Raw genomic sequence first — 55,063 nt, forward strand, 5'->3', positions numbered from 1 at the left:
AACGTTACCGTTGAAGTCGAACTGATCGTTCCAATCGCGATGGAAGAAAAGCTGCGCTTCGCTATCCGCGAAGGCGGCCGTACCGTCGGCGCTGGCATCGTTGCCTCGATCATCGAGTAATTAATGTGGGCTTCGGCCCTCATTGAAGACATTGAATTGGCGACCTCTCGGGGTCGCCAATTTGTCTATCGGTAAAAACCGTGACGACGAGGCATTTTTAATGCTTGATAATTACAGTGAAAGCGCGTAAACGCGCAGTCAGAGCTGTTATGAGATTCGCAGGTGTTTGCGAACCATGGCGTTCAAGTAATCCAGACTAACGAAATGATTGGGGTGCGCCTTGCATTCCTCTCGATTTTTGAAAATCTGCGGCGCCACGATCAACATAGGTTCATGTATTTCCGCGTGCGGAAATTGAATAACTAAGAACAAGGACAAGTCGAATGAACGGCCAGAATATCCGTATCCGCCTCAAGGCGTTCGATCACCGGATCCTCGATGCCTCTACTCGCGAAATCGTGTCGACCGCCAAGCGCACCGGCGCCAGCGTTCGCGGCCCGGTTCCGCTCCCAACGCGCATCGAAAAATTTACCGTTAACCGCTCTCCTCACGTAGATAAGAAGAGCCGTGAACAGTTCGAAATGCGTACGCACAAGCGTCTTCTCGATATCGTTGATCCTACTCCGCAGACTGTTGATGCTTTGATGAAGCTCGACCTTGCGGCTGGCGTTGACGTCGAAATCAAGCTCTAAGGCCCCGGCGAAAGCCGGATATAACAAGGAAGGTACGTGGAGTAATCCAACGACTTCTAAACCGGAGACCGGACGCGTCGTGAGACGTCTACGGGAACTCCCAAACAAAGGGCGGAGAGGGGTTTCCCTTCAAGGCTCGCAAGAGGATTGAACCAATGCGTTCAGGTGTGATTGCACAGAAAGTGGGAATGACCCGCGTCTATAATGACGCTGGTGAGCACATCCCAGTTACAGTGTTGCGGTTGGACAACGTTCAGGTTGTTTCGCAGCGCACTGAAGAAAAGAATGGCTATATCGCAGTTCAGCTCGGTGCTGGCCAGTCGAAGGTCAAGAATACATCGAAGGCTCTTCGTGGTCACTTCGCAACTGCAAGCGTTGAGCCTAAGGCTAAGCTTGTTGAGTTTCGTGTTTCCGAAGAAAACCTCATCGATGTTGGCGCGACTTTGACGCCAAGCCATTTTGCCGCTGGTCAGCTGGTTGACGTAACCGGCACCACAATCGGTAAGGGTTTTGCCGGTGCTATGAAGCGTCACAACTTCGGTGGTGGTCGCGCTTCGCACGGTAACTCGGTTTCGCACCGTGCGCATGGTTCGACTGGTTCGAACCAGGATCCTGGTAAGGTTTGGAAGGGCAAGCGCATGGCTGGTCATATGGGCCAGACACGCGTAACGACCCAGAATCTGGAAGTGGTTTCGACCGATGAGGATCGCGGTTTGATCCTCGTGAAGGGCGCCGTTCCTGGTTCCAAAGGTTCCTGGATCATCGTCCGTGATGCCGTCAAGTCGGCTGCGAAGTAAGGGAGCCTTATTATGGAATTGAACGTCACGACCCTCGAGGGAAAAGACGCCGGCAAGGTATCCCTGTCGGACGAAATTTTCGGCCTCGACCCACGCCAGGACATTCTGGCGCGTATGGTTCGCTACCAGCTTGCTAAGAAGCAGCAGGGTACGCACAAGACCAAGAACCGTTCGGAAGTTTCCCGCACCGGTGCGAAGATGTACAAGCAGAAGGGTACGGGCCGCGCTCGTCACCATTCGGCTCGCGCTCCGCAGTTCCGTGGTGGTGGTAAGGCTCATGGCCCGGTTGTTCGCAGCCACGCTCATGACCTGCCGAAGAAGGTTCGCGCTCTCGCTCTGCGTCACGCGCTTTCTGCAAAGCTGAAGGCTGAAGACCTGATCATCGTTGATCAGCTCGTTGCATCTGAAGCAAAGACAAAGGCTCTGCTGGGCAATTTCGCCTCGCTCGGCCTGACCAACGCTCTTGTTATCGGCGGCGCCGAGCTTGATGGCAACTTCAAGCTTGCTGCTCAGAACATTCCAAATGTGGACGTTCTGCCGGTTCAGGGCATCAATGTTTACGACATCCTGCGTCGTGGCAAGCTGGTGCTTTCCAAGGCTGCTGTAGAGGCTCTGGAGGAGCGGTTCAAATGACGGATCTTCGCCACTACGATGTGATCGTATCTCCTTCGATCACGGAAAAGTCGACGCTGGTATCCGAACAGAACCAGGTCGTATTCAACGTCGCCAAAGACGCTTCGAAGCCTGAAATCAAGGCTGCTATCGAAGCTCTCTTCGGCGTCAAAGTCACGGCTGTGAACACGCTTATCCGCAAGGGTAAGACCCGTCGTTTCCGTGGGTTCGCTGGTAAGCAGAAGGACGTCAAAAAAGCCGTCGTCACGCTCGCCGAAGGTCAATCCATCGACGTGTCCACCGGACTCTAAAGGTTAGGCCCACGCGGGCAAAGACCCAAAAGGGAACAATAAAATGGCATTGAAAAGTTTCAATCCAACCACTCCGAGCCAGCGCCAGCTGGTCATTGTCGACCGTTCTTCGCTCTACAAGGGCAAGCCGGTTAAGGCGCTGACCCAAGGTCTCAGCTCGAAGGGTGGCCGTAACAACCAGGGCCGGATCACTGTCCGTTTCCAGGGTGGCGGTCACAAGCGCACATACCGTCTCATTGACTTCAAGCGTCGCAAGTTTGACGTTGAGGGTACGGTTGAGCGTCTGGAATACGATCCAAACCGCACTGCATTCATCGCGCTCGTAACTTACGCTGACGGTGAACAGGCTTACATTCTCGCGCCACAGCGTCTTGCTGCTGGTGACAAGGTGATCGCCTCCGACAAGGCTGTTGACGTGAAGCCAGGCAACACAATGCCGCTTCAGTACATCCCAGTTGGTTCGATCATCCATAACGTCGAGATGAAGCCTGGTAAGGGTGGTCAGATCGCTCGCTCGGCAGGTACATATGTGCAGCTCGTCGGTCGTGACCAGGGTATGGCGATCCTTCGTCTGAACTCTGGTGAACAGCGTCTCGTGCACGGCTCTTGCCTTGCATCCATCGGTGCTGTTTCCAACGCCGACCACGGCAACACCAACGACGGTAAAGCCGGTCGTTCGCGTTGGCGCGGTAAGCGTCCACACGTTCGCGGTGTCGTTATGAACCCTGTCGATCACCCGCACGGCGGTGGTGAAGGTCGTACGTCTGGTGGTCGCCATCCGGTGACTCCGTGGGGCAAGCCTACAAAGGGCAAGCGTACACGCTCCAACAAGTCGACCGACAAGTTCATCATGCGTTCGCGCCATCAGCGTAAGAAGTAAGAGAGGTAGTCCAAGTGGCTCGTTCAGTATGGAAAGGTCCGTTTATTGACGGCTATCTTCTCAAAAAGGCTGAGAAGGTACGCGAAAGCGGACGTAATGAAGTAATCAAGATCTGGAGCCGTCGCTCCACGATCCTGCCGCAGTTCGTAGGCTTGACCTTCGGCGTTTACAACGGCAGCAAGCATGTGCCGGTCAATGTCAATGAAGACATGGTCGGTCACAAGTTCGGTGAATTCTCTCCGACCCGGACCTACTACGGTCATGGCGCGGACAAGAAGGCAAAGAGGAAGTAATCATGGCGAAGGCTAAGACCGAACGCCGGCTGAAGGACAACGAGGCTCAGGCTATTGCCCGTACGCTTCGCGTCAGCCCACAGAAACTGAACCTGGTTGCCGCTCTTATCCGTGGCAAGAAGGTTGATCGCGCTCTCGCCGAGCTCGAATTCTCCCGCAAGCGTATCGCTTCCACCGTCAAGAAGACGCTGGAATCGGCTATTGCGAACGCAGAAAACAACCATGACCTCGACGTCGACGCTCTCGTCGTCGCCGAGGCCTACGTTGGCAAGTCCATCACCATGAAGCGTTTCCACGCTCGTGGCCGTGGTCGCGCCTCGCGTATCGAAAAGCCGTTTGCACACTTGACTATCGTTGTTCGCGAAGTCGAGGAAAAAGGGGAGGCCGCATAATGGGTCAGAAGATTAATCCAATCGGCTTCCGCCTCGGTATCAACCGTACTTGGGATAGCCGCTGGTATGCAGACACTGCCGAATACGGCAAGCTGCTCCACGAAGATCTCAAGATCCGTGCTTACCTGATCAAGGAATTGAAGCAGGCAGGCATCGCCAAGGTTGTCATCGAACGTCCGCACAAGAAGTGCCGCGTGACCATCCACTCGGCTCGTCCGGGTCTGATCATCGGCAAGAAGGGTGCAGACATCGAGAAGCTTCGCAAGAAGATCTCGGAGATGACCGACAGCGAAACGCACCTCAACATCGTTGAAGTGCGCAAGCCGGAAGTCGACGCTACACTCGTAGCACAGTCGATTGCCCAGCAGCTCGAACGCCGCGTGGCTTTCCGCCGTGCGATGAAGCGTGCTGTTCAGTCCGCTATGCGTCTTGGCGCCGAAGGCATCAAGATCACCTGCGGCGGCCGCCTTGGCGGCGCGGAAATCGCTCGTACCGAATGGTACCGCGAAGGTCGCGTGCCACTTCACACCCTGCGTGCAGACATCGACTACGGTACAGCTGAAGCTGAAACCGCATTCGGTATTTGCGGCATCAAGGTCTGGATCTTCAAGGGCGAAATCCTTGAGCACGATCCGATGGCTTCCGAGCGTCGTGCGCTCGAAGGCGATGCCCAGGGTCCGGCAAGCCGTGAGCGCGGTGATCGTGGCGATCGTCGTCGCGAAAACGCTTGATTGACGCTGGCGAAAGATAAGCTCGGAGAAGTAAGAAAATGTTGCAGCCAAAGCGTACTAAGTACCGCAAGCAGTTCAAGGGTCGCATCAAAGGTGTGGCCAAGGGCGGCTTTGACCTTGCATTCGGTGAATACGGCTTGAAGTCGCAGGAACCGAACCGCGTTAATGCACGCGAGATCGAAGCGGCCCGCCGCGCGATCACGCGTTACATGAAGCGCGCAGGTCGTGTGTGGATCCGCGTATTCCCAGACACTCCGGTTACGGCCAAGCCGACCGAAGTTCGTATGGGTAAGGGTAAGGGTTCGGTCGAATACTGGGCTTGCAAGGTCAAGCCTGGTCGTATGATGTTCGAGATCGACGGTGTTTCCGAGGAGATCGCCCGTGAGGCGCTTCGTCTCGGCGCTGCCAAGCTCTCGGTTAAGACGCGCTTCGTACAGCGCATCGCAGAGTAAGGAGCAGGCACAATGAAAGCCGAAGATGTTCGCGGCCTCAGCGCCGATCAGCTCAAGGACAAGCTTGCCGACCTGAAGAAAGAGCAGTTCAACCTGCGCTTCCAGAAGGCTACCGGTCAGTTGGAAAAGTCCTCGCGCATCAACGAAGTCCGTAAGGACATCGCCCGCGTGAAAACCATTGCCCGCCAGAAGGCGGCAGAAGCCAAGGCCTAAAGGAAGAATAATATGCCGAAACGCATTCTGCAGGGCGTCGTAGTTTCCGACAAGAACGAGAAGACCGTTGTAGTCAAGGTTGAGCGTCGATTCGCTCACCCACTGCTTCAGAAGACCGTTCGTCGTTCGAAGAAGTACAAGGCCCACGACGAAAACAACCAGTACAAGGTTGGTGATGTGGTTTCCATTGAGGAATGCGCACCAATCTCCAAGGATAAGCGCTGGACGGTTGTTTCCGCACAGGCTTAATTCAAACAGTTTCGCGCCGGGCTCTTGCTATCGGCGCGAAAACCTGTATGAAGCAGCGCAAGGACGCTCGTCACCGGGCGTCTTTTGCTTTGATGCGCACGGAAGGTCCGTTATGGAAACCACCCTGGCAAGATTTCTTCCGCGCGAAAACAGAGACTTTTCATAAGCTGGAGCAGGGGGCTTTCTCTATGAGGCTGCCCAACCGTTCCAGTAACAACAAGAAGGCGACCTGACATGATTCAGATGCAAACAAACCTCGACGTGGCGGATAATTCCGGCGCACGTCGTGTCATGTGCATCAAGGTGCTGGGCGGCTCGAAGCGTAAGTATGCTTCCGTTGGCGACATTATTGTCGTTTCGATCAAGGAAGCTATTCCGCGCGGCCGCGTCAAGAAGGGCGACGTGATGAAGGCGGTTGTAGTGCGTACCGCCAAGGACATTCGTCGCGCTGACGGCAGCGTCATCCGTTTCGATAACAACGCAGCTGTTCTTATCGATAACAAGAAAGAGCCTATCGGCACCCGTATCTTCGGACCGGTTCCACGCGAACTTCGCGCAAAGAACCACATGAAGATCATCTCGCTGGCTCCAGAAGTACTGTAAGGAGCGATAGCGATGCAGAAAATTCGCAAAGGCGACAAAGTTGTCGTATTGACCGGTAAGGACAAGGGCCGTACCGGCGAAGTAACTCAGGTCTTGCCAAAAGAAGATCGGGCTTTCGTGAGTGGCGTAAACATGGTGAAGCGTCACCAGCGCCAGACCCAGGGCCAAGAAGCTGGCATCATCAACAAGGAAGCATCCTTGCACATCTCTAACCTTGCTATCGTCGACAAGGACGGTAAGGCGACCCGCGTTGGGTTCAAGGTTGTAGACGGCAAGAAGGTCCGCGTGGCCAAGCGTTCGGGAGAAGTGATCGATGGCTGAGTCCAAGTACGAGCCGCGTCTCAAGGCTGAATACGTTTCCCGTATTCGCGGCGCTATGCAGGAGAAGTTCTCCTACTCTAACGTGATGATGATCCCTAAGCTCGACAAGATCGTTATCAACATGGGTGTTGGTGAAGCAACGGCTGATTCGAAGAAGCCAACAGTTGCTGCTGCCGATCTGGCCGCTATTGCTGGTCAGAAGCCGGTTGTTACCAAGGCTCGCAATTCCATTGCTGGCTTCAAGGTCCGTGAAGGCATGCCAATCGGTGCGAAGGTTACTCTTCGTGGCGCTCGCATGTATGAGTTCCTTGACCGTCTGATCAACATCGCGCTTCCGCGCGTTCGCGACTTCCGGGGCCTGAACCCGAAAAGCTTTGACGGCCGTGGCAACTTCGCCATGGGCATCAAGGAGCACATTGTGTTCCCAGAAATCAACTACGATAAGGTTGATCAGATGTGGGGCATGGACATCATCGTTTGCACGACGGCGACTTCGGACGACGAAGCTCGGGCTCTTTTGACAGAGTTCAACTTCCCTTTCCGTCAGTAACCGTAACGACGAGCGTAGAAAAGGAACTCTGATATGGCGAAAACAAGCGCAGTTGAAAAGAACAAGCGCCGCCGCAAGACAGTTGCACAGCATGCTTCCAAGCGTGCCGCGCTCAAAGCTGTCGTCATGAACCAGTCCCTTCCGATCGAAGAGCGGTTCCAGGCAACACTGAAGCTCGCTTCGCTGCCGCGTGACGGCTCGAAGACACGTATCCGCAACCGCTGCGAAGTAACGGGCCGTCCGCGCGCGTTCTATCGTAAACTCAAGATGTCGCGTATTGCGCTTCGCGAGTTGGGCAATTCCGGCAAGGTGCCGGGTATTGTCAAGTCGAGCTGGTAAGGAGACGGGCACATGACAATGACTGATCCGTTGGGTGATATGCTCACCCGCATCCGCAATGGTGCTGCTCGTCGCAAGTCGTCGGTTAGCACTCCTGCTTCCAGCCTCCGTGCGCGCGTTCTCGACGTGCTGCAGGCTGAAGGCTACATTCGCGGTTATTCCAAGTCCGATTTTGAAAACGGCAAGGCCGAGTTCACGATCGAACTGAAGTACTACGAAGGCGCGTCCGTGATCCGTGAGATCGGCCGCGTATCCAAGCCGGGCCGCCGGGTTTATGTCTCGGTAAAGTCCATTCCGCAGGTCGCGAACGGTCTCGGCATCACTATCCTTTCGACTCCGAAGGGTGTGATGGCTGATCACCAGGCTCGTGAACAGAACGTTGGTGGCGAGGTTCTTTGCTCGGTCTTCTAAGATCGGGCAGGGGTCTCCTGGCGAAACAGGCAGGATAAAAATATGTCTCGTATCGGTAAAAAGCCCGTTCAGGTACCAGCAGGGATCACGGCCACGGTTGATGGCCAGAAGATCACTGCAAAGGGTCCGAAGGGTGAACTGTTTTTCGTCGCTAATGACGACATTCAGTTGAAGCTGGAAGAAAACTCGGTTTCGGTTCAGCCGGCCAACAACACCAAGGAAGCTCGTTCGAAGTGGGGCATGTCCCGCACGATGATCGAGAACATCTTCAAGGGTGTTAAGGACGGTTACGAACGTAAGCTCGAAATCAACGGCGTTGGTTATCGTGCAGCCATGCAGGGCCAGAACCTGCAGCTGGCGCTCGGTTTCTCTCACGATGTTGTTTATGAGCCTCCGGTCGGCATCACCATTGCCGTTCCTAAGCCGACGGAAATCATCGTTTCCGGCATTAACAAGCAGCAGGTCGGTCAGGTTGCCGCGGAAATCCGCGAATACCGTGGTCCCGAGCCCTACAAGGGCAAAGGCGTCAAGTACGCTGAAGAACGGATCATCCGCAAAGAAGGCAAGAAGAAGTAAGGAACTCGCGAAATGGCTAGCAGGAAAGAAGCACTTTCACGCCGTGCGAACCGTGTACGCCGCCAGATCAAGGCGGTTGCTAACGGTCGCCCGCGCCTGTCGGTTCATCGCTCGTCGAAGAACATCTATGCACAGGTCATCGATGATGTTGCCGGCACGACGCTTGCGTCTGCCTCGACACTCGAAGCAGATCTGCGCAAGTCGCTGAAGACTGGTGCAGACGTTGCAGCAGCTGCCGTTGTTGGCAAGCTGGTTGCAGAGCGCGCCGGCAAGGCTGGCGTCAAGGATGTTGTATTCGATCGTGGCGCATTCATCTATCACGGCCGCGTTAAGGCCCTGGCAGATGCAGCACGCGAAAGCGGTCTGAACTTCTAAAAAGCTTCCGCCCGGATCCGTCCGGGCGGTTTTCACCGGACCATGCGGGTTCCAGAAATGGGACCGGTGGTCCTTCTCTCGTTTGCCGTTCTACCCGCAAAAGAAAAAGGAAAAGGACAATGGCACAGGATAAAAGAGGTTCTCGCGACGATCGCCAGAACCGCGAAGAGCGCGATAGCGAATTCGTTGACAAGCTGGTTGCAATCAACCGCGTTGCAAAGGTTGTTAAGGGTGGCCGTCGTTTCGGCTTCGCTGCTCTCGTTGTTGTTGGCGACCAGAAGGGTCGCGTTGGTTTCGGTCACGGCAAGGCTCGTGAAGTTCCAGAAGCTATCCGCAAGGCAACTGAAAGCGCAAAGCGCGATCTGATCTTCGTTCCGCTTCGCGATGGCCGCACGCTGCACCACGATGTTAACGGCCGTCACGGCGCTGGCAAGGTTCTGCTGCGCTCTGCAAAGGCTGGTACTGGTATCATCGCCGGTGGTCCAATGCGCGCTGTTTTCGAAACGCTCGGCGTTCACGACGTCGTCGCCAAGTCGACAGGTTCTTCGAACCCGTACAACATGGTTCGCGCAACTTTTGACGCTCTGAAGCACCAGGTTCATCCGAAGGACGTCGCTGCACAGCGTGGTCTCAAGTATGCAACTCTTCAGGCACGCCGCGCCGCTTCCGGCAACGCTGCTGAAGAATAAGGAGCTGGATCATGGCCAAGAATGCTACTGAATCCAAGAAGACTGTTACGGTCGAACAGATCGCCAGTGCCAATCGCCGCCCGGCAGTACAGCGTCAGACGCTGATCGGCCTGGGTCTCAACAAGATGCACCGTCAGCGTACCCTGGAAGATACTCCATCGGTTCGTGGCATGATCCGTGCTGTCCAGCATCTCGTTCGCGTCGTAGACGAGAAGTAAGACCGGGGAAGTCATCATGAAACTCAATGAAATTAAAGACAACGAAGGTTCTTCCAAGGATCGTATCCGCGTAGGTCGCGGTATCGGTTCCGGCAAGGGCAAGACCGGTGGTCGTGGTGTTAAGGGTCAGAAGGCTCGTTCGGGCGTTGCTATCAACGGCTTCGAAGGCGGTCAGATGCCTATCTACCGTCGCCTGCCAAAGCGCGGCTTCACCAACATCTTCGCTTCTGAATACGCAACCGTTTCGCTCGGCCGTATCCAGACTGCAATCGATGCCAAGAAGCTCGACCCTAAGGCAACGATCGATTCGGCTGCTCTGAAGGCTGCTGGCGTCATTCGTCGCGAAAAGGACGGCGTTCGCGTTCTGTCCGGTGGCGAACTGACCACCAAGGTAACGATTGAAGTAGCCGGCGCCTCCAAGGCTGCTGTTGAAAAGATCGAAAAAGCTGGCAGCTCTATCAAGCTTCTGGTTGTTGCAGCTGAAGCTGCTGAGTAATATATAGACTACGAACGCCCGGAGTGGTTCACTCCGGGCGTTCGCGCTCCCTTATGAGAGCCTCACAGTCCCGACGACGAACGTAATGTTTGTGACCGGGACACATGGAAACAGGGGTGAGGCAAGATTGCGGTTCGTCCGCGTCCGTCCGAAGCCCGGTTTTTGAACCAGTATCTTTTTGACCTTTTCCGGAACTGCCGGTTTCGGGCTGCTGGCAAGGGTCGCGCGGAGAATTTTATGGCTTCAGCAGCGGAACAACTGGCCTCAAACCTGAATTTTTCAACTTTCGCGAAAGCGGAAGATCTGAAAAAGAGATTGTGGTTCACCCTCGCAGCACTTCTCGTATACCGTCTTGGTACGCATATTCCGCTTCCGGGTCTTAACCCAGAGGCCTATGCACAGGCATTCCGCGGTCAAGCGGGCGGTATCCTTGGTCTTTTCAACATGTTTGCGGGCGGCGCTGTAGAGCGCATGGCGATTTTCGCGCTCGGCATCATGCCTTACATCTCTGCTTCGATCATCGTGCAGCTTATGACGTCCGTTGTGCCGTCGCTTGAAGCGCTGAAGAAAGAAGGGGAGGCTGGTCGCAAGATCATCAACCAATACACCCGTTACGGCACTGTGCTGCTCGGCACCCTGCAGGCCTACGGTATTGCCGTTGGTCTGGAAAGCGGCAGCGGCCTTGTGATCGATCCGGGCTGGTTCTTCCGCATTTCTACCGTCATTACGCTGCTCGGCGGTACAATGTTCCTGATGTGGCTGGGTGAACAGATCACCTCGCGTGGTATCGGTAACGGTATTTCCCTGATCATTTTCGCCGGTATTGCTGCCGGCCTGCCGACAGCTCTTGCTGGTACGCTGGAACTGGGCCGTACAGGCGCTCTGTCCACACCGCTTATCCTGGCTGTCGTCGTGGTGGCTATTGGCGTTATTGCGCTGATCGTGTTCGTTGAACGTGCGCAGCGTCGTCTTCTGATCCAGTATCCGAAGCGTCAGGTTGGCAACCGCATGTTCCAGGGCGATACATCGCACCTGCCACTGAAGCTGAACACTGCCGGTGTTATCCCTGCGATCTTCGCTTCTTCGCTGCTGCTTTTGCCAGCGACGGCTGCCGGCTTCGCCGGTAACGGCAATCTGCCAAACTGGGCGACAACGATTATTGCGTCGCTGCAGCACGGCCAGCCATTGTTCATGCTGTTTTATGGTCTGCTGATTGCCTTCTTCGCATTCTTCTACACCGCGATTGTTTTCAATCCGAAGGATACGGCTGACAATCTGAAAAAGCACGGCGGCTTCATTCCGGGCATTCGCCCAGGTGAACGCACAGCTGAGTATATTGACCATGTTCTGACACGCATCACCGTCATCGGCGCTGTTTATCTTGTGTTCGTGTGTATCCTTCCTGAGACACTTATTGCTCGGACAGGTATCCCATTAGCCCTTGGTGGTACTTCGCTTTTGATCGTTGTCAGTGTAACCCTAGATACTGTTGCCCAGATCCAGGGACACCTGATTGCCCAGCAGTATGAAGGGCTGATCAAGAAATCTAAATTGCGTGGAGGAAAGAGGGGACGATGAGACTGATATTTCTGGGACCACCAGGTGCTGGTAAGGGAACCCAAGCCAAGCGTTTGACGGACAAATACGGTATTCCGCAGCTTTCAACGGGGGACATGTTGAGAGCGGCTGTGAGCGCCGGTACTGAAGTCGGCATACGTGCAAAGGCTGTTATGGATGCCGGTGGTCTGGTGTCTGACGATATCGTCAACCAGATCGTGTCGGACCGTATCGTGGAGCCTGACTGTGCGAAGGGCTTCATCCTCGACGGTTATCCGCGCACTGTTCCTCAAGCCAAGGCTTTGGCAGAGAACATGCAGGCGAAGAACCTGAGGCTTGATGCTGTCATCGAGTTGAAAGTGGATGAGGAAGCCCTGATTCGCCGAATCGAAAACCGCGTGGCTGAAACCATTGCTGCCGGTGGTAAGGTTCGTCCTGATGATAATCCGGAAACTTTCCGCAAGCGCATGGTCGAATACCATGAAAAGACGGCTCCCCTGTCGCAATATTACAGCGAACAGGGACAGTTGGTGACGCTTGACGGGATGGCAGGCGTCGATTCTGTGACTGCAGAGATCGAACACGTGCTTGAGAAAGCAACTGCCTGAGTTTTGCGTTCTTCTGGATCGCTAAAGAATCTTGGCGGAGCCGGTTGCTTTTTCGCGCTGATTCCGCTAAACACCGCGCCAACTCGCGACAATCCAGCGACTGGCGCGGATTTCCCAAGGGAGATCCGGGTGCAGTCGTTTCGGCTTGCGGCGGATATTAATTTGAACTGGCGGTCTTGTTACCGCTCTAATGGAAGCACCACTTGCCGGATGGCAACTGGAACGCAAGGAGAATAGACGTGGCACGTATCGCTGGCGTCAACATCCCGACTGCGAAGCGCGTTGTTATCGCGCTGACCTACATTCACGGGATTGGTCCAAAATTCGCGCAGGAAATCATGGACAAGGTCGGCTTGCCGGCTGAAAAGCGCGTTCATCAGCTCACGGATGCTGAAGTTCTTCAGATCCGCGAAACCATCGACCGTGATTATCAGGTAGAAGGCGATCTTCGCCGCGATACCTCGATGAACATCAAGCGTCTGATGGACCTCGGCTGCTACCGTGGTCTGCGTCACCGTCGTGGCCTTCCGGTCCGCGGTCAGCGCACGCACACCAACGCTCGTACCCGTAAGGGTCCAGCGAAGGCGATCGCAGGTAAGAAGAAGTAATTTCCGGGAAACCGGGGTGGGGAGGCTGGTGCACGCGCCGGCCTCTTTGAATTTGGCGAAGGGCCTTGAACGGCTCGGCGCCGGTGTAGCCGCTGGTGTTACGGCGGTGAAGAGATCAATGAAAGGGATACTATGGCAAAGGAAGCCACACGCGTTCGGCGTCGCGAACGTAAAAACATCACCTCTGGTGTTGCTCACGTAAACTCCACGTTCAACAACACCATGATCACCATCACTGACGCACAGGGCAACGCAATTGCCTGGTCGTCTGCTGGTGCAAAGGGTTTCAAGGGTTCGCGTAAGTCTACGCCGTTTGCCGCCCAGATTGCTGCTGAAGACTGCGCCAAGAAGGCTCAGGAACACGGCATGAAGTCGCTTGAAGTCGAAGTTTGCGGTCCAGGTTCTGGTCGTGAATCCGCTCTTCGCGCTCTGCAGGCTGCTGGTTTCATGATTACTTCTATCCGCGACGTGACGCCGATCCCGCACAACGGTTGCCGTCCGCGCAAGAAGCGCCGCGTCTAACGCAGGCTGCTTCGTGGTTCCGCCTTTCCTCTGGTCAGGCGGAATTTTCGCGTTTTACCGCATAACTTCCGGTCTTCCGGCTTTTATGCGACAAACCCGCTGATGAACCCCGGTTCCTCTCAGTGTTCATGCTCGGACCGCCACGATTGGATGGTGGCGGCGAACGGAAGGTTTAAACATGATTCAGAAGAATTGGCAGGAACTCATCAAGCCGAACAAGGTCGAGTTCACGTCTTCGAGCCGCACGAAGGCAACGCTTGTTGCCGAGCCTCTGGAGCGTGGTTTCGGTCTTACGCTTGGTAACGCGCTTCGCCGCGTTTTGCTGTCTTCTCTGCGTGGTGCTGCTGTAACGGCCGTGCAGATTGACGGCGTTCTGCACGAGTTCTCCTCCATTCCCGGCGTTCGGGAAGACGTGACGGATATCGTGCTGAACATCAAGGAAATCGCCATCAAGATGGATGGTGACGACTCCAAGCGCATGGTTGTGCGTAAGCAGGGCCCAGGTGCCGTTACTGCTGGTGATATCCAGACAGTTGGCGACATTGAAATCCTGAACCCGGAACACGTTATCTGCACCCTCGACGAAGGCGCTGAAATCCGCATGGAATTCACCGTCAACAACGGCAAGGGTTATGTACCGGCAGAGCGTAACCGCGCGGAAGATGCCCCGATTGGCCTCATTCCCGTGGACAGCCTCTACTCCCCGGTCAAGAAAGTGTCCTACAAGGTGGAAAACACCCGTGAAGGTCAGGTTCTCGACTATGACAAGCTGATTATGTCCATCGAGACTAACGGCTCTGTTTCCGGTGAAGATGCAGTTGCTTTTGCTGCTCGTATTCTCCAGGACCAGCTCGGCGTATTCGTCAACTTCGACGAACCGCAGAAGGAAGCCGAAGAAGAATCCGTTGCAGAACTGGCGTTCAACCCGGCTCTTCTCAAGAAGGTCGACGAACTGGAGCTTTCCGTTCGTTCGGCAAACTGCCTGAAGAACGACAACATCGTCTACATTGGCGACCTGATCCAGAAGACCGAAGCCGAAATGCTTCGTACTCCGAACTTTGGTCGCAAGTCGCTGAACGAAATCAAGGAAGTTCTCGCTTCCATGGGTCTGCACCTCGGTATGGAAGTACCGGCATGGCCACCAGAGAACATCGAAGATCTCGCGAAGCGTTACGAAGACCAATACTAATACAGACAGAGGCAGGCCCTTTAAAGACTGCCTTTCCCCGTCAAACAGCAGACAGGTCGTCTGCATGTGCCAGGAAACGGCAGGCCTGAAGATCAGGAACCTGCATTAAAGGAGAATAGCAATGCGCCACGGAAATTCAGGCCGCAAGCTCAATAGAACTGCCAGCCACCGCAAGGCAATGTTTGCCAACATGGCTGCTTCGCTCATCACGCATGAGCAGATCGTAACCACTCTGCCAAAGGCGAAAGAAATTCGCCCGATCGTTGAGAAGCTGGTAACCCTCGGCAAGCGCGGCGACCTGCACGCTCGTCGTCAGGCTCTCTCGCAGATCAAGGATCAGGACGCTGTTCGCAAGCTGTTCGACGCAATCGCAGCTCGTTACGCAAACCGTAACGGCGGTTACCTGCGCATCATGAAGGCTGGCTTCCGTCAGGGCGACAATGCTGCTCTCGCAGTTATTGAATTCGTTGAACGCGATGTTAACGCCAAGGGCGCAGCCGACAAGGCTCGCGTAGCTGCTGAAGCAGAAGCTGCAGAAGCTGCATAAGTTCTGACGCGTTAAAACGTCAAACTGATAAAAGTCCGGGTGAGCAATCACCCGGACTTTTTCGTGTTCGGTTGGTGTTTTTTCTGTCCGGGCGTTGTCTCTCTGGAAGAGTTTCCCGCGGGCGGAGCGGTATCCTGCAGGCCAGCGAATTCCCAGCGTCTCAAGACTCGATCCGTTTGTCCCGGTAGATACCGCCCTGTCGGGCCAGACGCCGCCAAGGTCTTGCCTTCTGCAAGGCTCCATCAAAGATCGGATCATTACGGTCCAGCGTTGCGAAGGCCAGCTGATTGCTGGTCTCTACACTGCAATGGGAGATGATCTTGCCGTCAGGGCCGATAATGCCGGCCGGGCCTTCATGGGCGGTTTGCGCTGGGGTTGCGCCACTGATCCACAGACAGTTGAAACCGGCATGGGCGCGCAGCGCAATTTGGAAGAAGCTTCTGATGCCGTAAGAGGAGAACAGGATCGCGTCGACGCCGAGGCGCTCGTACTCCATATATAATTCCGGGAACTGGACCTCGATGCATGTCAGGCAGCCGAAGCGATAGCCATCGACCTCGAATGTTACAGGATGGATGCCGGGCGTGTACCACCCCTGCAATTCAGTATTGGAGAGAAAACGTTTGTCGTAGCGACCGATCAGGTCTCCAGTGTCGCTGATTATATACTGGCTGTTATGTGGCGGCTGTGGTGCGGGCAGGGCATGGGCTGAGCCGATCACGGCAAAGATGTTGTGGCGTTTGCAGGTCTCTGTAATCGCCGCAAGCTCTGCGTCATGCGTGGTCCAATCGAGATCTAACCAGCTCTCGGGTGTGCTGATCTGCGCCTTGGCGTACCCTGACAGCGCTCCTTCACAGAAGTTGACGAGGCGGGCGCCTTGCGTCGCTGCCTGTACGATCAGGGCCCGGATGGTGCGACCATTTTCGCGGATGTCAGAGGTTATGATGCTCTGGGCTACGGCAATCTTCATGGGCGACATCCGTCTCGTTTTTGCTTTGGTCGTTCAAAACAAGAAGTCTCCTTATGGAGACATAAGCTATTCCGGCACGGAAATGCGGCTCTTGATGTGCTTGAGATGCGAAACGATGGTGAAGGTCATGATGACAAGCAATGACCACGAACTCCATTTGCCAAGATGCACCATGGACCAAGCGCCAAGCTGGTTGGGGTAGGCCCAGATTCCGAAGAAGGTCGAGATGTTTTCCGCCAGCCAGACAAAAAAGCCGATCAGCACAAAGGCCAAAAGCAGTGGCATGCGGCGGTCGCGGTCATACGGGCGGTAGACGACGGTGGCACGGGCATAAAGGCCGAGCGCACAGGCCGCGATATACCACCTGTAATCACCGATATAATGGTGGGTGAAGAAGTTGGCGTAGATCGCCAAGCCGATGAGCGTTGCCATCCAGTAGCTGGGGTGGTGGCGGATGCGGATATCAAACAGGCGCCAGGCCTGAATAATATAGCTGCCGACAGCGGCATACATGAAGCCGGAAAACAGCGGTACGCCAAACAGCTTGCTATAGGCAAAATCCGGATAGGACCAAGACTGGATGCTGCCCGATGTCTTGAAAACTTCCAGAGCAAAACCGACAATGTGGAACAGGAAGATGGCCTTTGCTTCATCCAGCGTTTCCAACTTGCTCCAGATCATGAAAAACTGGATGGCAAGCGCGATGACCAGCAGCACGTCATAACGTGGCAGGCCAAACAGGCCGTCTCTCGGCACCAGAAAAATCGACAGGAAAAACAGGCCAGCAAACAGGCAGGCGCGTGCCTCCTTGATGCCGAAATACAAAAACTCGACGATAAAACGTTTTATGCCTTTGAGTTCGCCCCAAGGATGGGTATCGCAGAGATAACCATCAAAGGCGGAAAGCCGGCCAACGGTCCATGTTGTGTCTGTGGTCATAGGCTGTTTCCGTTTGCGGCCAATCTTTTCGTTCAGAAGCTATAGCAACCCTTGAGGGAATCGACATGGCCTTGCCGCCGTTTTCACGGTTTTATTCAGCGCGTGTGGGGCATTTTTCGGGCGCCTGTCTGGTGATCATTCTCGGGTTGGCGTTGCGCAAATTTGGTTACGCCGTTGGTCTGCCCTTTGTTGCGGTGAAATATGGCGGCTCGATCCTGTGGGGCTCCATGGTCTATCTGCTGATCGCCACATTGCTTGCCCATCATCCGCTGCGGCAGAGGGCGATGATCGCCATTGCTGTGGCCATCGCTGTGGAGTTGGTCCGCCTTGTTCACTTTCCGGCGCTTGATGCCTTCCGCGATACTGCGGTCGGCACTTTGTTGCTGGGGCGGGTATTCTCGCTGTGGAATATTGCCTGTTACATTACCGGTATAGTGGCGGCCGCATTCATTGCCGAACGGCTTTCTGGCTGGTGGCAACGGCGCTGCGTTTCTTCCATGCCATGATCCTTGGTCGCATCAGCCGGTAGGCAACCAGCAGAACCGGCAGCGCCATGTGGATGAAAGGCCCGAGCGTAATGGACTTGACGGCCATCGAGTAGTGCAGGGCGCCACCCAGGATGATCAGATAGACAAGTTTGTGCAGCCTGATCCAGTTTTTGCCAAGCTTTCGGATCGACAGATTGTTGGATGTCACTGCCAAGGGAATAAGCAGCACAAGACAGGCCATGCCGATGGTGATGTAGGGCCTGCGGGCAATGTCGGCAAGGATCGACAGCATGTCCAGCCGCTTGTCGAGCAGCATATAGGTGGCAAAATGCATGACAACATAATAGAACGCCAGAAGGCCGAGCGCCCTCCGGTAACGCACCCAATTGATGCCGGTAAAGTCACGCAGCGGGGTGATGGCCAGCGTGGCAATCAGAAAGCGCAGCGCCCAGATACCAAGCAGGTGTTCAAAGTCCTTGACCGGGTTTGGGCCAAGCTGCCCGCTGGCGCCCAGGTAGAAATACCACGCGGCCGGACAGAGCCCGATGATGTAGAGCAGCCAGATGCTGGCCGCATGGAAACGGCGTGGAAGTGCTGGAATGGGCAGCTTGGCAGCCATGTCAATAATTCGCCTTGAGGTCCATGCCGCTATAGAGGCTGGCGACCTCGTCGTACCCGTTGAACATCAGGGTTGGACGGTTCTGCGTGCCAAAGAAACCACCTTCACCAATGCGCTGTTCGCTTGCCTGGCTCCAGCGGGGGTGGTCGACGTTTGGATTGACGTTGGAATAGAAACCATATTCGCGGGCATTGGAATTCTTCCACGTGGTTTCCGGCTGAGTTTCCGTCAGTGATATGCGCACGATGGATTTGATGCCTTTGAAGCCGTATTTCCACGGCACGACCAGACGAATGGGCGCACCATTCTGGTTTTGCAGGGTTTCACCGTAGAGGCCAACGGCAAGGATCGTCAGCGGATGGCGGGCCTCATCAAGGCGCAAGCCTTCGACATAGGGCCATTTCAGCGGTTGGAAAAGTCCGGTCTGGCCCGGCATTTCCTCTGGCCTGACAACGGTTTCAAACGAGACATATTTGGCGCTGCCCAGCGGCTCGACCTGATCAAGCAAGGCGGAGAGTTGAAAACCGATCCACGGAATCACCATCGACCAGCCCTCGACACAGCGCATGCGGTAGGTGCGCTCTTCCAGCTGAAGTTTCATCAGTTCTTCAAGGCCGAATTCCTTGGGCTTGCCAACCAGACCATCGACTTTCACTGTCCAAGGCGTCGGCTTGAAATGCTGGGAATTGTCCTTCGGGTCGGATTTGCCGACCCCGAATTCGTAGAAATTGTTGTAGCTGGTGATGGCATCCAGCGGTGTTACTTTTTCATCGATCTTGTAGGGGCCGGGTTTTGCGGTGAGGGGAGCGGCAAAGGCACTGCCTGCGGCACCTCCGGCGAAAGCAAGACCTGCGGCGGCGCCCATGAACTTGCGGCGGTTCATGTAGGCGTCACGCGGAGTCACATCACGTGCAGCAATATGGGGTGGACGGTAAACAGCCATTTTAATTTCCTCCGCGCCGAGCCTGCCGGCATCATTTCATGTTATGATGCCTACTACGTAGCATGCACAAGATATGTTTCACGGCCGATGCAAAAAATAGGTCGAATGGGCTTACATCGCGTATTCGTGATTGACGCGGAACGACCTGATCCAAAGAAATATGCGTACCGTACCGAACCGTACTGTATTTGCCAAAGGTGACAGTGACACATCGGTGGAGATGCGCTAGAGAACTATCAAAAAGTCGGGCAGTTTTGCGCTTCCTTATGCGTTTTGCTTCCCGCAAGGCTTGAAGATCGAGGAAAACACCATGCCTGCTTACCGTTCCAGAACGACAACCCATGGCCGTAACATGGCCGGTGCTCGCGGCCTGTGGCGCGCGACCGGAATGAAGGACGGCGATTTCGGCAAGCCAATCATTGCCGTGGTCAACTCGTTTACGCAGTTCGTACCGGGTCACGTACACCTGAAGGATCTCGGCCAGCTCGTGGCGCGCGAAATCGAAGCGGCTGGCGGTGTTGCCAAGGAATTCAACACCATTGCCGTGGATGACGGTATCGCCATGGGTCACGACGGCATGCTCTATTCGCTGCCATCGCGCGAAATCATTGCTGATTCCGTTGAATACATGGTCAATGCACATTGCGCCGACGCGATGGTTTGCATTTCCAACTGCGACAAGATCACCCCCGGCATGCTGAATGCCGCCATGCGCCTCAACATTCCTGTTGTGTTTGTGTCCGGCGGTCCGATGGAAGCGGGTAAGGTTGTTCTGCACGGCAAGACCGTTGCACTCGATCTGGTTGATGCCATGGTTGCTGCAGCGGATGACAAGATTTCCGACGAGGAAGTCAGCGCGATCGAACGTGCCGCCTGTCCGACATGCGGTTCGTGCTCCGGCATGTTCACGGCCAACTCCATGAACTGTCTGACCGAGGCACTTGGCCTGTCACTGCCTGGTAACGGCTCGACGCTCGCCACGCACTCCGACCGCAAGCGCCTGTTCGTTGAGGCCGGTCATCTGATCGTTGACATCACCCGCCGTTATTACGAGCAGGACGATACATCCGTTTTGCCGCGCACCATTGCCAGCAAGCAGGCGTTTGAAAACGCCATGTCGCTGGACATTGCCATGGGTGGTTCCACCAACACGGTTCTACACATTCTGGCAGCTGCCTATGAAGGCGGTGTCGATTTCACCATGGAAGACATTGACCGTCTGTCGCGCAAGGTTCCTTGCCTGTCCAAGGTCGCGCCTGCCAAGCAGGACGTGCACATGGAAGACGTTCACCGCGCCGGCGGCATCATGCGTATTCTCGGTGAGCTGGATCGTGGTGGTCTGATCAACCGTGATTGCCCGACCGTCCATGAGGCAACGCTGGGCGACGCAATCGACCGTTGGGACATCACCCGTACCAACAGCGAAACCGTTCGTCAGTTCTTCAAGGCGGCTCCCGGTGGCGTTCCGACACAGGTGGCTTTTAGCCAGTCGTCGCGTTGGGATGAGCTGGATACCGATGGCGAAACCGGCATCATCCGCAATGTCGAACATCCTTTCTCCAAGGATGGCGGTCTGGCCGTTCTGTTCGGTAACATTGCGCTGAAAGGCTGCATCGTCAAAACCGCCGGTGTGGATGAATCCATCCTGAAATTCACCGGTCCGGCCGTTGTGTTCGAAAGCCAGGATGCTGCGGTAAAGGGCATTCTCAACAATGAAGTCAAAGCTGGCGACGTTGTTGTCATCCGTTACGAAGGTCCAAAGGGCGGTCCTGGCATGCAGGAAATGCTCTATCCAACCAGCTACCTCAAGTCCAAGGGCCTCGGAAAGGCCTGCGCGCTGATCACCGATGGTCGCTTCTCCGGTGGTACATCCGGTCTGTCGATCGGCCATGCTTCGCCAGAAGCCGGTCAGGGCGGTGCAATCGGTCTGGTGCGTCAGGGCGACACCATTGCCATCGACATTCCTGGCCGCACCATCAATCTGGTGATCTCGGATTCGGAACTGGCAGAACGTCGCGCCGAGCAGGACAAGCTGGGCTGGAAGCCGGCCGCACCGCGCAAGCGTAATGTCACCACGGCGCTGAAGGCCTATGCTGCCTTCGCATCCAGCGCCGACAAGGGTGCCGTGCGCATTCTGCCGGAATAAAATCTGGTTCCTTCGTTAAGTTTTAAACGCCGCTCTGGACACTCCGGAGCGGCGTTTTTCATTTAGTGCAGGGAGGTGGACATCATGCGATATTGCAGTGTGATGCGATAAAATATTCTGTCACGTCTGAGTGACATGCTGTGGTGCCCCTTTTACAGCGATTTTCGCAACATAGATAAAGTCCATGAAAAGAAGAACCGCTCTTGCATTGATCGCATCCCTCCCATTGGCACACAGCGTGCGGGCACAGTCCTCTGGCGGAACGACTGCGCCCTTGGCCAGTCCTGCCACAGCAGCCCGCCTGGACCCTGTCCTTCGCCAGGCACAGGAGCTTGCAACGTTAAAAACTGTTCTGGTCAGCGTTGATGGAAAACGGGTGGCCGAACGTGCCTATAACGGCAACGCCCTCAACGGTTCTGTTAACATCAAGTCGGCATCCAAATCTGTTGTCTCGGCGCTGGTCGGCATGGCGATAGACCGCAAGGTGCTGGAAAGTGCCGATCAGCCGATTGCCAGTGTATTGCGCAGCGAGTTTCCGCAAAACCCCGATCCAAGGCTGGAGCGGGTGACGATTGGCAATCTGCTGTCCATGCAGTCCGGTCTGGCACGGATGTCTGGCCCCAATTACGGCCGGTGGGTTGCCAGCCGCAACTGGGTAAGAACTGCACTTGGGTCCGGGTTCGACGGTGAACCGGGCGGTGGCATGTTGTACTCCACCGGGTCCACGCATCTTCTGTCTGCCATTTTGACCAAAGCCTCGGGTAAGAACACGCTGGCGCTGGCGCGAGAGTGGTTCCGGCCACTTGAAGATTTCAGGATCGGCGCCTGGGACCGCGATCCGCAGGGCATCTATCTCGGTGGAAACCAGATGGCGATGACGGCGCGTTCGCTGCTGGCCTTCGGTGAACTCTACCGCAATGGCGGCGTGACACCATCCGGAGACAGGCTAGTTTCGCAAAGCTGGATCGACCAATCGTGGACGCAGCGGACCAATTCCGTGTTTAATGGCGATGGCTACGGTTACTGCTGGTTCATGCGGGATATGGCGGGTGAAAAGACAATCTATGCCTGGGGTTTTGGTGGGCAGATGTTATACATCGTACCGTCACGAAAGCTCAGTGTCGTCATGACCTCGCGCGAGGATGCGCCATCTGCCAGAACCGGCTACCGCGACCAGTTGCACGGTCTTATGGAAAGTATCATTCAGGCCGTGTAGCGTGTGAAAATCACGCTGTTTGCGCCTGCCTTATTTTCCATGTTTCCGCCTATTTTCGTTTTTAATTTCAGGCATTAAAACCACTTTGAAACAGCATCAAGGGAATCAAATGGACCGTATGTTCAAACGCGCCTGTCTGACGGCAACTGCGCTTATTATGCTGGCTCCCGCCACACTTCATGCGCAAGACACCAAGACGGTGCCCTCCAGCCATACGCAAATGCAGCTTTCCTTTGCGCCGCTGGTCAAGCAGACCGCAGGCGCGGTGGTCAATGTCTATGCCGAGCGCATGGTGCAGCGGCGGGCCTCGCCCTTTGCCGGCGACCCATTCTTTGAACAGTTTTTTGGCCAGCAATTGCCAAACCGCAGTGAAAAGCAGTCTTCGCTCGGTTCTGGCGTGATCCTTGCCGCAAATGGCCTTGTCGTGACCAACAACCACGTCATTGAAGGTGCTGACGAGATCAAGGTTGCGCTGGCCGATGGCCGCGAGTTTGCCTCTAAGATCCTCCTGAAAGACGACCGGCTTGATCTGGCAGTTTTGAAGATTGACTCGAAAGAACAGTTCCCGGCCTTGTCACTTGGTAATTCGGATGCGGTTGAGGTGGGTGATCTGGTTCTGGCCATCGGTAACCCGTTTGGCGTCGGGCAGACGGTGACCAGCGGTATCGTTTCGGCCTTGGCGCGCAATCAGGTCGTACAGGGCGATTTCGGTTTCTTCATCCAGACGGATGCCTCGATCAACCCGGGTAACTCCGGTGGTGCGCTGATGAACATGAATGGCGAACTGATCGGCATCAACACCGCGATCTTCTCGCGTGGTGGCGGTTCCAACGGTATCGGTTTTGCCATTCCGGCCAACCTCGTGCGGGTATTCCTGGCGTCCGCTGAAAAGGGCGACGAGAGCTTCCAGCGTCCTTATGTCGGCGCGACCTTTGATCCGGTGACATCAGATGTGGCTGAGGCGCTTGGTCTCGACCGTGCCCGTGGTGCGCTGGTGGTTGGCGTGGTGAAGGATGGTCCGGCAGAAAAGGCAGGCATTGAGCCGGGGCAGGTGGTGATTGCGGTCGATGGTATTGCTGTCGAACATCCTGACGCACTGGGGTATCGCCTGACGACAGCCGGCATTGGCAAGTCTGCCAAGCTGACCGTTATCGACAAGGGCAAGAGCCGCGAGATTGAAATCGCGCTTGATACCGCACCGGAAACCAAGCCGCGCGATGAACGTATCATTGAAGGCCGCAATCCGTTTGCCGGTGCAAAGGTTGCCAATCTTTCGCCCAAGCTGGCGGATGAGTTGCGCATGCCAACCCAGGCGACCGGTGTGGTGGTGACGGATGTGGCCCGCGGTTCGCCGGCGTCCCGCGTCGGTTTCCGTCCAAAGGATGTTGTGCTGGTCATCAACGGCAATGACATCACCTCCACCAAGACGCTTGCCGACGCGATGGATCAAAACCCCGGTTTCTGGCGCGTTGAAATCATGCGCGATGGCCAGCGTATCCGGCAGTTCCTGCGGTAAAGAAATGCCTCTCCGCTTATGAAACGGTGACGGATTTACAGACGTCACCGCCCGGATACATTCGGCCAAGCGGAGAGGGGATTTTGCCCTGATGGGGCTTAAGATGATAATCTTGTTGAGTAACTGGCGGCTTCGGCCGCCGTCCTTATGAATGCAGTTTCGGAGGTGCGGGTGTCGCTGTTTGATCGGGAAATGCCACGACCGCTTGCAGAAGCCTTGCGTCCGAACACGCTTTCAGAAGTTGTCGGGCAGGATCACCTGTTGGCAGATGACGGCCCGATTGGCCGCATGGCCAAGTCAGGTGTGCTGTCATCCTTCATTTTGTGGGGGCCTCCCGGCGTCGGTAAAACCACCATTGCCAGAATTGTTGCCGCCGATGCGCAGGCGCAGTTCGTGCAGCTGTCTGCTGTCATGTCCGGTGTTGCCGATTTGCGCAAAGTGTTCGAGGAAGCCAAGAAAGAACGCACGCTCGGTCGGCAAACCATTCTGTTCATCGATGAGCTTCATCGCTTCAATCGCTCAACACAGGACGCGCTGTTGCCGCATGTTGAGAGCGGCCTGATCATTCTGGTGGGTGCCACCACAGAAAACCCAAGTTTTAGCCTGGTGGGCGCGTTGCTATCGCGTGCCCGTGTCTTCACCCTCAATCCGCTCGGTAAGGAGGCGTTGTCGCGTCTGCTTGAACGGGCCGAAGCGCATATCGGCAAACCGTTGCCGCTTGATGATGAGGCCAAGGAAAGCCTTTTCGATCTGGCTGATGGTGATGGTCGTTATTTTATCGGCATGGTCGAGGAGGTTCTGCGGGCTGGTGCGGGGCAACCACTGTCGCGCAGCGATCTGGCTTCCCTTCTGCAAAAGAGAATGCCGCTCTACGACAAGGCCAATGACGGTCACTACAATCTGTTGAGCTGCTTCCATAAAAGTCTGCGTGGCAGCGATGTGAATGCGGCGCTCTATTGGGCCGCCCGTATGATCGAGGGTGGTGAAGACCCGAATGTGCTGTTCCGGCGGCTGGCCTGTGCGGCGTCTGAAGATGTCGGTCTGGCGGATCCGCAAGCGTTGCAGCAGGTGATTACCGCATGGGAAGCCTTTGAGCGTATCGGCTGGCCCGAAGCACGGCTTTTCATGGCACAAGCTATCGTTTATGTCGCCACGGCTCCCAAATCCAATGCCGCGTACCGTGCCTTTGATGCGGCAACGGCACTTGCCCGGCAGACCGGGTCTGTGCCTCCGCCCAAAAACATCCTCAATGCCCCGACAAAGCTGATGAAGGAGCTAGGGTATCATGAGGGGTATAAATACGACCATGACTACCCGGATGCTTTTAGCGGCCAGTCATTCTTTCCGGCAGAACTGAGCGATCAAAATCTTGAGTTTTATCAGCCGAATGAACGCGGCTTTGAACGAGAGCTTTCGAAGCGGGTGCAGTTCTGGAGCAGGCGCAAAAGTCAGAAGCCTGAATAATGCTCAAACCGGGCCTTTACCGATAATGTCACTCACGACGCATGTCGTTTGAATAGTGCAATCGCGCGGGTTTACTTATTTGGCCGGGACTGGGCAACTCATGTCGCCTTCTTCGCATGACAGATAGCCGTTGAGGTCTTTGATCCGATTTTGCGTCAGTCCGTCCAGACATGAATTCTGAACGAATGGATAGACAGTTCCCTGTGCGACCATGGAGCTTGAAAAGCTGCATTCGCCATCTCGAAAAGCAATCCAGGCACGCTGTGCTGTCACGAGCAGCTTTGTCGTGTCCGCATCATCTTTCAGCCTCGTTTGTATCTGCTTGTAGAGTTTGTTGAGCTCTCCATCTGACTTTTCGAAGGCTTTCTGTGCGCACACATTCATCGCCGTCTGATCCGTCAGGTCGCCACAATTTTGGTCCGCGTAGGCAGGTGTGACGATCAAACCGATATATGCGGCTGCCAGAATAAATTTCATGCCGACCTCCCGATGTCGTAGCGTTTCACGTTGCAGAATAGAGGCTTTTGTACGCGCCGCAATGCCTTGTGATGGTGATGGTTGTCATCTCGTGAAGCTTGCTGCCCATGGACATCTGGCGAGTGGTGAGTGAGGTGGGACGTCGGGTAAACCGGCCTCCAAGATGCGCTTTACCCTACGTCCCACCCAGCGCCACCGGAGTGAGCAGCGTGATTAACCAACAATGGTGCGTTCGACGCGACATGTCTGGACAGGCTAAATTTATGAAGAGCGGCTCTTCCGGCAGCTTTTTGTGCTGGGCAGATCACTTAGCCGCAGGCAGATCATCAGGATGCCTTGCGCTGTACCTGCTGGGGTATGGCAGGCAGCATTTTGACCGAGGATTCTGCCAGAGCGGCATGGCCTTCCATATCAACGATCAGGTGCCAGTGCGCGCTTTCGGGAATAGCAATGCGAACAGGTGATTTCTTGGCGACACCGCCGAGATACTTGAAATCAAGCAGTTCAGTAAACCGCTGATAGTTCACAGCGGTCATCAGCCGGACATTGTTGACGCCGTTAAGGCTCACTTCAATTGTCGAACCTGCGCGGAGTTCTTTCAGGTCGTAATGGGTAAAGCGGAAGCTTGGCTTTGCCATTTTATTACTCGTGTCTGCTTGCAATCGTTAGGTCCTATCATCGTAAGCGCGGATCATTAACGAGGTCTTTATATGACAGGGCAGGCCGGGCTTTTGTGCCGGTCTGGCACAGAAATAGGCCAGCAAACGTCGATTACTGGTCGCTTAAAGTACCAATTACCCGGTTTTGACGCAGGTAAAAATTACCTGTCATAATTTGTATTTTTGTGCGTTGCGGTATCAATATTTACAGTTGCTTGCATTCTGCAGTGTTTATTTTTGTGTTTGTTTGGCTGCGGCGTATTACTTATGTCTAATTTAAATTTATTCATAATAAATGTTTCCGGATGATCACTTTATCTATCGAAATATATTCAAGTGGTCCGACATATGAAAAACACAACGATATCCATGCGCTTTTATATGCTTGTCGCTTTGTTTCTTACGCTGCTGGCGGCTGCTTTAACATTTAGCCTGTTTGAAAGTTACCGCGGAATGGAGCGGGAGCGGAAGGCAGGACTTGAATCCCTGAACCACACCGCTATCGCTATTCTTGAGCAATACTACAAAATGGAGCAGAGCGGCGCTTTGACCCGTGAAGCCGCTCAGGAGCAGGCCAAGGCAACGATTGCCACCATGCGCTACGGCAAGGGCAGTGGTTACTTCTGGATCAATGACATGGTGCCGACCATGGTCATGCACCCTATCAAGCCTGAAATGAATGGCAAGAACCTGACCGGTGACAAGGACCCGAATGGCAAGTTCCTATTCGTGGAATTCGTTAAAACCGTTCAGGCCAGCGGGCAGGGCTTTGTCGACTATTACTGGCCAAAGCCGGGTTCGCCTGATCCGGTCGAGAAGTTCTCACATGTGGCCGGCTTTACGCCATGGGGCTGGGTTATCGGCACCGGCGTTTACGTTGATGACCTTGCTGCGATCTTCTGGAAGGAAGCCCAGCTTTATATTGCCATCTGCGTCATCGGCTCGGCCGCCATCATTGCTGGCGCCTATTTTATCGTCCGCAGCGTCACCGCGCCAATCGCCCGCGTTCGTGACGTAATGACAAGCATTGCTGACGGCAATGGCGCTGTTGATGTACCGTTCCTGGATCGCACCAATGAAATTGGCTCCATGGCCAAGACCTTGCTGGTGCTGCGCGATTCCGTCAATGAACGCAGCGCCTTGCAGCAGCGCGAAGTTGCCCAGCAAAAGCAGATAGAAGAGGCCCGGCACGGTAATGAGTTGGCGCTGCGCTCGGTGTCGGAGAAGCAGGCCTATGCCATGGACGCCCTCGGTTCTGCGCTGGAGCGTCTTTCCAATGGTGATCTGACTGTGCATGTCGGCGATATCGGTGTCGAATATGCGAAGCTACGCGCTGATTTCAACAAGGCGTCCAGTGCACTGCATCAGGTCATTTCTTCGATTTCGCGCACCAGCCACGTGGTCAGTGACAGTGCTAGCGACATCAATGAGGCAACGGGCAACCTGTCGCGTCGTACCGAACAGCAGGCGGCCGCACTGGAAGAAACCGCTGCGGCGCTGGATGAAATCACCGCCACCGTTCGCACTGCATCGGACCGTGCCAATGAAGCGCGCACCATGGTGGGTGAGACCAAGCTGAGCGCTGGTCGCTCAGGTGATATCGTTCGCAATGCCGTTGATGCCATGGGCCGCATCGAGGACTCGTCGCGCCAGATCAACCAGATCATCAGCGTTATCGACGAGATTGCTTTCCAGACCAATCTGCTGGCGCTGAATGCCGGTGTCGAAGCCGCACGTGCCGGTGAGGCCGGTCGTGGTTTTGCCGTGGTGGCCCAGGAAGTGCGTGAACTTGCGCAGCGTTCCGCAAATGCTGCCAAAGAAATCAAGACGCTGATCAACAGCTCTGCCAATGAAGTTGAAAACGGCGTGTCGCTGGTGCGTTCCACCGGTGAGGCGTTGGTAGAGATCGTCAAGCTGGTCAACCGGGTGGATGAACATGTCAATACCATTGCCACTGCTGCCCGCGAACAGGCAACTGGCCTGCATGAGATCAACACCTCCGTCAACCACATGGACCAGATGACCCAGCAGAATGCGGCAATGGTGGAGGAAACCACGGCTGCAAGCCAGACGCTGGCCAATGAAAGCCGTGAATTGCGCTCTCTGCTATCAGGTTTCGTGCTGGAGCAGGAGCGTTATGGCGCAACGTCGCGCGCCGCCTGACACTGGTTTCGACACAGGAAAAAGGCGGCTTTTGCCGCCTTTTTTGTTTGTCCTAAATTATGCCGGGTGGATTTACGGTCGGGGTCGAAAGGTTTCGTTTACCTCGTTTCGTTAATATTTTAGCGATTGCCGCATTGTGCGGCCGCAGAAGTGGTTATCGTATGGCGTTTATTTCCCTTCCGCGCCGCCCAGTGGCGTTGCTCATGATCTCGACGGTATTGACGGCCTGCTCGGCAGAGGGTCTGGTGCCGCCTGCGTCGATTGACGGCACCACGCGTGTGGGTGCGATTCAGCCATCCCGTGAACCTGCGCGGCAGGCTTATCCCGCCAATGGTGTCGCCTCTGCCGGTTCGGCCATGCACATGAATGACGGCACGTATCGTGAGCCGCAGATGTTGTCGGCGCCAACGCAGCAGCCTTTGCCGCGCATAGACAGCGAAGAGGCCATGGGTGTCTCCTCGGCGTCGAATGGAAATCCCGCCAATGGATCGCTTGGCGTGCTGCGCACGTCGCAGGATGGCGTCAACATGGATGCGATGCTCGGCGTAGAGCCGGTTACAGGTCTTGCCGAAGAACAGCAAAACCAGATTGGCGACAATCAGCTGGCCGAAGGCATAACCAACCAGCCAGTTGTGGACGGCATTGGCACTGACAATCCGGTACAGACGAGTGGTAACGTTTTGCCTGCCGGCTGGGGCATGCCATCGCGGGCAGCGGCGTCTCCACGCCCGCAATCATCTGGTCAGCCGGTACAGGACGTGGCGATGTTGATGCCGCAGAACCCGGCGCAGTCAAACCGTTCTTCCGCGCCTCCTGGTATGATGCCGCAGTCGGAAGTGGCCTGCCGGTCGGAGCTTCGTCGTCTGGGTGTGTCCTTCCGTGACGTTGCTCGTATTGCCGACGGCCCGACCTGCGGTATCGATTACCCGCTGGAGCTCAATGGTCTCGCCAGCGGTGTGGCGATCAAACCTGCGGTCAAGCTCAACTGCCAGGTGACGCTTGCCTTTGCCAAATGGGTAAAGTTCGAACTCGTGCCGTCGTCGCGTTTCCGCTACATGTCCGGTGTCGGGCGCATTACGCCGATGGGCGGTTATTCCTGCCGCAAGATGAATTCGCGTGCCAGCAATCCGTGGTCTGAACATGCCAAGGGCAATGCCATCGATATCGGCACAATCACGTTGAAGAACGGCAAGGAAATCGATGTTCGCAAAAAGGGCTTCTTTGCCTTCCGCGAAAAGGGTCTGTTGAAAGCGGTACGCAGCGACAGCTGCAAATATTTCTCGACGGTGCTTGGGCCTGGCAGTGACAAGGACCACTGGAACCATTTCCACTTTGATCTGCGCACCCGCAAATCCGGTTATCGCCACTGCGACTAACGTAATGCGGTACAGAAGTTTGCTGCGATCTTGCGATAATGACATGCTTTCGAGGTTATAAAAAAATGCCGGCGCTGAGGCCGGCATCATGATGAGGCAGTGACGCGGGGTGTCGCTGCCGCTGAAATGATAAAACCAATAATCCGTGACGACATTCAAAACACATTCGCCACCGAATATATTTTCGTACTGAAACTTCGCAGTCGTACCGCAAGCCTGATCAGTGTGCTTGCGACGGATGTTCTATACGGTAAGAGCATCACATATTGATGACAGTCCTTGCCCCGTTTCCTTGAAAACAAGTTTTTCAAAATTCCAGATATCAGGAGAGTACCGTGCCGCCTGTCACCGAGATTGCCATGTTTGCCGCAGCCCTCGCCACGGCAGGAGTTGTTGCCGGTTTGCTGGCCGGTTTGTTCGGCATTGGCGGCGGTGCGGTTCTGGTGCCGGTGTTTTACCATGTGTTTGGCCTGCTGGATGTGCCGGAGGCGGTGCGCATGCATCTGTCACTTGGAACGTCGCTGGCCATCATCGTTCCGACATCCATTCGCTCGTTCATGACGCATAAGCAGAAAGGTGCCGTTGATACCGCGCTGCTGAAAGGCTGGATTATCGCGGTGCCGCTCGGCACGCTGATTGCCTCGGCCATTGCTGCCTATGCGTCCAGTGTTGCGCTGCGGCTGATCTTTGCCTGTATTGCGCTGGTGCTGGCCTTCCGCATGATTGCCAACCGCTCAAGCTGGCATCTGGGCAATGATCTGCCGCCAAACCCGGCCAAGTTTCTGGTTGGCACATCAATCGGCATTCTCTCAGGCCTAATGGGTGTTGGTGGCGGTGTGCTCAACAATACCTTCATGACGCTCTATGGTCGCTCCATCCATCAGGCGGTTGCCACGTCTTCCGGTGTCGGTGTGCTGATTTCGCTGCCGGGTCTTGCCGGTTACATCTGGGCGGGGTGGGGTGCTGCCGGTTTGCCACCGCTATCGACCGGTTACATCAACTGGATCGCGGTCGCATTGCTGATCCCGATCACGCTGATTGTTGCACCCTATGGTGCGCGGCTGGCACACGCGCTGAGCAAAAAGCAGCTGGAGCGCGCGTTCGGCGTGTTTCTGGTCGTTGTCGCGGCGCAGTTTTTCTACAGCGTGTATGGTTGAGATGATCGCTATGCGATGATTTCGTGTCAGGGTGGTTTTGCGCGATACGAAGCCCTATATGGCAATCGACAATCTATCCTGCGAAAGAATCATCATGAATGCCATTGTTTCGATCCGGAACCTGACGAAAACCTATGCCAATGGGTTTCAGGCGCTGAAGGGCGTCAATCTCGACATCATTGAAGGTGAAATCCTGGCGCTGCTTGGGCCGAATGGTGCCGGCAAAACGACGCTGATTTCCATTATTTGCGGCCTTGTGAACCCCGGCGATGGCCAGGTTCTGGTGGCGGGCCATGACGTGGTGCGCGAGTTTCGCAAGACCCGCGAACTGATTGGCCTCGTGCCACAGGAACTGACAACCGACCAGTTTGAAACGGTGTGGAACACGGTCAGCTTCTCACGGGGTTTGCACGGCAAGAAAAGCAATCCGGAGCTGATCGAAAGCATTCTGAAATCGCTGTCGCTCTGGGAAAAACGCAACAACATGCTGCGTGAACTATCCGGCGGCATGAAGCGTCGCGTTCTGATTGCCAAGGCGTTGGCGCATGAACCGAAGGTGCTGTTCCTGGATGAACCAACGGCGGGTGTCGACGTGGCGCTGCGCCGTGACATGTGGCGGGTGGTCGAAAAACTCCGTGCCAATGGCGTCACCATCATTTTGACCACCCACTATATTGAAGAGGCCGAAGAAATTGCCGACCGGGTTGGCGTCATCAATGGCGGTGAGTTGTTGCTGGTGGAAGAAAAGACGGCCCTGATGCGCAAGCTTGGCCGCAAGCAGCTGTCGCTTGAACTGACGACGCCGATAACAGTCATTCCCGACAGTCTTGGTTCGTTCAACCTGCTGCTGTCTGCCGATGGCTCCTGCCTGACCTATGAATATGACGGCAATGGCGAGCAGGGGCGTATTGCCGGTCTGCTGTCGATGCTGTCGGCCGAAAACATCCAGTTTCGCGATATCTCAACACGGCAAAGCTCTCTGGAAGATATATTCGTGGCACTTTTGGAGGACGCGAAATGAATTTTGAAGCGGTCAAATCCATCTATCTGTTTGAAATGGCGCGGACGCGCCGCACGCTTCTGCAAAGTGTCGTGTCTCCCGTCATCTCGACATCGCTTTATTTCATTGTTTTCGGAACGGCGATCGGTTCGCGGATTCAAGAGGTTGGTGGCGTTTCCTACGGTGCCTTCATCACGCCAGGCCTGATCATGCTGACGCTGTTGACCCAGTGTATTGGCAACGGTTCCTTTGGTATCTATTTCCCGAAATTCACCGGCACCGTCTATGAGATCCTCTCGGCTCCGGTGTCGATGGTGGAGATCCTGCTCGGTTATGTCGGAGCGGCGGCCACCAAGGGGTTGATGATCGGGACGATCATCCTGATCACCGCATCATTCTTCGTGGATATATCGATTGCCCATCCCGGCATGATGGTGCTGTTCTTTGTGCTGACGGCGGTCAGTTTCAGCCTGTTCGGTTTTATCATTGGCATCTGGGCCACCAACTTCGAACAGCTGAACCTTATTCCGATGCTGGTGGTGCCACCGCTGACATTCCTCGGTGGCAGCTTCTATTCCATCGATATGTTGCCGCCATTCTGGCAGACTGTCAGCCACTTCAACCCGGTGCTTTATCTCATCAGCGGCTTCCGCTGGAGTTTTTATGAGATTGCCGATGTGAACCCTGTCATCAGCCTTGTGATGATCACGCTGTTCCTGTCGGCCTGCCTTGCGGTTGTCGGCTGGATTTTCCACACCGGCTACAAGCTGCGTAACTGACAGCCCGGTTCTGCGGTTTACCAGTCTCTAAGCCGCAGCTCATCGGTCTGCATTTGCAGGGAGCCGAGGGTAGACAGGAAGCTCATGCCCAGCAGGCTTTGGTCAAGTTGACCATCGCCTGCCACAAGGGCCGGAATGTTGGAGCGGGAAATCGGACCGATCGACAGTTCAGAAAGCATGGCATGGGCGGCAGTGGTGCGCCCATTCGCCGTCATGACGGTGACGGTATAATTCAGATTTTCCGGGTGCAGGCCAATCTTGCGGGCATCACTGGCTGACAGCACGACCGAGCTTGCGCCGGTGTCCACCAGCATATGTACCGCGATGCCGTTGACCTGCGTATTGGCTTCAAAATGGCCATTCATCGATTTGTGCAGAATGATTTCCTGTCCGCCTTCGCTGGTGGTTACCACAACGGCGCGGCCCGGCATCAGGCCCGCCAGCAGGCGTTCGCCAAACCGGCGGAAATCATCGCGGTAAAGATAACCGGACACCAGTGCGAGAATGATGGCCAGCCAGATGGCGATCTGGCGCAGCACCAGCGGCAGGTTGCCGCGGCTGGCATTGAGAACGCCGACCGACAGAAGGCCCGCTATTGGCAGCAAATAGAGCAGGCGGCCGAACTGGTCGTTTTCAATTCCGAAGGTTTGGCCGGTGTCATTGTTGAGAATAAGCAGTGCAAGACCGATGCCCAGTACGACGAGAACAACCACCAAACGGCTCATGCAAATCGGCCTTTCACATATTCCATAAATGCTCACTCACAATATTTGTGTTTCAGTTCGTCAGGGCAAGGGTGCATAGCCAGACAATCACCGAGATTTGTTGTGTCGCGCCAATGGTGTCACCGGTATGGCCGTTGATCTTTTTCACCACGAAACCATTAAAAACAGTGATGGCAACGGCCACGGCAGCAAATGCCAACGTAAGTGCAAAGATGGAGACGAATGGCAGTGCCAGAACCGACGCAATCACCACTCCCGATATCACAGCGATGTTGCGGGCAGTGCTGTCCGGCTGACCGACCGATGATGCGAGCCCTTGCTGCCGCGCAGAGGGTGTTGCCGTCCAATGCCACACCATCAGGCCGCGGCTGAGCGCTGCCGCGCCCAGAAAGACCGCAGCGGCACCGACGGGTGTTAGCGTTTCACCAAGTGTCATCAGTGCGGCTGCCCGCAGGCCAAAGGAAAAGAACAGCGCAACGGAACCGTAGGTGCCAAGGCGGCTGTCTTTCATGATCTCGATGATACGGTCGCCGGTGCGGCCGCTGCCGAGACCATCGGCCGTATCGGCAAAACCATCCTCATGCAGTGCGCCTGTTGAAAAAACCATAACTGCCAGTGTTATCATGCTGGCGAGAAGCGGTTTGGCGTCCAGTGACAGCAAGATCAACAACACCAGAGCGGCGGGCAGGGCAATCAGCAGACCTGCAAAGGCAAAGGTGCGAGACAGGCGGACCATCTTGCCGTCATAACCGTCAAAGAAGTGCTGCGGCACCGGAAAGCGTCCAAGAAAACCAACGGCTCTTGCCAGATCGGTTATGAACGCGTTGATGTCCATGATGCAGTTCCTGTCTTGACGGAATTCAAAAGGGGCGATTTCCGGTTGTTCCTGAAACATTCCCCGACTATGAGAGGGGCAACAAAGACTGATTTGCCGGAAAATTACAAGTTTCCGGAATGAACGAGGAAGATTGATATCATGAGCATGAGCGGCCTGCCTTTCGACGATTTTCGTACGCTGCTGCGCGATCTGCCCGGTCCCTCGACCCATGCGCTGGTTGACGCCAAGGAGCGTAACGCCAAGCTGACCAAACCGGCCGGTTCTCTCGGTCGGCTGGAAGAAATTGCCATGTGGCTTGCCGCATGGACGGGACGGGCACCGTCCGTCACCCGTCCGCTGGTGGCGATCTTTGCCGGCAACCACGGCGTTACCAAACATGGTGTCACCCCTTATCCTTCTTCCGTGACCCAGCAGATGGTCGAGAATTTTGCAGCCGGTGGTGCGGCGATCAACCAGATCTGCGTCAGCAATGACCTTGGCTTGAAGATCTTCGATCTGGCACTGGATTATCCTACCGGTGACATTACCTGTGAAGCGGCTCTTTCCGAGCGTGACTGCGCCGCCACCATGGCTTTTGGCATGGAAGCGATTGCCGGTGGCACCGACTTGCTGTGCATTGGTGAAATGGGCATTGGCAACACCACGATTGCGGCAGCTATCAACCTGGCACTTTACGGTGGCACGGCTGAAGACTGGACCGGTCCCGGCACCGGGTCCGAAGGTGACGTCATGGCGCGCAAGATTGCTGCCGTCAAAGCCGCCGTCGAATTCCACAAGGACCATCTGTCTGACCCGCTTGAAATCATGCGCCGTCTTGGCGGTCGTGAAATTGCGGCGATGGCTGGTGCCATTCTGGCGGCACGCATGGAAAAGATCCCCGTGCTGATCGATGGTTATGTCGCGACAGCGTCTGCGGCCCTTCTCAAGGCCATGAACCCGTCCGCACTCGACCACTGCCTGATTGGCCATGTGTCGGGTGAACCGGGCCATCTTGCTGCCGTTGAAAAGCTGGGCAAAACACCGCTTCTGGCACTTGGCATGCGGCTGGGTGAGGGTACCGGCGCTGCACTTGCTGCCGGCATCGTCAAGGCCGCTGCCGCCTGCCATTCCGGCATGGCAACATTTGATGCCGCTGGCGTTTCCAACCGCAGCTGAAGTGAAGACCGCTGAATGACAAAACCACAATCAACCGACAAGCCGGCAGCTTTCGTGAAGGAAAAGGGTATCAGGCATTTGTTTGCTGCCCTGCGCTACTCCGTTCAGGGGCTTCAACGCCTGTGGCAGGAAGCTGCATTCCGCCACGAGGTTATTCTGCTGTTTGCAGGTCTGGTGCTGTTTGCAGTGATTGGTGCACCCTTCGTGCACTATCTGATTTTTGTCATACTGATGTTGCTGATGGTGGCTTTTGAGGCCATCAATACCGCGATCGAAGAACTGGTTGACCGTATTTCGCCGGAGATTTCATCGGTCGGTCGCCACGCAAAGGACCTCGGTTCACTTGCGGTCTTCTGCCTTATCCTGATCAATGCCGGATTTGTCGTTTACGCACTGGTCGTCAACCTGTTTCCGGGCTGACGATCTTAGGCGAATGAGCGTTTGCGCGGCTGGACTGCCTGCGTGTCTTCAACGGCAGGCAGGCTCTGCAGCACGCGTTTGGCCGGAAGAATGGCGATGACTTCCGTTCCCTCACGCAGTTTCGATTTCAGAATGAATTGGCCATCATGTTTGGCCAGAATGGCCTGTACGATCGGCAGACCAAGACCGGTGCCCTGTTCGGCACTTTTAATGGCAATCGATCCCTGACCGAATGCTGACAGCACGACCGGGATTTCTTCCTCGGGAATACCGGGGCCATTGTCCTTGATGGAAATGTATTGGCCGCCACCGGCGGTCCAGCCGACCTTCATCATGATTTCACCGCCCTGCGGGGTAAACTTCACGGCGTTGGACATCAGGTTCAGAACCACCTGACGGATAGCCTTTTCATCGGCCCAGACCAGCGGCAGGCTGCTTTCGAACTGCTGGGCAATGGAAATGTTCTTGGCGCGGGCACGAAGCTGGATCATGCCGATGCAATCTTCTGCCAGATCCAGCAGCGACATGGTTTCTTCATGCAGGTCGTAACGACCGGCTTCGATGCGCGACAGGTCGAGGATTTCATTGATCAGGTCGAGCAGATGTTTGCCGGACCGATGAATGTCGCCCGAATATTCCTTGTAGAGCGGGTTGTTGAGTGGCCCCAGAACCTCCGTTGCCATCACTTCGGAGAAACCGAGAATGGCGTTGAGTGGGGTACGCAGCTCATGCGACATGGAGGCCAGGAAGCGCGACTTGGCAAGGTTTGCCTCTTCAGCGCGGCGGCGGGCCTCGTCTGACATGGACTTTGCCACTTCAAGCTCGGCAATCAGATCGTCCTTTTCCGATTGGAAGGACAAAAGCTTGATGTTGGACTTGGCAAGCCGGTCAGTGAGGTAATGGAAAAACAGCATGGCAACGATGAACATCGCAGCAACGCTGATGCCAGTAACAGAACGCGATGTGGCCGCCACGATAATCAGTGCTGTCAAAACCGGCAGGAATGTCATCATTGCCGCACGCGGCAGCATGGCATTCGACATGGAGATGATTGCCAGCGCAATCAGCAGGGTCGCGCCCTTGAAGAACAGGAAATAGGCGGGTTGTACCGCAGGCGGTGCTTCATAGGCGGCGATGTAGGCCCAGACGCAGCCGGTAATAATCTGGATTGCCAGGAAGATATTGTGCCACCGGGTGGTGGAAATGGCCGTCAGTTCCTGCTTGTTGGCCCGTTTGGCAGCAATCAGCGACACAGCGTGAATGCCAAGCGCACAGATGGCCCAAGCCACAAGATTGGCTTCGCGTGTTAAATACACACCCAAACCTGTGACCAACACAATGAAAAGCGGCATGATCGTTGCGCCGTGCAGTGCTGTGCTTATATGCATTTCCAGCATGTCACGGTCAAAGGTGTGATTTCCGCCCTGACCATATTGCAAGCGTTCGCGTGTCAACTTCACTGCCTTCGCCACCGCCTTGTTACGGTGCGTTTTGGAGCGGTCGACAATGTTCTTGTCTGTTGATGTGCTGACGCTTTTACTCATTGATACAACAGGAATGACACGAATGGCTGAAACACTAACCGCGAAATCTTAAGAAGATGCTGCTGTGAAACTATTTGTTTGCCATTTGTGAAAAGGATTTGTTGGCATATGAGACAAAACAAGGGCAGGCGGTTGGCTTTTTTGCGCGACGGAATTGTGCTGATTGCCATTTTTCTGCTGGGAATTCTGATTGCTGCCAAGCTGGACAGCGACAACATGCAGCGGCATGCTGGAGCCTATTATGTCATTGACGGTGATACGCTGGCGCTGAACGGAAAACGTTTCCGTCTGCTGGGTATCGATGCGCCTGAACTTGACCAGCAATGCCAGCGCAATGGTTCTGACTGGCCCTGCGGGCAGGCCGCCAAACAGGCGCTGGCCAGCCTGGTTTCTGTCGGACTGGAATGCCGTGGCAATGACATGGATCGATATCAGCGTTTGCTCGTCCGGTGTTTCCTGGATGGTCAGGATGTGGCGGCTGAAATGGTGCGCCGGGGACTGGCCGTGCGGACAGAACATTTTCTGTTTTCGGACGAGGAAAGCGAAGCAAAGGCCAGTGGGCTTGGCCTGTGGGCAGGGGCGTTCGAAGCGCCGGCCAATTGGCGCAAGTTGCGCAAGACGGCGGAAATGGACGTACCATTGTCCGGTTTCCTTGCGGCGGTTCGCCATCTGCTTGGCTGGGAGTGAGTGTGAGTGCCTGACATCAGGGACAAGGATCTGGATATCTTAAGGGCCGAGATTGGCGCCTGTCGTATCTGTCGCGACACGCCGGCGCGCGGTGAGGCCTATCGCTTGCCGCATGAGCCGCGTCCGGTGGCGGTGATTTCCTCCAAGGCGCGTATCCTGATTGCCGGTCAGGCGCCGGGGCTTCGGGTTCATGAAAGCGGACTGCCATTCAATGACGCGTCGGGTGATCGGCTGCGCAACTGGCTGTCTGTCGACCGCGACCAGTTTTACAATCGTGACCTGTTCACCATCGTGCCTATGGGGTTCTGTTTTCCCGGTTACGATGCCAAGGGTAGCGACCTGCCACCGCGCAAGGAATGTGCACCGTTCTGGCGTCAGCGGGTGATGGATGCCATGCCACAGATAGAGCTGGTTCTGGCGATTGGCGGTTATGCGCAGGCCTGGCACATGGGCAAAACGCGCAATGGCAATGTCACGGAAACGGTACGCGACTGGCGCACGACATTTTTCAGGAATGAGGGCATTCGTATGCTGCCAATGCCGCATCCAAGCTGGCGCAATACAGCCTGGATACGGAAAAATCCATGGTTTGAAGAGGACCTGTTGCCAGTTTTGCGACAGTCTGTTGAAATGCTAATTAAGTGAAAAATTTTTCTGTTTTTTTCTTTTGGATCGTGTATCTAAAGGAAAATAATTCAGGAGGAATGGAATTGGATCGATTAGACCGCAAAATCCTGCGCATACTTCAGGAGGATTCAACCCTGGCTGTTGCTGACCTTGCCAAGAAGGTCGGCCTTTCCACGACGCCCTGTTGGCGGCGTATCCAGAAGATGGAAGAAGATGGTGTCATTCGCCGTCGTGTCGCTCTTCTGGACCCGGCCAAAGTCAACACCAAGGTTACGGTTTTTGTCTCCATTCGCACGGCATCCCACTCCATTGAGTGGCTGAAGCGTTTCTCGGAAGTGGTTTCCGAATTCCCTGAGGTTGTCGAATTCTACCGCATGAGCGGTGACGTGGATTACCTGCTGCGCGTGGTGGTGCCTGACATCGGTGCTTACGATGCTTTCTACAAGCGCATGATTGCCAAGATCGAAATCCGCGACGTGTCGTCTGCCTTCGCCATGGAGCAGATCAAGTACACGACTGAACTGCCGCTGGATTACATGCTGCTCGACAACACCAAGTCGTCGGGTGAAGAATAAGACTACTTCAGACGGGCGAGCAGTTTTTCGCCCGTCAATTGTTTGACGGCATCCTTGCCAACCCATCTTTCCGTTTTGTTTTTGCTGTCTGCCAAAACCTGCGCCAATGCCAGTGCGGGGGTGTGGCAATTGGTGCTGCGTTTGCCGATATTGCGCAGCGCCCAGTTCACTGCCTTGCACACGAAATTCCTGTCGTCATTTGCGTATGTCTTGATGAGCGGCAAAAATCCGAGCATGGTTTCGTCCGGTTCTTTTTTTAGGTGAACCGTTGCGCCGGCAATCATCGCAAAGGCGGTGCGCCGGACAAATTCCCTGTCGTCGGCGCTGAATGTGTCGATCAGGTCTTTCCAGAATGACGTCTGCGTGAAGAGATCGGCAGCGGCATCGACAATTTCCCAGGAGTTGAAATCGCCCGCCCAGGCCAGACATTCGTTCTGTGTCAACAAGGTTGGGTCGGCGGTATAGATCGCCATCAACCGCGCTTCACGAATGTCACTATTCCATAATTGCAAGGCCCGCTGGTGGTTGTTGCCGACCTGCCGGGCCAGTTTTTGCAGGTCGGGATTGCTGATGCCGAGCGCGGTATCGGTGACAATGGAAAAGCGGCGCATGCCATCAATGGCATCCTGCGATGTCATGGTTTGAAGGTGGTGAATGATGTCTTGTGCGGATGCGTTTTTGTCGAGCATTGCCTGTTCACCTCAAGGCCGCATATCGACCGTTGAGACACCATGCCGTTTTTCAGGACATCATGCCATGCGACATGTCGTGACAGGACCGCAAATCGCGAAACATAGGCAAAGAAAAAGGCGCGATTTTCGCCGCGCCTTTTTTGAGGGTTAAGCCTTGAGCTTTGCCACCACCAGATGGCCCGGTGTCGGGTTGCCATCCTGCAAGCGCACATTGATGTCGGTGACTTCGAGAATTTCGAAACCAGTCGCCTCGAGACGTTCCTTCACGTAGCTTTCTGCATGGGCAAAACGCTGGTGCGGACCAACCATGTAGGTCCGTCCGGCCAGAACATCGTCTGGCAGCGTTTCAGACGAGAACACAAAGATACCGCCAGGAGCCAAGTTTTCGGCCGCACCGAAAAACAGCGGCTCAAGCGCACCAAGGTACGGCAGCACATCGGTGGCGGTGATCAGGTCGAAAGCGTCATCGTCATTGTCCTCAAGGAAATCCTCGACTTCCGCTACGTAAAGCGTTTCGTAGATTTCCTTTTCATGAGCGATTTCAACCATGTTCTCGGAAATGTCGATACCGGTGCTGTCTTCCACCATGTCCCGCAGGGCGGCACCCGTCAGGCCGGTGCCACAGCCGAGATCAAGCAGGCGCTTGAATGGGCCAAGGTTGAGAGACTGCAGGCGCTGGCGCACGATCATCGGAACCGCATAACCCAACTGCTCGACCAGAATGTCTTCAAAGGCTTCGGCGTGCTGGTCAAACAGTGTTTCGACATAGGCATCGGGAGCCTTTGGCGGTGTCTCACCACGACCAAGTGAAGCAAGGCGAACAGCCGCACCACCATGATCTTCCGGATCAAGGCCCAGAACTTCCTGGTAGGCTGCTACGGCAGCATCGATCTCGCCAGCCTTCTCATGGGCCAGTGCGCGGTTATAGGCTTCGGCAAGGGCCTCTTCGTCGATCTTCTGTTGTTTTCCGGTCATTGCAGTACCCTTGGCTGAATTTTTGGTGTTCAGCCTTGCTGTAAGCTGCCCGCCGGGCACGCGCAATGTTTATCTCGAAAAGCCGTTATTCAGTGGAGAATGAACTCGCCCTTCAGTGCGCGCCATTCGCTGGCCGAAATCAGCTGCCGATGCACATATTTTACCGAATGCAGGGGACCATCGAGCTTTTCCCGCCAGAACTTCAGAAAGCCGTTCATTTCCGGAAAGTCCGGTGCCAGATCGTAATGCTGCCAGACATAGGTCTGGAGCAAAGCGGGGTGATCGGGCATGCGGTAGAAGATCTGGGCAGTGGTGAGGCCGTAACCTTTCAGCATCATTTCCATGTCTGTGTTCATGATACCTGTTCCCGTTTTTTTGGCGGTGCTGAACCTGTGTTCAACATCACCATGGGAGCATGACATGGTTAACCGAATCTTGAAATTGTATTTATCTGGCTAAAAAGAAATTATTTTTCAGTGTGTTAGCAGCTCTCGGCGCGGAGTGCTGCTAGCAGGGTCAGCGCTTCAGGTGGCGCGTCAGGCGGGCTTCAAGCCATGCCCAGACGTGGCGCAGTGTCTCGACGATTGTCAGGTAGAAAATCGCGGCCCAAAGATAGGTCTGGTAATCGAAGGTGCGGGAAAAGGCGTAACGTGTCTGGCCCATCAGGTCGAATACGGTCACGACGGAGACAACAGCCGAACCCTTGATCAGCAGAATGATTTCATTGCCATAGGGGCGCAGGGCAACAATGAGTGCCTGCGGCATGGTAATCTTGCGGAAGATGATCGATTTCGGCAGGCCAAGCGCAAAGGCGCCTTCGCGCTGACCGACCGGCACGCTGGCAATGGCACCGCGCAGGATTTCAGCCTGATAGGCCGCTGTGTTGAGCGTCATGGAGAGCAGGCCGCAATACCAGGCTTCCCGGAAGAACCACCACAGGCCAATGCTTTCCAGTTCTGTGCGGAATGTGCCAAGGCCGTAATAGATCAGGAACAGCTGCGCCAGCAGCGGTGTGCCCCGAAATACATAGACATAGGCATAGGCTGGTGCCGCCAAGAACGGGTTTTTTGACATGCGCGCAAAGGCAATCGGCAGCGACAGGATAGCGCCGAGAATGATCGAGACCGTGACGAGAATGATCGTTGTTCTCAGGCCGTCGAGATAGCGCGGTCCGTAACGTTCAACCTTGGCCCAGTCCCAACCGTTGATGATGGTGTAGACGAGGCCAAGAGCCACAAGGCACCAGATGCTGATGATGACGTAACCGCTGGCGCGGGCCAGTGTCATCGGCTTTTTTTCGGCAGGCGGCGCAGGGCGGGCTGCAATCAGATGTTCGGCATGGCTCATCGTTTGGCCTCCGATTTGCGTGACCAGCGATCAATGTAACCAAGACCAATCGACGACAGCATGGCGAGAACCAGAAAGAGCAAGCAGGCAAGCCCGTAGAAGAAGAAGGCTTCCTTGCTGACGCGGGCCGCAACGCCGGTCTGGCGCAGGATGTCGGTCAGGCCGATGATCGATACGTAGGAGGTGTCCTTCAACAGGATCATCCACAGGTTCGTCATGCCGGGCAGGGCAATTCTGACCAGTTGCGGCAGTACGATCAGCAGCATGGTGCGGCTGCGTCGAAGACCTAGGGAATCGCCCGCTTCATACTGGCCTTTGGGTATGGCCTTGAAAGCGGATAACAGCACCTCGGAGGAATAGGACGAAAACACCACGGCCAGTGCAATCATGCCCGCTACAAAGGCGTTGATTTCTATAGGTCCGCTGAAACCAAGCGAACCGGCCACCGATTGCAGCAGCATCTGTATGCCGTAATAAACGATGAACAGCGTCAAAAGCTCAGGCAGGCCGCGGAAGATCGTGGTGTAGATACCGGCAGCGATGCGCAGCGACTTTTCGCTGGACTGGGCTGCAAGTGCGATCATGAAGCCGATGATCAAACCGACCGGCAAAGTTGCCAGTGCCAGTGTGATGGTGACCTTGACGCCAAAGGCAACTTCGTCACCCCAGCCTGTCGGGCCACAGGAAATGATGCTGGACTGATCCAGAAACGAGAAGACACCAACAGGGCCGCAGAATGGATCAAATAGATGCGTAATGTAGGCCCAGAAAGAGCCTACCGCGGAAAACAATCCGCTCATGCCAACTTCCCCTGCGGTCTTTGCCGCTTTTTTTTGAATCTATCCATGTTTTTCAAACAAAAATGGCGGAAGGGCAATCCATCCGCCATCAACTTTCAACAGATCAGCACTGATTATTCGCCGTAAACGTCGAAATCGAAGTACTTGTCGTTGATTTCCTTGTATTTGCCGTTCGCACGGATGGCGGCGATAGCGCCAGACAGCTTGTCAGCAAGTGCAGCGTCGCCCTTGCGCACAGCAATACCGGCACCATTACCATTGATTTCAGGATCGACCTTCAGTGGTGTCAGGATCTTGCAGCAAGCGCCAGCGTCAGACTTGACCCATTCCGACAGAACGACGATGTCGTCGATAACGCCATCAATACGGCCGTTGGTGATGTCAAGCTTATATTCGTCAGCGGTTGGGTAAAGCTTGAGGTCAGAATCAGCCAGATGCTTTTCGGCGTAGTTGGCGTGGGTTGTGGAACCCTGCGCGCCGAGGCTCTTGCCCTTGAGGTCTTCAAGCGTCTTGATTGGCGAATCCTTCGGAACGGCAATGGCCGGAGGTGTGTTGTAGTACTTCTTGGAGAAGTCGACCTTTTCCAGACGCTCAGGTGTAATCGACATGGACGCGACGATTGCATCGAACTTCTTGGCCTGGAGAGCCGGAATAATGCCATCCCAGTCGTTGGTTACGAAGGTGCATTCGGTTTTCATCTCTTCGCAGAGCGCCTTGGCGATATCGATATCGAAACCGGTCAGTGTGCCGTCCGCTTCAAGGTTGTTGAAGGGAGGGTAAGCGCCTTCCGTGCCGATAACGAGCTTGTCTTGCGCAAGGGCTGCGCCGGAAAACAAAGATACTGCCGCGATGGAAGCGGCGGCAAGAAGACGTGTAGAAATACGCATTGCGATCCTCTCTTTTGGTTTTCACTGGCAGGCTGTTGTTTTTATCCGTGCCAATGTCTGTTGCGTGGGGTCATTGCACCTCGCTGGCCGGATACTCATACCGTTGCAAATAAAATGCAACCTCAATTCCACGATCTGTCAAACAGCTTCGGCATGGTTGTTGTCCGTTCATTCTGCGTACAGGCTTCTCCGTCCATGATTGGAACAATGTCATGGTTGGCGCGTTGCGCTGACCGGGCACAAAAAAGCCCTGAATGACGCAGATGACAACGAAGCATTCAGGCACATGAGGAAACACGATGTTGAATAAAACCATGTTGAGGGCCGGGGTTGTTCTTCCCCTTATGTCCATTGTCATGACGGCTCAACCAGCCGGAGCCATGACCTTGAGGCCCACCGTTTCTTTCCAAGCTGAGAGCAGGGATGTTATTCGCGTACAGGTCAGCGTTGAAGGTGCGCGCCAGCAATTGCAGGCAGCGCAGCAGGCACTGGCTGATGCCCAGGCTAGCGGCGGTGACACTTCTGCCGCACAGGCGGCCGTAGGGGCCGCGCAGGCTGAGCTTGATGCAGCGCTTGCCGCGCAGAACGCAGCGCCACCCCCAGCACCGGAACCCGCACCACCTGCGGCCGAGCCTGCGCCGGAGCCAGCACCGCCACCACCACCCGCCGCTGAGGCACCACCTCCGCCACCGGCACCAGAACCTGCGCCGCCTGCGGCTGAGCCAGCACCCGCACCTGAGGCTGCTCCTCCTGCCGCCGAGCAGGCACCTGAGCCGAAGCGCCGACCAAAACGCGAGCCAGCCGCTGAAGCACCGGCACCTGAGCCGAAGGAAGCTCCAGTACCGCAGCAATCGCCAGCGCCTGAAAAGGCTCCAGTGCCTGAACAGCAGGCAGACCCGCAGCCCGGCCGCCAGCCGGGTGATGACCAGTCCAAGCAGCGCCCACGCCCGAACCGTGAAAAACCTGCTCCACGTCCCGCCGCTGAAGAGCCAGCACCTGTGCCAACACCGGCACCTGCGCCAGATGCTGCGGCACCTGCACCAGACGCTGCTGCACCTGCACCCACCCCGGCACCAGCACCAGATGCGCCGCCAGCCCCTGACGCACCGCCACCACCACAGGACGGTGCTGCAAGTGGCCAGGCCCCAGCCGGTGAAGCCGTGCCAGATCAGGTTGCCGCTCCGCAGGAAGAAGCTCCTTCCATGACCAAAGAGCAGCTGGACCAGGCCAAGGCCATTGCTGCGGACCCGTCCAAGACCGACGAAACGGTTATTCTGCCGGTCGACAAGGGTGCTGCCGTTCTGGACAGCGACAAGGAAGCGGAACGTTCTGGCGACAGAAAGTCTCGTGACGAACGTCGCAAGGAACGTGAGCAGGCCGGTGAAGTGAAGGTTCCGACCTCAGACGCCGAAGCACAGGCCATGCGGCCAGATGGCAAGGCACCACCGCCACCGGTCAAGATGGAAGCCGCAACCGCCCAGCAGGGTGAGCGCATTGCCCGTCCACCACGTTTTGAACGTCCGGAAGGCGTGCGTGAGTGGCAGCCACGCGATGGTGGCCGTCGTAACAACAATGATGATGGCGCCCGTATCATCCTGCAGTTAGGTGACCGCATCATCGTGCGTGGCGACGATACCAGCCGCTTCGTGCGTGAAGGTGAAGAGCCGTATTACGAGCGTCTGCCAGGTGGCCGTATCCGCGAAACTGTGGAGCGTAATGACGGTACGCAGGTTGTGACGATCCGTAATCGTTATGGCGACATCATTCAGCGTTCGCGAATCGACAATCGTGGCCGTGAATATGTGCTGTTCTACGCACCGGAACTGATGGACCGTCCTGACCGCGAATACGCTTATCGCGATCCGGGCCTCGACCTGCCACCGATGCGCCTGCGCATTCCGGTTCAGGACTACATCATCGACACGACCAGCGATCCGGACCGTGACTATTACGCGTTCCTGGAGCAGCCGCCAGTCGAACCTGTCGAACGTGTCTACTCGCTGGACGAGGTGAAGTACTCTGCGCGTATTCGTGACAAAGTGCGTCGTATCGACCTCGATACGGTGACCTTTGCGACGGGCAGTGCCGATATTCCGATGAACCAGGCACGCACACTTCGCAAGGTGGCTGACGCGATCAACAAGACGCTGGACCAGAACCCGGCCGAAACCTTCCTCATTGAAGGTCATACGGATGCCGTCGGTTCCGACGAAAGCAACCTGATCCTGTCGGACCGTCGCGCTGAATCGGTCGCCAATATCCTGACCGACGTTTACGGCATTCCGCCGGAAAACCTGGCAACGCAGGGCTATGGCGAACGTTACCTGAAGGTACGCACCCTTTCTGCAGAACAGCAGAACCGCCGTGTTACCATCCGCCGTGTCACGCCGCTGGTTCGTCCGGTCGCACAGAACTGATGTTGTTCTGAAGACAATAAAAAGCCCGGCTCCGAAAGGAACCGGGCTTTTTCATGCCTGAAATATCGAACAAATCAGCCGTTGAGGGCAACCGCGATTTCAGCGGCCAGGCGTGCATTGTTGCGCACCAGGGCAATGTTGGTCTTGAGGCTGCGGCCGCTGGTCAGACGGAAGATGTTGTCCAGCAGGTACGGTGTTACGGCCTTGCCGGTGACTTCCTCACGCTCTGCATTGGCAATGGCGCGGCTGATGTAGATTTCCATCTCTTCGCGCGGAATTTCATCTTCTTCCGGAACTGGGTTGGCAATCAGCATGCCGCCTTCGATGCCAAGCTGTTCGCGGGTCGTCTGGAAGTTGGCAATGGCAGCCGGGCTGTTCAGTGTCAGCGGGCTTTGCAGGCCAGACGAACGCGACCAGAAGGCCGGGAACTCAGTGGCTTCATAGGTCACGACAGGAACGCCGCCGGTTTCCAGAACTTCCAACGTCTTTGGAATGTCGAGAATGGCCTTGGCGCCAGCGCAAATGACGATCACGCCGGTCTTGGCAAGTTCAGTCAGGTCAGCAGAGATGTCGAAGCTCTCTTCGGCGCCGCGGTGTACGCCACCAATGCCACCGGTTGCGAAGACCTTGATGCCGGCGCGTGCAGCGGCAATCATGGTGGCGGCAACGGTGGTTGCACCGGTGCGACGCTCGGCAATCGCAAAGGCGATATCGGCGCGCGAGACTTTCATGGCACCTGTGGTCTGGGCCAAGGTTTCCAGCTGGTGCTTTTCAAGGCCGATATGCAAAACGCCATCGATGACAGCGATGGTGGCCGGTACGGCACCTTCCTGGCGGATCAGCTCTTCAACGCCCTGCGCCATTTCGATGTTGCCAGGGTAAGGCATGCCATGGGTGATGATGGTCGATTCCAGGGCAACGATTGGTGCGCCGCGCTGTTTGGCAGCAGCAACTTCTTCGGAATAGACGATCGGAAGGAGAGGGGAGATTGGCTTTGTCATCGGGTATTTCCAATTTCTGTTATCAGTGTCTCATGACAGGGTTTGTGCTTCGGGCACAAGACGTAACATCAGGTCAATGTTGTCTTGTGACATTTCATGCGATGTGGCGAAGGGTGAAAGGACGGTAATGGCTGCCGCTGCCGTGCCCCAACGCAGGCTTTCGCCTATGTTCTGGCCCTGAAGATGGCCTGCCAGAAAACCGGATGCAAGGGCATCACCAGCCCCTGTGACATCACGCACCTCTTTCAGGACTGGTGGCTGCAGCGATGCAGTGTTTTCGCCGACAAAGGCAATCACTTCATTGGAGCCGCGCGTTACCACGCCACCCCTCACACCGGCTGCACGCAGCAGGGCTGGCCAGTCGGCGGATTTTTCCGGGCTGTGGCCGGTAATGGTGCGGGCTTCGGCCTCGTTCATGAAGAGAATGTCGATATTCTCAAGCGCGCCTTGCAACTTGACGACCTTGGCTGGCGAAATAGCAATGGCAGCCAAAAGCTTGCCTTGTTCCTTCGCCGCTTTGCCGAGTGCCGCAAGTGTATCCTTCGGCAGATTGGCGTCGCACAGAATGGCGTCGGTTGCCTCAATGGCATCCCTGACAGCCCGCACGCGCAGGCGGCGTGGCGAAAACAGGTCATAAAGGTCCATGTCGGCCAGCGCGATGATCAGATTGCCGTCGCACTCAAGGATTGCGGTATAGCTGGGTGTTTTGCGATCCAGAAACACGAAAGGCGTGTCTTCGACATCGGCTTCAATGGCCGCTGCCGCGACTGCTTCGCCTGTGGCATCGCCGCCGCGCGGTGAGATGATGCGAACGTCATAACCGAGGCGGGAGAGGTTGCGGGCAGCATTAAAACCACCACCGCCTGCCTCTTCCATCCAGCGTCCGGGGTTGCTGGCAGCCAGTGAGGTTTCACCTGTAATCAGACCTCGGCGATCTATGTGAGCACCACCGAGCACGAGTATTTTTTTCATCGTCCGTTCCCGTATTCCACCGGTCTGATGCAGGGGTGCGATTCGACCCTTTTGCGGTTTGACCTGTGGTTTTTCATCTTTTTTGCCGTGGCTTCCACGAAGAAAAACAAAAATAGAACAAACCACTTATCCATTATTGTTTTCAATATGATGATCTGCTCTTGTCGAATGAGAACAAACAAGGTACAAAATCTTCACGGAACGCTTCATTGCCTGTGGGGCTTCAATAACCTAAAGGTGGATCAGATGGCACAAAATTCTTTGCGTCTTGTAGAGGATAAATCGGTGGATAAAAGCAAGGCACTGGAAGCAGCGCTCTCCCAGATCGAACGTTCGTTCGGCAAGGGATCGATCATGAAGCTCGGCTCCAATGAAAACGTCGTTGAAATTGAAACGGTTTCGACGGGATCTCTTAGTTTGGATATTGCCCTTGGGATTGGTGGACTTCCCAAAGGTCGTATCATTGAAATTTACGGTCCTGAAAGCTCGGGCAAGACGACGCTTGCGCTGCAGACAATTGCAGAAGCCCAGAAAAAGGGTGGCATTTGCGCCTTCGTGGATGCGGAACATGCGCTTGATCCGGTCTATGCCCGCAAGCTTGGCGTCGATCTGCAGAACCTGCTGATCTCCCAGCCTGATACTGGTGAGCAGGCACTTGAAATTACCGATACGCTGGTTCGCTCCGGCGCGGTGGATGTTCTGGTTATCGACTCCGTTGCGGCCCTGACGCCGCGTGCGGAAATTGAAGGTGAAATGGGCGACAGCCTGCCGGGTCTTCAGGCTCGTTTGATGAGCCAGGCGCTGCGCAAGCTGACCGCATCGATCTCCCGTTCTAACTGCATGGTTATCTTCATCAACCAGATCCGTATGAAGATCGGTGTGATGTTCGGTTCGCCGGAAACGACAACCGGCGGTAACGCGCTGAAGTTCTATGCCTCCGTTCGTCTCGACATTCGCCGTATCGGGGCCGTCAAGGAACGTGAAGAAGTTGTTGGCAACCAGACACGCGTCAAGGTCGTCAAGAACAAGATGGCACCTCCGTTCAAGCAGGTAGAATTCGATATCATGTATGGCGAAGGCGTTTCCAAGACCGGTGAGTTGGTCGATCTGGGCGTCAAGGCCGGCATCGTTGAGAAGTCGGGAGCCTGGTTCTCCTATAACAGCCAGCGACTGGGGCAGGGGCGTGAAAACGCAAAAACCTTCCTGCGTGAAAACCCGGCACTTGCCAATGAAATTGAGCTGTCACTCCGCCAGAATGCCGGTCTGATTGCAGACCGCTTCCTGCAAAATGGCGGTCCGGAAGGCTCTGAAGACGGCGACGGTCCTGACGCCTGATCGGACGGGGCGCCGTCTCTCAATTGAAACGGCGCTGTATGAATTGAAACAAAAGGCCGCGTGACACCGTTCATGCGGCCTTTTTTGTGCCAAGGTTGCGGCCCGAATGGCTGGACAGGGCCAGACGTGAACGATAAAAGCCAGTGGTTTTGATGGTTAGCCGTATTGCAAACGGCAATGAAGGACTCAGTATGAGCGGTGTGTGGGCATGAGCGGCGTAAATGAAATCCGGTCGACATTTCTCGACTACTTCAAGAAAAATGGTCATGAAATCGTAGCCTCCAGCCCTCTGGTGCCGCGCAATGACCCGACCCTCATGTTTACCAATGCGGGCATGGTTCAGTTCAAGAACGTGTTCACCGGTCTGGAAAGCCGTCCTTACTCCACGGCGGCATCGTCGCAGAAATGCGTACGCGCCGGCGGCAAGCACAATGATCTGGACAATGTCGGTTACACCGCCCGTCACCACACATTCTTTGAAATGCTGGGTAACTTCTCCTTCGGTGACTACTTCAAGGAAGAGGCGATCACGCACGCTTGGAACTTGATCACCAAGGAATACGGCATCGACAAGAACCGTCTTCTGGTAACTGTCTACCACACTGACGATGAAGCCTTTAACCTGTGGAAGAAGATTGCCGGTTTCTCGGATGATCGCATTATCCGTATCCCAACCAGCGACAACTTCTGGGCCATGGGTGACACCGGTCCTTGCGGTCCATGTTCGGAAATTTTCTATGACCATGGCGATCATATCTGGGGTGGCCCTCCGGGCTCTGCCGATGAAGATGGTGACCGTTTCATCGAAATCTGGAACCTCGTCTTCATGCAGTATGAGCAGGTGACGAAGGAAGAGCGCATCAATCTGCCGCGTCCATCTATCGATACTGGCATGGGTCTTGAGCGTATTTCCGCGCTGCTGCAGGGCAAACACGACAACTACGACACCGACCTGTTCCGTGCACTGATCTCCGCTTCGGTTGAAGCAACCGGTGTTGCTGCTGAAGGCGAAAAGCGCGCCAGCCACCGCGTTATTGCTGACCACCTGCGTTCATCCGCCTTCCTGATTGCCGACGGTGTTCTGCCGTCCAATGAAGGTCGTGGTTACGTGCTTCGCCGTATCATGCGTCGCGCCATGCGCCATGCGGAATTGCTGGGTTCGAAAGAGCCATTGATCTGGAAGCTGCTGCCAACGCTCGTTCAGCAGATGGGCCGTGCCTATCCGGAACTGGTACGTGCAGAACCGCTGATTTCTGAGACGCTAAAGCTGGAAGAAACCCGTTTCCGCAAGACGCTGGAGCGTGGCCTTTCGCTGCTGTCCGACGCAACGTCGACACTGCACAAGGGCGACATGCTGGACGGCGAAACAGCATTCAAGCTTTACGACACCTACGGCTTCCCGCTCGACCTGACGCAGGACGCTTTGCGTGCCCGTGAAATCGGCGTCGATATCTCCGGCTTTACAGATGCCATGCAGCGCCAGAAGGCCGAAGCACGTTCGCACTGGGCCGGTTCCGGCGACAAGGCAACGGAAACCGTGTGGTTTGAACTGAAGGAAAAGCTCGGTGCATCCGAATTCCTCGGTTACGACACCGAAACGGCAGAAGGCGTAGTTCAGGCCATCGTCAAGGATGGCAAGGCTGTTGATGCGGCTGCTGCAGGCGAAACCGTGCAGGTTGTCGTCAACCAGACCCCGTTCTACGGCGAGTCCGGTGGCCAGATGGGCGATACCGGTATCATCTCGTCTGACAATGGCGCATTTGCCGTGTCCGATACCCAGAAGAAGGGCGAAGGTCTGTTCGTTCACATCGGTACGGTTGAAAAGGGCGGTCTGAAGGTCGGCGACGCTGTTCAGTTGACCGTTGATCATGACCGCCGCTCGCGTCTGCGTGCAAACCACTCGGCAACCCACCTGCTGCATGAGGCGCTGCGCGAAATCCTCGGCACGCATGTTGCCCAGAAGGGATCGTTGGTTGCGCCTGAGCGTCTGCGCTTCGACGTATCTCATCCTAAGCCAATGACGGCAGAGGAATTGAAGATCGTTGAGCAGATGGCAAACGAGATCATTCTGCAGAATGCGCCTGTTACCACGCGTCTGATGAGCGTTGACGATGCGATTGCCGAAGGTGCCATGGCGCTGTTCGGTGAGAAGTATGGTGACGAAGTGCGCGTGGTGTCGATGGGCACTGGCATTCACGGCGCCAAGGCCAACCGTCCGTACTCGGTAGAACTTTGCGGCGGTACGCATGTGTCAGCAACCGGTGAAATCGGTCTGGTGCGCGTGTTGGGCGAAAGCGCGGTTGGTGCTGGCGTTCGTCGTGTTGAAGCTGTCACCGGCCAGGGCGCTCTGGCCTACCTCGCCGAGCAGGACGAACGTGTGAAGGCGTTGGCTTCTTCGCTGAAGGTTCAGCCGGGCGAAGTGTTGTCGCGCGTTGAAAGCCTGCTGGATGAGCGCAAGAAGCTTGAAAAGGAACTGACGGATGCCCGTCGCAAGCTGGCCATGGGCGGCGGTTCCGCTGACGGCGCTGCAAGCGATGTGCAGGAGATTGGCGGCGTAAAGCTGCTGGCCAAGTCGCTGTCCGGTATTGAAGCCAAGGACCTCAAGGGCCTTGCTGATGATGCCAAGGCAGGCATTGGTTCCGGCGTTGTGCTGCTGATTGCCGTCTCCGAAGATGGTAAGGCAAGTGCTGTGGTGTCTGTGACGGAAGACCTGACATCGCGCTTCAGCGCCGTTGATCTGGTGCGCGTTGCTTCTGCCGCTCTCGGCGGCAAGGGTGGCGGTGGCCGTCCTGACATGGCGCAGGCCGGTGGCCCTGATGGTGCCAAGGCATCTGAAGCCATTGAGGCTGTTGCGGCGGCACTCGCTGGCTGAGACTGGAACATCCAATAGAAAAGGCGGGTTTGACCCGCCTTTTTTTATTTTCTGATCGCCGTCCGCTAAGCCATGTCAGCCGGTGGGCTGCAATTCTTTCGAGGCTTCCTCATCCAGTTGCAAGGCACGCTTGAATGCCGGGCGTTCGCTGATATGGCTGAGATATTCCACAAAATGTGGACGTTTTTCGACCGTGCCGACCTGCATGCCCCAGCCGATATGGGAGGCGACATAAACGTCGGCCGCTGTAAACTGATCGCCAGCCACAAAGCGGTTTTCGCTGACAGCCAGTTCCAGTGTGTTCATGACATCTGCATAAGCGCCGCAGCCAACCATGCGGTATTTGTCTGGCGGCACTTCAACACCGAGCGCCTTGAAGCAACCTGCCATTTCCAGCGGACCTGCCGTGAAGAACAGCCAGCGGTAATAAAGGCCACGCTGTTTGGTGGGTGGGGCTAGATTTGCGCCGGGAAAAGCATCGGCAAGATAGGCGCAGATCGCCGCGCATTCGGTGACGATGGTATCACCATGTTTGATGGCCGGCACCTTGCCCATCGGGTTTATCGCCTTGTAGGCGTGTGATTTCATGTCGGTATTGAAGGCCAGGATTTCGGTGCGGTAGGGCACGCCAACCTCTTCGAGCATCCAGCGGGCAATGCGACCGCGAGACATGGGGTTGGTATAAAATGTCAGGTCACTCATAACGTCTCCTCCATTTTGGCAAATTCTGCGCCTGACCTGTGATGTAATCAAGACATTGCTCTCGTAGCCAAAAGAAAACCCGGCGCGAAGGCCGGGTTCTCGAAGTTCTCTTCAGGTTTGGCTGTCTCAGGCAGCCATAGCCTTCTGAAGGTTTTCGTCGATCTTATCGAGGAAGGCAGTGGTTGACAGCCATGGCTGATCAGGACCGATCAGCAGTGCCAGGTCCTTAGTCATGAAGCCGGCTTCAACGGTGTCAACGCAAACGGTTTCCAGCGTGGCAGCGAACTTTGCCAGATCGGCATTGTCGTCCAGCTTGGCACGGTGTGCGAGACCACGTGTCCATGCGAAGATCGAAGCGATCGAGTTCGTGGAGGTTTCCTGGCCCTTCTGGTGCTGGCGGTAGTGGCGGGTAACCGTACCGTGTGCAGCTTCAGCTTCAACCGTGCGGCCATCTGGCGACAGCAGAACGGAGGTCATCAGGCCGAGCGAACCGAAGCCCTGTGCAACGGTGTCGGACTGTACGTCGCCGTCGTAGTTCTTGCATGCCCAAACGTAGCCACCGGACCACTTCAGAGCGGAAGCAACCATGTCGTCGATCAGGCGGTGTTCGTAGATGATGCCGACTTCGTCGAACTTCGCCTTGAACTCGGCCTGGTAAACTTCTTCGAAGATATCCTTGAAGCGACCGTCATAAGCCTTGAGGATGGTGTTCTTGGTGGACAGGTAAACTGGCCACTTGCGCATCAGGCCGTAGTTCATGGATGCGCGTGCGAACTCGCGGATCGACTCATCCAGGTTGTACATGGCCAGAGCAACGCCGGCGCCTGGTGCGTCGAACACGTCTTTTTCGATAACCTGGCCGTCTTCACCAACGAACTTGATCGTCAGCTTGCCCTTGCCAGGAAATTTGAAGTCAGTTGCCTTGTACTGATCGCCGAATGCGTGACGGCCAACAACGATTGGCTTCGTCCAGCCTGGAACCAGACGTGGAACGTTTTTGCAGATGATTGGCTCGCGGAAGATAACGCCGCCGAGAATGTTGCGGATGGTGCCGTTCGGGCTCTTCCACATCTGCTTGAGGCTAAATTCCTCAACGCGGGCTTCATCTGGAGTAATGGTTGCGCACTTGATGCCAACGCCGTGCTTCTTGATGGCGTGAGCCGCATCAACAGTCACCTGGTCATTGGTCGCGTCACGGTTTTCGACCGAAAGGTCATAATATTCGATGTCGAGATCGAGGTAAGGCAGGATCAACTTGTCCTTGATGAGCTGCCAGATGATACGGGTCA

64 protein-coding genes and 1 pseudogene (1 of these 65 cut by a window edge) are annotated in these 55,063 nt (G+C 55.7%); 46 read left to right on the top strand and 19 right to left on the bottom strand.

Going from position 1 to position 55,063, the window contains the following annotated elements; genetic code table 11:
* From tuf to rplQ, 28 genes and pseudogenes are all read left to right on the top strand, one after another.
* Positions 1-120, top strand: a pseudogene (gene tuf, locus M2418_RS08090) (elongation factor Tu); the annotation flags it as partial.
* A gap of 323 nt (positions 121-443) precedes the next feature.
* A complete protein-coding gene (gene rpsJ, locus M2418_RS08095) occupies positions 444-752 on the top strand; it encodes a 30S ribosomal protein S10 (RefSeq protein ID WP_003507767.1) in 309 nt (102 codons plus the stop codon).
* Positions 753-907: 155 nt separating this feature from the next.
* A complete protein-coding gene (gene rplC / locus M2418_RS08100; RefSeq protein ID WP_192488631.1) occupies positions 908-1,549 on the top strand; it encodes a 50S ribosomal protein L3 in 642 nt (213 codons plus the stop codon).
* Positions 1,550-1,561: 12 nt separating this feature from the next.
* On the top strand, positions 1,562-2,182 hold the full coding sequence (gene rplD / locus M2418_RS08105; protein WP_192488632.1) for a 50S ribosomal protein L4: 621 nt from the start codon (positions 1,562-1,564) through the stop codon (positions 2,180-2,182).
* On the top strand, positions 2,179-2,472 hold the full coding sequence (locus M2418_RS08110) for a 50S ribosomal protein L23 (protein ID WP_192488633.1): 294 nt from the start codon (positions 2,179-2,181) through the stop codon (positions 2,470-2,472). Before rplD ends, M2418_RS08110 begins: the two co-directional genes overlap by 4 nt.
* 43 nt (positions 2,473-2,515) lie before the next feature.
* Positions 2,516-3,352, top strand: a complete 837-nt coding sequence (gene rplB, locus M2418_RS08115) for a 50S ribosomal protein L2 (protein WP_192488634.1) — start codon at positions 2,516-2,518, stop codon at positions 3,350-3,352.
* Between the two features lie 14 nt (positions 3,353-3,366).
* Positions 3,367-3,645 carry a 30S ribosomal protein S19 gene (gene rpsS, locus M2418_RS08120; protein ID WP_192488635.1) on the top strand — a complete coding sequence of 93 codons (279 nt, stop codon included), beginning with the start codon at positions 3,367-3,369 and terminating at the stop codon, positions 3,643-3,645.
* A gap of 2 nt (positions 3,646-3,647) precedes the next feature.
* Positions 3,648-4,037 (top strand): 50S ribosomal protein L22, encoded by a 390-nt coding sequence (gene rplV / locus M2418_RS08125; RefSeq protein ID WP_045230773.1) that lies wholly within the window; start codon positions 3,648-3,650, stop codon positions 4,035-4,037.
* Complete coding sequence (gene rpsC / locus M2418_RS08130) at positions 4,037-4,768, top strand: 30S ribosomal protein S3 (RefSeq protein WP_192488636.1); 732 nt, start codon at positions 4,037-4,039, stop codon at positions 4,766-4,768. Before rplV ends, rpsC begins: the two co-directional genes overlap by 1 nt.
* Before the next feature lie 38 nt (positions 4,769-4,806).
* Positions 4,807-5,220, top strand: a complete 414-nt coding sequence (gene rplP / locus M2418_RS08135) for a 50S ribosomal protein L16 (RefSeq protein WP_192488637.1) — start codon at positions 4,807-4,809, stop codon at positions 5,218-5,220.
* Between the two features lie 12 nt (positions 5,221-5,232).
* On the top strand, positions 5,233-5,433 hold the full coding sequence (gene rpmC, locus M2418_RS08140; protein WP_138790874.1) for a 50S ribosomal protein L29: 201 nt from the start codon (positions 5,233-5,235) through the stop codon (positions 5,431-5,433).
* Between the two features lie 12 nt (positions 5,434-5,445).
* Positions 5,446-5,682, top strand: a complete 237-nt coding sequence (gene rpsQ / locus M2418_RS08145; RefSeq protein WP_192488638.1) for a 30S ribosomal protein S17 — start codon at positions 5,446-5,448, stop codon at positions 5,680-5,682.
* Between the two features lie 234 nt (positions 5,683-5,916).
* Positions 5,917-6,285: a 50S ribosomal protein L14 gene (rplN, locus tag M2418_RS08150; RefSeq protein ID WP_003495199.1), complete on the top strand. Its 369-nt coding sequence runs from the start codon at positions 5,917-5,919 to the stop codon at positions 6,283-6,285.
* Positions 6,286-6,297: 12 nt separating this feature from the next.
* A complete protein-coding gene (rplX, locus tag M2418_RS08155) occupies positions 6,298-6,606 on the top strand; it encodes a 50S ribosomal protein L24 (protein WP_192488639.1) in 309 nt (102 codons plus the stop codon).
* Positions 6,599-7,156 (top strand): 50S ribosomal protein L5, encoded by a 558-nt coding sequence (gene rplE, locus M2418_RS08160; RefSeq protein ID WP_192488640.1) that lies wholly within the window; start codon positions 6,599-6,601, stop codon positions 7,154-7,156. Before rplX ends, rplE begins: the two co-directional genes overlap by 8 nt.
* 33 nt (positions 7,157-7,189) lie before the next feature.
* On the top strand, positions 7,190-7,495 hold the full coding sequence (gene rpsN / locus M2418_RS08165) for a 30S ribosomal protein S14 (protein WP_192488641.1): 306 nt from the start codon (positions 7,190-7,192) through the stop codon (positions 7,493-7,495).
* A 12-nt stretch (positions 7,496-7,507) separates the two neighbouring features.
* Positions 7,508-7,906 carry a 30S ribosomal protein S8 gene (gene rpsH, locus M2418_RS08170; RefSeq protein WP_045024690.1) on the top strand — a complete coding sequence of 133 codons (399 nt, stop codon included), beginning with the start codon at positions 7,508-7,510 and terminating at the stop codon, positions 7,904-7,906.
* A gap of 42 nt (positions 7,907-7,948) precedes the next feature.
* The gene (gene rplF, locus M2418_RS08175; RefSeq protein WP_192488642.1) at positions 7,949-8,482 is read left to right on the top strand and encodes a 50S ribosomal protein L6; all 534 of its coding nucleotides are present in this window, start codon (positions 7,949-7,951) and stop codon (positions 8,480-8,482) included.
* A gap of 12 nt (positions 8,483-8,494) precedes the next feature.
* Entirely contained in the window at positions 8,495-8,857 is a 363-nt protein-coding gene (gene rplR, locus M2418_RS08180; protein WP_192488643.1) for a 50S ribosomal protein L18, read from the top strand.
* Between the two features lie 119 nt (positions 8,858-8,976).
* Positions 8,977-9,546 (top strand): 30S ribosomal protein S5, encoded by a 570-nt coding sequence (gene rpsE / locus M2418_RS08185; protein ID WP_192488644.1) that lies wholly within the window; start codon positions 8,977-8,979, stop codon positions 9,544-9,546.
* 11 nt (positions 9,547-9,557) lie between these two features.
* Complete coding sequence (gene rpmD, locus M2418_RS08190) at positions 9,558-9,764, top strand: 50S ribosomal protein L30 (protein ID WP_192488645.1); 207 nt, start codon at positions 9,558-9,560, stop codon at positions 9,762-9,764.
* Between the two features lie 16 nt (positions 9,765-9,780).
* Positions 9,781-10,260 carry a 50S ribosomal protein L15 gene (gene rplO, locus M2418_RS08195; RefSeq protein ID WP_192488646.1) on the top strand — a complete coding sequence of 160 codons (480 nt, stop codon included), beginning with the start codon at positions 9,781-9,783 and terminating at the stop codon, positions 10,258-10,260.
* Positions 10,261-10,497: 237 nt separating this feature from the next.
* Complete coding sequence (secY, locus tag M2418_RS08200; protein ID WP_192488647.1) at positions 10,498-11,838, top strand: preprotein translocase subunit SecY; 1,341 nt, start codon at positions 10,498-10,500, stop codon at positions 11,836-11,838.
* Entirely contained in the window at positions 11,835-12,425 is a 591-nt protein-coding gene (locus M2418_RS08205) for an adenylate kinase (RefSeq protein WP_250981776.1), read from the top strand. Before secY ends, M2418_RS08205 begins: the two co-directional genes overlap by 4 nt.
* Positions 12,426-12,664: 239 nt before the next feature.
* Positions 12,665-13,033 carry a 30S ribosomal protein S13 gene (gene rpsM / locus M2418_RS08210; protein ID WP_192488649.1) on the top strand — a complete coding sequence of 123 codons (369 nt, stop codon included), beginning with the start codon at positions 12,665-12,667 and terminating at the stop codon, positions 13,031-13,033.
* 132 nt (positions 13,034-13,165) lie between these two features.
* The gene (rpsK, locus tag M2418_RS08215; protein ID WP_007766864.1) at positions 13,166-13,555 is read left to right on the top strand and encodes a 30S ribosomal protein S11; all 390 of its coding nucleotides are present in this window, start codon (positions 13,166-13,168) and stop codon (positions 13,553-13,555) included.
* 178 nt (positions 13,556-13,733) lie between these two features.
* Positions 13,734-14,744 carry a DNA-directed RNA polymerase subunit alpha gene (locus M2418_RS08220; RefSeq protein WP_192488650.1) on the top strand — a complete coding sequence of 337 codons (1,011 nt, stop codon included), beginning with the start codon at positions 13,734-13,736 and terminating at the stop codon, positions 14,742-14,744.
* 121 nt (positions 14,745-14,865) lie between these two features.
* Positions 14,866-15,291, top strand: a complete 426-nt coding sequence (gene rplQ, locus M2418_RS08225) for a 50S ribosomal protein L17 (RefSeq protein WP_192488651.1) — start codon at positions 14,866-14,868, stop codon at positions 15,289-15,291.
* Positions 15,292-15,451: 160 nt separating this feature from the next.
* On the opposite strand, the gene M2418_RS08230 is transcribed toward rplQ, so the two are convergent.
* Positions 15,452-16,261, bottom strand: a complete 810-nt coding sequence (locus M2418_RS08230; RefSeq protein WP_259145932.1) for a carbon-nitrogen hydrolase family protein — start codon at positions 16,259-16,261, stop codon at positions 15,452-15,454.
* Positions 16,262-16,327: 66 nt separating this feature from the next.
* Positions 16,328-17,200 (bottom strand): DUF817 domain-containing protein, encoded by an 873-nt coding sequence (locus M2418_RS08235; RefSeq protein ID WP_259145933.1) that lies wholly within the window; start codon positions 17,198-17,200, stop codon positions 16,328-16,330.
* Positions 17,201-17,265: 65 nt separating this feature from the next.
* Here M2418_RS08235 and M2418_RS08240 point away from each other — a divergent pair, with 65 nt between their 5' ends.
* Positions 17,266-17,706 (top strand): DUF2809 domain-containing protein, encoded by a 441-nt coding sequence (locus M2418_RS08240; protein ID WP_259145935.1) that lies wholly within the window; start codon positions 17,266-17,268, stop codon positions 17,704-17,706.
* Here the strand turns inward: M2418_RS08240 and msrQ are convergent.
* Together msrQ and msrP are read right to left on the bottom strand one after the other, a co-directional pair.
* Positions 17,648-18,307: a protein-methionine-sulfoxide reductase heme-binding subunit MsrQ gene (gene msrQ, locus M2418_RS08245; protein WP_259145936.1), complete on the bottom strand. Its 660-nt coding sequence runs from the start codon at positions 18,305-18,307 to the stop codon at positions 17,648-17,650. The genes M2418_RS08240 and msrQ overlap by 59 nt on opposite strands.
* Before the next feature lies 1 nt (position 18,308).
* Positions 18,309-19,250, bottom strand: a complete 942-nt coding sequence (gene msrP / locus M2418_RS08250; protein WP_259145938.1) for a protein-methionine-sulfoxide reductase catalytic subunit MsrP — start codon at positions 19,248-19,250, stop codon at positions 18,309-18,311.
* Between the two features lie 310 nt (positions 19,251-19,560).
* On the opposite strand from msrP, the gene ilvD reads away from it, so the two are divergent.
* The 4 genes from ilvD to M2418_RS08270 all read left to right on the top strand — a co-directional run bounded on the left by ilvD (position 19,561) and on the right by M2418_RS08270 (position 25,592).
* Entirely contained in the window at positions 19,561-21,396 is a 1,836-nt protein-coding gene (gene ilvD / locus M2418_RS08255; protein WP_259145939.1) for a dihydroxy-acid dehydratase, read from the top strand.
* A 184-nt stretch (positions 21,397-21,580) separates the two neighbouring features.
* The gene (locus tag M2418_RS08260; RefSeq protein ID WP_259145941.1) at positions 21,581-22,612 is read left to right on the top strand and encodes a serine hydrolase; all 1,032 of its coding nucleotides are present in this window, start codon (positions 21,581-21,583) and stop codon (positions 22,610-22,612) included.
* 109 nt (positions 22,613-22,721) lie between these two features.
* Positions 22,722-24,128: a DegQ family serine endoprotease gene (locus M2418_RS08265; protein ID WP_259145942.1), complete on the top strand. Its 1,407-nt coding sequence runs from the start codon at positions 22,722-22,724 to the stop codon at positions 24,126-24,128.
* Between the two features lie 147 nt (positions 24,129-24,275).
* Complete coding sequence (locus tag M2418_RS08270; protein WP_259145943.1) at positions 24,276-25,592, top strand: replication-associated recombination protein A; 1,317 nt, start codon at positions 24,276-24,278, stop codon at positions 25,590-25,592.
* A 75-nt stretch (positions 25,593-25,667) separates the two neighbouring features.
* On the opposite strand, the gene M2418_RS08275 is transcribed toward M2418_RS08270, so the two are convergent.
* Both M2418_RS08275 and M2418_RS08280 read right to left on the bottom strand, forming a co-directional pair.
* Positions 25,668-26,069, bottom strand: a complete 402-nt coding sequence (locus M2418_RS08275) for a lysozyme inhibitor LprI family protein (RefSeq protein WP_250981766.1) — start codon at positions 26,067-26,069, stop codon at positions 25,668-25,670.
* A 326-nt stretch (positions 26,070-26,395) separates the two neighbouring features.
* Complete coding sequence (locus M2418_RS08280) at positions 26,396-26,707, bottom strand: DUF1883 domain-containing protein (protein WP_192488662.1); 312 nt, start codon at positions 26,705-26,707, stop codon at positions 26,396-26,398.
* A gap of 369 nt (positions 26,708-27,076) precedes the next feature.
* Between M2418_RS08280 and M2418_RS08285 the strand changes: the two genes are divergently transcribed.
* The 5 genes from M2418_RS08285 (at position 27,077) to M2418_RS08305 (ending at position 33,203) form a co-directional block, all read left to right on the top strand.
* Positions 27,077-28,891: a methyl-accepting chemotaxis protein gene (locus tag M2418_RS08285; protein WP_259145944.1), complete on the top strand. Its 1,815-nt coding sequence runs from the start codon at positions 27,077-27,079 to the stop codon at positions 28,889-28,891.
* A 161-nt stretch (positions 28,892-29,052) separates the two neighbouring features.
* Positions 29,053-30,267 carry an extensin family protein gene (locus tag M2418_RS08290; protein WP_259145946.1) on the top strand — a complete coding sequence of 405 codons (1,215 nt, stop codon included), beginning with the start codon at positions 29,053-29,055 and terminating at the stop codon, positions 30,265-30,267.
* A gap of 335 nt (positions 30,268-30,602) precedes the next feature.
* A complete protein-coding gene (locus tag M2418_RS08295) occupies positions 30,603-31,424 on the top strand; it encodes a sulfite exporter TauE/SafE family protein (protein ID WP_192488665.1) in 822 nt (273 codons plus the stop codon).
* Between the two features lie 94 nt (positions 31,425-31,518).
* Positions 31,519-32,445, top strand: coding sequence for an ABC transporter ATP-binding protein (locus M2418_RS08300; protein WP_192488883.1), 927 nt, complete (start codon positions 31,519-31,521; stop codon positions 32,443-32,445).
* On the top strand, positions 32,442-33,203 hold the full coding sequence (locus M2418_RS08305; protein ID WP_250981763.1) for an ABC transporter permease: 762 nt from the start codon (positions 32,442-32,444) through the stop codon (positions 33,201-33,203). Before M2418_RS08300 ends, M2418_RS08305 begins: the two co-directional genes overlap by 4 nt.
* Positions 33,204-33,220: 17 nt before the next feature.
* On the opposite strand, the gene M2418_RS08310 is transcribed toward M2418_RS08305, so the two are convergent.
* Both M2418_RS08310 and M2418_RS08315 read right to left on the bottom strand, forming a co-directional pair.
* Entirely contained in the window at positions 33,221-33,928 is a 708-nt protein-coding gene (locus tag M2418_RS08310; protein ID WP_250981762.1) for a TIGR02281 family clan AA aspartic protease, read from the bottom strand.
* 52 nt (positions 33,929-33,980) lie between these two features.
* Positions 33,981-34,763, bottom strand: coding sequence for an adenosylcobinamide-GDP ribazoletransferase (locus M2418_RS08315; protein WP_259145949.1), 783 nt, complete (start codon positions 34,761-34,763; stop codon positions 33,981-33,983).
* A 141-nt stretch (positions 34,764-34,904) separates the two neighbouring features.
* Here M2418_RS08315 and cobT point away from each other — a divergent pair, with 141 nt between their 5' ends.
* Both cobT and M2418_RS08325 read left to right on the top strand, forming a co-directional pair.
* A complete protein-coding gene (gene cobT / locus M2418_RS08320) occupies positions 34,905-35,921 on the top strand; it encodes a nicotinate-nucleotide--dimethylbenzimidazole phosphoribosyltransferase (RefSeq protein ID WP_192488669.1) in 1,017 nt (338 codons plus the stop codon).
* A 15-nt stretch (positions 35,922-35,936) separates the two neighbouring features.
* Positions 35,937-36,341: a diacylglycerol kinase gene (locus M2418_RS08325; RefSeq protein ID WP_259145951.1), complete on the top strand. Its 405-nt coding sequence runs from the start codon at positions 35,937-35,939 to the stop codon at positions 36,339-36,341.
* A 5-nt stretch (positions 36,342-36,346) separates the two neighbouring features.
* Here M2418_RS08325 and M2418_RS08330 read toward each other — a convergent pair whose 3' ends face one another.
* Positions 36,347-37,885 carry a HAMP domain-containing sensor histidine kinase gene (locus M2418_RS08330; RefSeq protein WP_250981758.1) on the bottom strand — a complete coding sequence of 513 codons (1,539 nt, stop codon included), beginning with the start codon at positions 37,883-37,885 and terminating at the stop codon, positions 36,347-36,349.
* Positions 37,886-37,993: 108 nt separating this feature from the next.
* On the opposite strand from M2418_RS08330, the gene M2418_RS08335 reads away from it, so the two are divergent.
* From M2418_RS08335 to M2418_RS08345, 3 genes are all read left to right on the top strand, one after another.
* Positions 37,994-38,572 carry a thermonuclease family protein gene (locus M2418_RS08335; RefSeq protein WP_259145953.1) on the top strand — a complete coding sequence of 193 codons (579 nt, stop codon included), beginning with the start codon at positions 37,994-37,996 and terminating at the stop codon, positions 38,570-38,572.
* A gap of 6 nt (positions 38,573-38,578) precedes the next feature.
* Positions 38,579-39,217 (top strand): uracil-DNA glycosylase family protein, encoded by a 639-nt coding sequence (locus M2418_RS08340; RefSeq protein WP_405049396.1) that lies wholly within the window; start codon positions 38,579-38,581, stop codon positions 39,215-39,217.
* A gap of 65 nt (positions 39,218-39,282) precedes the next feature.
* On the top strand, positions 39,283-39,774 hold the full coding sequence (locus M2418_RS08345) for an Lrp/AsnC family transcriptional regulator (RefSeq protein WP_192488673.1): 492 nt from the start codon (positions 39,283-39,285) through the stop codon (positions 39,772-39,774).
* Between the two features lie 2 nt (positions 39,775-39,776).
* Here the strand turns inward: M2418_RS08345 and M2418_RS08350 are convergent, their stop codons facing one another.
* The 6 genes from M2418_RS08350 to M2418_RS08375 form a co-directional block, all read right to left on the bottom strand.
* On the bottom strand, positions 39,777-40,463 hold the full coding sequence (locus tag M2418_RS08350) for a DNA alkylation repair protein (protein ID WP_250981756.1): 687 nt from the start codon (positions 40,461-40,463) through the stop codon (positions 39,777-39,779).
* 150 nt (positions 40,464-40,613) lie between these two features.
* The gene (locus tag M2418_RS08355; protein WP_259145955.1) at positions 40,614-41,441 is read right to left on the bottom strand and encodes a class I SAM-dependent methyltransferase; all 828 of its coding nucleotides are present in this window, start codon (positions 41,439-41,441) and stop codon (positions 40,614-40,616) included.
* An 89-nt stretch (positions 41,442-41,530) separates the two neighbouring features.
* Positions 41,531-41,797: an usg protein gene (locus M2418_RS08360; protein WP_259145957.1), complete on the bottom strand. Its 267-nt coding sequence runs from the start codon at positions 41,795-41,797 to the stop codon at positions 41,531-41,533.
* Between the two features lie 160 nt (positions 41,798-41,957).
* Complete coding sequence (locus M2418_RS08365; RefSeq protein ID WP_259145959.1) at positions 41,958-42,788, bottom strand: ABC transporter permease; 831 nt, start codon at positions 42,786-42,788, stop codon at positions 41,958-41,960.
* On the bottom strand, positions 42,785-43,588 hold the full coding sequence (locus M2418_RS08370) for an ABC transporter permease (protein ID WP_192488678.1): 804 nt from the start codon (positions 43,586-43,588) through the stop codon (positions 42,785-42,787). The genes M2418_RS08365 and M2418_RS08370 overlap by 4 nt, the downstream gene beginning before the upstream one ends.
* A gap of 113 nt (positions 43,589-43,701) precedes the next feature.
* Positions 43,702-44,475, bottom strand: coding sequence for an ABC transporter substrate-binding protein (locus M2418_RS08375; protein ID WP_259145961.1), 774 nt, complete (start codon positions 44,473-44,475; stop codon positions 43,702-43,704).
* 299 nt (positions 44,476-44,774) lie between these two features.
* Here M2418_RS08375 and M2418_RS08380 point away from each other — a divergent pair, with 299 nt between their 5' ends.
* Positions 44,775-46,892 (top strand): OmpA family protein, encoded by a 2,118-nt coding sequence (locus M2418_RS08380; protein WP_259145963.1) that lies wholly within the window; start codon positions 44,775-44,777, stop codon positions 46,890-46,892.
* Between the two features lie 74 nt (positions 46,893-46,966).
* Here the strand turns inward: M2418_RS08380 and M2418_RS08385 are convergent, their stop codons facing one another.
* Positions 46,967-47,893 (bottom strand): pseudouridine-5'-phosphate glycosidase, encoded by a 927-nt coding sequence (locus M2418_RS08385; RefSeq protein WP_259145964.1) that lies wholly within the window; start codon positions 47,891-47,893, stop codon positions 46,967-46,969.
* 30 nt (positions 47,894-47,923) lie between these two features.
* Complete coding sequence (locus M2418_RS08390; RefSeq protein WP_259145965.1) at positions 47,924-48,865, bottom strand: carbohydrate kinase family protein; 942 nt, start codon at positions 48,863-48,865, stop codon at positions 47,924-47,926.
* A gap of 246 nt (positions 48,866-49,111) precedes the next feature.
* Between M2418_RS08390 and recA the strand changes: the two genes are divergently transcribed.
* Both recA and alaS read left to right on the top strand, forming a co-directional pair.
* Complete coding sequence (gene recA / locus M2418_RS08395; protein ID WP_192488683.1) at positions 49,112-50,200, top strand: recombinase RecA; 1,089 nt, start codon at positions 49,112-49,114, stop codon at positions 50,198-50,200.
* 208 nt (positions 50,201-50,408) lie between these two features.
* Positions 50,409-53,072, top strand: a complete 2,664-nt coding sequence (gene alaS / locus M2418_RS08400; protein ID WP_259145966.1) for an alanine--tRNA ligase — start codon at positions 50,409-50,411, stop codon at positions 53,070-53,072.
* Between the two features lie 75 nt (positions 53,073-53,147).
* Here alaS and M2418_RS08405 read toward each other — a convergent pair whose 3' ends face one another.
* Together M2418_RS08405 and M2418_RS08410 are read right to left on the bottom strand one after the other, a co-directional pair.
* Entirely contained in the window at positions 53,148-53,774 is a 627-nt protein-coding gene (locus M2418_RS08405) for a glutathione S-transferase family protein (RefSeq protein ID WP_259145967.1), read from the bottom strand.
* A 126-nt stretch (positions 53,775-53,900) separates the two neighbouring features.
* A protein-coding gene (locus M2418_RS08410; protein WP_192488686.1) for an NADP-dependent isocitrate dehydrogenase crosses the window boundary here: on the bottom strand, positions 53,901-55,063 show its 3' portion. It continues 52 nt past the right edge of the window; only the last 1,163 of its 1,215 coding nucleotides appear in the window; its start codon lies beyond the right edge, outside the window; its stop codon occupies positions 53,901-53,903.

It is taken from the genome of Rhizobium sp. BIGb0125, from assembly GCF_024810055.1.
Classification (GTDB): Bacteria; Pseudomonadota; Alphaproteobacteria; order Rhizobiales; family Rhizobiaceae; genus Agrobacterium.

Coding starts and splice junctions, on each gene's coding strand:
- rpsJ (WP_003507767.1), top strand. CDS start 444: ATGAACGGCCAGAATATCCGTATCCGCCTCAAGGCGTTCGATCACCGG.
- rplC (WP_192488631.1), top strand. CDS start 908: ATGCGTTCAGGTGTGATTGCACAGAAAGTGGGAATGACCCGCGTCTAT.
- rplD (WP_192488632.1), top strand. CDS start 1,562: ATGGAATTGAACGTCACGACCCTCGAGGGAAAAGACGCCGGCAAGGTA.
- M2418_RS08110 (WP_192488633.1), top strand. CDS start 2,179: ATGACGGATCTTCGCCACTACGATGTGATCGTATCTCCTTCGATCACG.
- rplB (WP_192488634.1), top strand. CDS start 2,516: ATGGCATTGAAAAGTTTCAATCCAACCACTCCGAGCCAGCGCCAGCTG.
- rplV (WP_045230773.1), top strand. CDS start 3,648: ATGGCGAAGGCTAAGACCGAACGCCGGCTGAAGGACAACGAGGCTCAG.
- rpsC (WP_192488636.1), top strand. CDS start 4,037: ATGGGTCAGAAGATTAATCCAATCGGCTTCCGCCTCGGTATCAACCGT.
- rplP (WP_192488637.1), top strand. CDS start 4,807: ATGTTGCAGCCAAAGCGTACTAAGTACCGCAAGCAGTTCAAGGGTCGC.
- rpmC (WP_138790874.1), top strand. CDS start 5,233: ATGAAAGCCGAAGATGTTCGCGGCCTCAGCGCCGATCAGCTCAAGGAC.
- rpsQ (WP_192488638.1), top strand. CDS start 5,446: ATGCCGAAACGCATTCTGCAGGGCGTCGTAGTTTCCGACAAGAACGAG.
- rplN (WP_003495199.1), top strand. CDS start 5,917: ATGATTCAGATGCAAACAAACCTCGACGTGGCGGATAATTCCGGCGCA.
- rplX (WP_192488639.1), top strand. CDS start 6,298: ATGCAGAAAATTCGCAAAGGCGACAAAGTTGTCGTATTGACCGGTAAG.
- rplE (WP_192488640.1), top strand. CDS start 6,599: ATGGCTGAGTCCAAGTACGAGCCGCGTCTCAAGGCTGAATACGTTTCC.
- rpsN (WP_192488641.1), top strand. CDS start 7,190: ATGGCGAAAACAAGCGCAGTTGAAAAGAACAAGCGCCGCCGCAAGACA.
- rpsH (WP_045024690.1), top strand. CDS start 7,508: ATGACAATGACTGATCCGTTGGGTGATATGCTCACCCGCATCCGCAAT.
- rplF (WP_192488642.1), top strand. CDS start 7,949: ATGTCTCGTATCGGTAAAAAGCCCGTTCAGGTACCAGCAGGGATCACG.
- rplR (WP_192488643.1), top strand. CDS start 8,495: ATGGCTAGCAGGAAAGAAGCACTTTCACGCCGTGCGAACCGTGTACGC.
- rpsE (WP_192488644.1), top strand. CDS start 8,977: ATGGCACAGGATAAAAGAGGTTCTCGCGACGATCGCCAGAACCGCGAA.
- rpmD (WP_192488645.1), top strand. CDS start 9,558: ATGGCCAAGAATGCTACTGAATCCAAGAAGACTGTTACGGTCGAACAG.
- rplO (WP_192488646.1), top strand. CDS start 9,781: ATGAAACTCAATGAAATTAAAGACAACGAAGGTTCTTCCAAGGATCGT.
- secY (WP_192488647.1), top strand. CDS start 10,498: ATGGCTTCAGCAGCGGAACAACTGGCCTCAAACCTGAATTTTTCAACT.
- M2418_RS08205 (WP_250981776.1), top strand. CDS start 11,835: ATGAGACTGATATTTCTGGGACCACCAGGTGCTGGTAAGGGAACCCAA.
- rpsK (WP_007766864.1), top strand. CDS start 13,166: ATGGCAAAGGAAGCCACACGCGTTCGGCGTCGCGAACGTAAAAACATC.
- M2418_RS08220 (WP_192488650.1), top strand. CDS start 13,734: ATGATTCAGAAGAATTGGCAGGAACTCATCAAGCCGAACAAGGTCGAG.
- rplQ (WP_192488651.1), top strand. CDS start 14,866: ATGCGCCACGGAAATTCAGGCCGCAAGCTCAATAGAACTGCCAGCCAC.
- M2418_RS08230 (WP_259145932.1), bottom strand. CDS start 16,261: ATGAAGATTGCCGTAGCCCAGAGCATCATAACCTCTGACATCCGCGAA.
- M2418_RS08235 (WP_259145933.1), bottom strand. CDS start 17,200: ATGACCACAGACACAACATGGACCGTTGGCCGGCTTTCCGCCTTTGAT.
- M2418_RS08240 (WP_259145935.1), top strand. CDS start 17,266: ATGGCCTTGCCGCCGTTTTCACGGTTTTATTCAGCGCGTGTGGGGCAT.
- msrQ (WP_259145936.1), bottom strand. CDS start 18,307: ATGGCTGCCAAGCTGCCCATTCCAGCACTTCCACGCCGTTTCCATGCG.
- msrP (WP_259145938.1), bottom strand. CDS start 19,250: ATGGCTGTTTACCGTCCACCCCATATTGCTGCACGTGATGTGACTCCG.
- ilvD (WP_259145939.1), top strand. CDS start 19,561: ATGCCTGCTTACCGTTCCAGAACGACAACCCATGGCCGTAACATGGCC.
- M2418_RS08260 (WP_259145941.1), top strand. CDS start 21,581: ATGAAAAGAAGAACCGCTCTTGCATTGATCGCATCCCTCCCATTGGCA.
- M2418_RS08265 (WP_259145942.1), top strand. CDS start 22,722: ATGGACCGTATGTTCAAACGCGCCTGTCTGACGGCAACTGCGCTTATT.
- M2418_RS08270 (WP_259145943.1), top strand. CDS start 24,276: ATGAATGCAGTTTCGGAGGTGCGGGTGTCGCTGTTTGATCGGGAAATG.
- M2418_RS08275 (WP_250981766.1), bottom strand. CDS start 26,069: ATGAAATTTATTCTGGCAGCCGCATATATCGGTTTGATCGTCACACCT.
- M2418_RS08280 (WP_192488662.1), bottom strand. CDS start 26,707: ATGGCAAAGCCAAGCTTCCGCTTTACCCATTACGACCTGAAAGAACTC.
- M2418_RS08285 (WP_259145944.1), top strand. CDS start 27,077: ATGAAAAACACAACGATATCCATGCGCTTTTATATGCTTGTCGCTTTG.
- M2418_RS08290 (WP_259145946.1), top strand. CDS start 29,053: ATGGCGTTTATTTCCCTTCCGCGCCGCCCAGTGGCGTTGCTCATGATC.
- M2418_RS08300 (WP_192488883.1), top strand. CDS start 31,519: ATGAATGCCATTGTTTCGATCCGGAACCTGACGAAAACCTATGCCAAT.
- M2418_RS08305 (WP_250981763.1), top strand. CDS start 32,442: ATGAATTTTGAAGCGGTCAAATCCATCTATCTGTTTGAAATGGCGCGG.
- M2418_RS08310 (WP_250981762.1), bottom strand. CDS start 33,928: ATGAGCCGTTTGGTGGTTGTTCTCGTCGTACTGGGCATCGGTCTTGCA.
- M2418_RS08315 (WP_259145949.1), bottom strand. CDS start 34,763: ATGGACATCAACGCGTTCATAACCGATCTGGCAAGAGCCGTTGGTTTT.
- cobT (WP_192488669.1), top strand. CDS start 34,905: ATGAGCATGAGCGGCCTGCCTTTCGACGATTTTCGTACGCTGCTGCGC.
- M2418_RS08325 (WP_259145951.1), top strand. CDS start 35,937: ATGACAAAACCACAATCAACCGACAAGCCGGCAGCTTTCGTGAAGGAA.
- M2418_RS08330 (WP_250981758.1), bottom strand. CDS start 37,885: ATGAGTAAAAGCGTCAGCACATCAACAGACAAGAACATTGTCGACCGC.
- M2418_RS08335 (WP_259145953.1), top strand. CDS start 37,994: ATGAGACAAAACAAGGGCAGGCGGTTGGCTTTTTTGCGCGACGGAATT.
- M2418_RS08350 (WP_250981756.1), bottom strand. CDS start 40,463: ATGCTCGACAAAAACGCATCCGCACAAGACATCATTCACCACCTTCAA.
- M2418_RS08355 (WP_259145955.1), bottom strand. CDS start 41,441: ATGACCGGAAAACAACAGAAGATCGACGAAGAGGCCCTTGCCGAAGCC.
- M2418_RS08360 (WP_259145957.1), bottom strand. CDS start 41,797: ATGAACACAGACATGGAAATGATGCTGAAAGGTTACGGCCTCACCACT.
- M2418_RS08365 (WP_259145959.1), bottom strand. CDS start 42,788: ATGAGCCATGCCGAACATCTGATTGCAGCCCGCCCTGCGCCGCCTGCC.
- M2418_RS08370 (WP_192488678.1), bottom strand. CDS start 43,588: ATGAGCGGATTGTTTTCCGCGGTAGGCTCTTTCTGGGCCTACATTACG.
- M2418_RS08375 (WP_259145961.1), bottom strand. CDS start 44,475: ATGCGTATTTCTACACGTCTTCTTGCCGCCGCTTCCATCGCGGCAGTA.
- M2418_RS08380 (WP_259145963.1), top strand. CDS start 44,775: ATGTTGAATAAAACCATGTTGAGGGCCGGGGTTGTTCTTCCCCTTATG.
- M2418_RS08385 (WP_259145964.1), bottom strand. CDS start 47,893: ATGACAAAGCCAATCTCCCCTCTCCTTCCGATCGTCTATTCCGAAGAA.
- M2418_RS08390 (WP_259145965.1), bottom strand. CDS start 48,865: ATGAAAAAAATACTCGTGCTCGGTGGTGCTCACATAGATCGCCGAGGT.
- recA (WP_192488683.1), top strand. CDS start 49,112: ATGGCACAAAATTCTTTGCGTCTTGTAGAGGATAAATCGGTGGATAAA.
- alaS (WP_259145966.1), top strand. CDS start 50,409: ATGAGCGGCGTAAATGAAATCCGGTCGACATTTCTCGACTACTTCAAG.
- M2418_RS08405 (WP_259145967.1), bottom strand. CDS start 53,774: ATGAGTGACCTGACATTTTATACCAACCCCATGTCTCGCGGTCGCATT.